The organism is Leptotrichia sp. HMT-225, from assembly GCF_030644325.1.
In the GTDB taxonomy this organism is placed as follows: Bacteria; Fusobacteriota; Fusobacteriia; order Fusobacteriales; family Leptotrichiaceae; genus Leptotrichia; species Leptotrichia massiliensis.
This window is the reverse complement of the sequence record NZ_CP130323.1, coordinates 807,398-865,068: the sequence shown is the minus strand read 5'-3', so window position 1 is coordinate 865,068 and position 57,671 is coordinate 807,398. Positions and strand designations below refer to the sequence as shown.

General features: G+C 30.0%; 50 protein-coding genes (2 of these 50 running past the window's edge). 9 read left to right on the top strand and 41 right to left on the bottom strand.

Annotated elements, in window-relative coordinates; genetic code table 11:
• Positions 1-94 carry the end of an alcohol dehydrogenase AdhP gene (adhP, locus tag QU666_RS04270; RefSeq protein WP_021770062.1) on the top strand. The gene continues 947 nt to the left of window position 1, outside the view, so the window shows 94 of its 1,041 coding nt (coding positions 948-1,041); its start codon lies off the left edge, out of view; the stop codon is at positions 92-94.
• Positions 95-418: 324 nt separating this feature from the next.
• On the opposite strand, the gene QU666_RS04265 is transcribed toward adhP, so the two are convergent.
• On the bottom strand, positions 419-916 hold the full coding sequence (locus QU666_RS04265; RefSeq protein WP_021770061.1) for a GNAT family N-acetyltransferase: 498 nt from the start codon (positions 914-916) through the stop codon (positions 419-421).
• 329 nt (positions 917-1,245) lie between these two features.
• Between QU666_RS04265 and QU666_RS04260 the strand changes: the two genes are divergently transcribed.
• Entirely contained in the window at positions 1,246-2,229 is a 984-nt protein-coding gene (locus QU666_RS04260; RefSeq protein ID WP_021770060.1) for an FAD-dependent oxidoreductase, read from the top strand.
• A 169-nt stretch (positions 2,230-2,398) separates the two neighbouring features.
• Here QU666_RS04260 and QU666_RS04255 read toward each other — a convergent pair whose 3' ends face one another.
• The 14 genes from QU666_RS04255 to QU666_RS04190 all read right to left on the bottom strand — a co-directional run bounded on the left by QU666_RS04255 (position 2,399) and on the right by QU666_RS04190 (position 17,387).
• On the bottom strand, positions 2,399-2,929 hold the full coding sequence (locus QU666_RS04255; RefSeq protein ID WP_021770059.1) for a hypothetical protein: 531 nt from the start codon (positions 2,927-2,929) through the stop codon (positions 2,399-2,401).
• Between the two features lie 75 nt (positions 2,930-3,004).
• On the bottom strand, positions 3,005-4,351 hold the full coding sequence (gene mgtE, locus QU666_RS04250) for a magnesium transporter (RefSeq protein ID WP_021770058.1): 1,347 nt from the start codon (positions 4,349-4,351) through the stop codon (positions 3,005-3,007).
• A gap of 10 nt (positions 4,352-4,361) precedes the next feature.
• Positions 4,362-5,738, bottom strand: a complete 1,377-nt coding sequence (gene mgtE, locus QU666_RS04245; RefSeq protein WP_051285869.1) for a magnesium transporter — start codon at positions 5,736-5,738, stop codon at positions 4,362-4,364.
• Between the two features lie 407 nt (positions 5,739-6,145).
• Complete coding sequence (locus QU666_RS04240; protein WP_051285865.1) at positions 6,146-8,374, bottom strand: cation-translocating P-type ATPase; 2,229 nt, start codon at positions 8,372-8,374, stop codon at positions 6,146-6,148.
• A 33-nt stretch (positions 8,375-8,407) separates the two neighbouring features.
• Positions 8,408-8,875 (bottom strand): CopY/TcrY family copper transport repressor, encoded by a 468-nt coding sequence (locus tag QU666_RS04235; protein WP_021770055.1) that lies wholly within the window; start codon positions 8,873-8,875, stop codon positions 8,408-8,410.
• Between the two features lie 185 nt (positions 8,876-9,060).
• Complete coding sequence (gene lacG / locus QU666_RS04230) at positions 9,061-10,464, bottom strand: 6-phospho-beta-galactosidase (RefSeq protein ID WP_021770054.1); 1,404 nt, start codon at positions 10,462-10,464, stop codon at positions 9,061-9,063.
• 33 nt (positions 10,465-10,497) lie between these two features.
• Positions 10,498-12,186 (bottom strand): lactose-specific PTS transporter subunit EIIC, encoded by a 1,689-nt coding sequence (locus tag QU666_RS04225; protein WP_021770053.1) that lies wholly within the window; start codon positions 12,184-12,186, stop codon positions 10,498-10,500.
• Entirely contained in the window at positions 12,187-12,504 is a 318-nt protein-coding gene (locus tag QU666_RS04220) for a PTS lactose/cellobiose transporter subunit IIA (protein ID WP_021770052.1), read from the bottom strand.
• A gap of 93 nt (positions 12,505-12,597) precedes the next feature.
• A complete protein-coding gene (gene lacD / locus QU666_RS04215) occupies positions 12,598-13,575 on the bottom strand; it encodes a tagatose-bisphosphate aldolase (protein WP_021770051.1) in 978 nt (325 codons plus the stop codon).
• Positions 13,576-13,601: 26 nt separating this feature from the next.
• Entirely contained in the window at positions 13,602-14,576 is a 975-nt protein-coding gene (locus QU666_RS04210; RefSeq protein WP_021770050.1) for a tagatose-6-phosphate kinase, read from the bottom strand.
• A complete protein-coding gene (gene lacB, locus QU666_RS04205; protein ID WP_021770049.1) occupies positions 14,549-15,064 on the bottom strand; it encodes a galactose-6-phosphate isomerase subunit LacB in 516 nt (171 codons plus the stop codon). The genes QU666_RS04210 and lacB overlap by 28 nt, the downstream gene beginning before the upstream one ends.
• A gap of 101 nt (positions 15,065-15,165) precedes the next feature.
• On the bottom strand, positions 15,166-15,588 hold the full coding sequence (gene lacA, locus QU666_RS04200) for a galactose-6-phosphate isomerase subunit LacA (protein WP_021770048.1): 423 nt from the start codon (positions 15,586-15,588) through the stop codon (positions 15,166-15,168).
• A 795-nt stretch (positions 15,589-16,383) separates the two neighbouring features.
• A complete protein-coding gene (locus QU666_RS04195) occupies positions 16,384-16,959 on the bottom strand; it encodes a substrate-binding domain-containing protein (protein ID WP_021769439.1) in 576 nt (191 codons plus the stop codon).
• Positions 16,920-17,387 carry a LacI family DNA-binding transcriptional regulator gene (locus QU666_RS04190; RefSeq protein WP_021769438.1) on the bottom strand — a complete coding sequence of 156 codons (468 nt, stop codon included), beginning with the start codon at positions 17,385-17,387 and terminating at the stop codon, positions 16,920-16,922. The genes QU666_RS04195 and QU666_RS04190 overlap by 40 nt, the downstream gene beginning before the upstream one ends.
• Positions 17,388-17,754: 367 nt before the next feature.
• Here QU666_RS04190 and QU666_RS04185 point away from each other — a divergent pair, with 367 nt between their 5' ends.
• Positions 17,755-18,753 (top strand): ABC transporter substrate-binding protein, encoded by a 999-nt coding sequence (locus tag QU666_RS04185; RefSeq protein ID WP_021769437.1) that lies wholly within the window; start codon positions 17,755-17,757, stop codon positions 18,751-18,753.
• Between the two features lie 59 nt (positions 18,754-18,812).
• On the opposite strand, the gene QU666_RS04180 is transcribed toward QU666_RS04185, so the two are convergent.
• Positions 18,813-19,628, bottom strand: coding sequence for an AraC family transcriptional regulator (locus tag QU666_RS04180; protein ID WP_021769436.1), 816 nt, complete (start codon positions 19,626-19,628; stop codon positions 18,813-18,815).
• A gap of 247 nt (positions 19,629-19,875) precedes the next feature.
• On the opposite strand from QU666_RS04180, the gene QU666_RS04175 reads away from it, so the two are divergent.
• Positions 19,876-20,400 (top strand): hypothetical protein, encoded by a 525-nt coding sequence (locus QU666_RS04175; RefSeq protein WP_021768200.1) that lies wholly within the window; start codon positions 19,876-19,878, stop codon positions 20,398-20,400.
• Positions 20,401-20,515: 115 nt separating this feature from the next.
• On the opposite strand, the gene QU666_RS04170 is transcribed toward QU666_RS04175, so the two are convergent.
• The 9 genes from QU666_RS04170 to QU666_RS04130 form a co-directional block, all read right to left on the bottom strand.
• On the bottom strand, positions 20,516-20,950 hold the full coding sequence (locus QU666_RS04170; RefSeq protein ID WP_021768201.1) for a hypothetical protein: 435 nt from the start codon (positions 20,948-20,950) through the stop codon (positions 20,516-20,518).
• A 33-nt stretch (positions 20,951-20,983) separates the two neighbouring features.
• On the bottom strand, positions 20,984-22,795 hold the full coding sequence (typA, locus tag QU666_RS04165; protein ID WP_021768202.1) for a translational GTPase TypA: 1,812 nt from the start codon (positions 22,793-22,795) through the stop codon (positions 20,984-20,986).
• 345 nt (positions 22,796-23,140) lie between these two features.
• Complete coding sequence (locus QU666_RS04160; protein ID WP_021768203.1) at positions 23,141-24,136, bottom strand: endo alpha-1,4 polygalactosaminidase; 996 nt, start codon at positions 24,134-24,136, stop codon at positions 23,141-23,143.
• Between the two features lie 29 nt (positions 24,137-24,165).
• On the bottom strand, positions 24,166-25,116 hold the full coding sequence (locus QU666_RS04155; protein WP_036069804.1) for a metallophosphoesterase family protein: 951 nt from the start codon (positions 25,114-25,116) through the stop codon (positions 24,166-24,168).
• 124 nt (positions 25,117-25,240) lie between these two features.
• Entirely contained in the window at positions 25,241-26,662 is a 1,422-nt protein-coding gene (locus tag QU666_RS04150; RefSeq protein ID WP_036069802.1) for a phospholipase D-like domain-containing protein, read from the bottom strand.
• 281 nt (positions 26,663-26,943) lie between these two features.
• Positions 26,944-35,601: an autotransporter-associated N-terminal domain-containing protein gene (locus QU666_RS04145; protein ID WP_021769757.1), complete on the bottom strand. Its 8,658-nt coding sequence runs from the start codon at positions 35,599-35,601 to the stop codon at positions 26,944-26,946.
• A gap of 1,130 nt (positions 35,602-36,731) precedes the next feature.
• Positions 36,732-37,313, bottom strand: coding sequence for a hypothetical protein (locus tag QU666_RS04140; protein ID WP_021770239.1), 582 nt, complete (start codon positions 37,311-37,313; stop codon positions 36,732-36,734).
• Between the two features lie 73 nt (positions 37,314-37,386).
• On the bottom strand, positions 37,387-37,989 hold the full coding sequence (locus QU666_RS04135; protein WP_021770238.1) for an ACP phosphodiesterase: 603 nt from the start codon (positions 37,987-37,989) through the stop codon (positions 37,387-37,389).
• Between the two features lie 142 nt (positions 37,990-38,131).
• Entirely contained in the window at positions 38,132-38,890 is a 759-nt protein-coding gene (locus QU666_RS04130; protein WP_021770237.1) for a nitroreductase family protein, read from the bottom strand.
• A gap of 239 nt (positions 38,891-39,129) precedes the next feature.
• Here QU666_RS04130 and QU666_RS04125 point away from each other — a divergent pair, with 239 nt between their 5' ends.
• The 3 genes from QU666_RS04125 (at position 39,130) to QU666_RS04115 (ending at position 41,933) form a co-directional block, all read left to right on the top strand.
• Complete coding sequence (locus QU666_RS04125) at positions 39,130-40,176, top strand: phosphomevalonate kinase (protein ID WP_084410148.1); 1,047 nt, start codon at positions 39,130-39,132, stop codon at positions 40,174-40,176.
• Between the two features lie 14 nt (positions 40,177-40,190).
• Complete coding sequence (gene fni, locus QU666_RS04120) at positions 40,191-41,198, top strand: type 2 isopentenyl-diphosphate Delta-isomerase (protein ID WP_021770235.1); 1,008 nt, start codon at positions 40,191-40,193, stop codon at positions 41,196-41,198.
• Between the two features lie 75 nt (positions 41,199-41,273).
• Positions 41,274-41,933, top strand: coding sequence for an HAD family phosphatase (locus QU666_RS04115; protein ID WP_021770234.1), 660 nt, complete (start codon positions 41,274-41,276; stop codon positions 41,931-41,933).
• Between the two features lie 122 nt (positions 41,934-42,055).
• On the opposite strand, the gene frr is transcribed toward QU666_RS04115, so the two are convergent.
• From frr to QU666_RS04040, 15 genes are all read right to left on the bottom strand, one after another.
• Positions 42,056-42,613, bottom strand: a complete 558-nt coding sequence (frr, locus tag QU666_RS04110; RefSeq protein WP_036071947.1) for a ribosome recycling factor — start codon at positions 42,611-42,613, stop codon at positions 42,056-42,058.
• Between the two features lie 59 nt (positions 42,614-42,672).
• Positions 42,673-43,398 (bottom strand): UMP kinase, encoded by a 726-nt coding sequence (gene pyrH / locus QU666_RS04105; protein WP_021770232.1) that lies wholly within the window; start codon positions 43,396-43,398, stop codon positions 42,673-42,675.
• Positions 43,399-43,490: 92 nt separating this feature from the next.
• Positions 43,491-44,321 carry a translation elongation factor Ts gene (tsf, locus tag QU666_RS04100; protein WP_231284728.1) on the bottom strand — a complete coding sequence of 277 codons (831 nt, stop codon included), beginning with the start codon at positions 44,319-44,321 and terminating at the stop codon, positions 43,491-43,493.
• Between the two features lie 82 nt (positions 44,322-44,403).
• Positions 44,404-45,300, bottom strand: a complete 897-nt coding sequence (locus QU666_RS04095; protein WP_036071969.1) for a lipopolysaccharide assembly protein LapB — start codon at positions 45,298-45,300, stop codon at positions 44,404-44,406.
• A 61-nt stretch (positions 45,301-45,361) separates the two neighbouring features.
• Positions 45,362-46,057: a lipopolysaccharide assembly protein LapB gene (locus tag QU666_RS04090; protein ID WP_036071944.1), complete on the bottom strand. Its 696-nt coding sequence runs from the start codon at positions 46,055-46,057 to the stop codon at positions 45,362-45,364.
• A 9-nt stretch (positions 46,058-46,066) separates the two neighbouring features.
• Positions 46,067-47,005 (bottom strand): lipopolysaccharide assembly protein LapB, encoded by a 939-nt coding sequence (locus QU666_RS04085; RefSeq protein WP_304984863.1) that lies wholly within the window; start codon positions 47,003-47,005, stop codon positions 46,067-46,069.
• Positions 47,006-47,022: 17 nt separating this feature from the next.
• Positions 47,023-47,925 (bottom strand): lipopolysaccharide assembly protein LapB, encoded by a 903-nt coding sequence (locus QU666_RS04080; protein WP_021770228.1) that lies wholly within the window; start codon positions 47,923-47,925, stop codon positions 47,023-47,025.
• A 145-nt stretch (positions 47,926-48,070) separates the two neighbouring features.
• Positions 48,071-48,856: a 30S ribosomal protein S2 gene (gene rpsB, locus QU666_RS04075; protein ID WP_036071937.1), complete on the bottom strand. Its 786-nt coding sequence runs from the start codon at positions 48,854-48,856 to the stop codon at positions 48,071-48,073.
• 209 nt (positions 48,857-49,065) lie between these two features.
• Positions 49,066-49,653 (bottom strand): hypothetical protein, encoded by a 588-nt coding sequence (locus tag QU666_RS04070; protein WP_036071967.1) that lies wholly within the window; start codon positions 49,651-49,653, stop codon positions 49,066-49,068.
• A 28-nt stretch (positions 49,654-49,681) separates the two neighbouring features.
• Complete coding sequence (gene guaB / locus QU666_RS04065; protein ID WP_021770225.1) at positions 49,682-51,157, bottom strand: IMP dehydrogenase; 1,476 nt, start codon at positions 51,155-51,157, stop codon at positions 49,682-49,684.
• Positions 51,158-51,382: 225 nt separating this feature from the next.
• Positions 51,383-52,144: a 3-oxoacyl-ACP reductase FabG gene (gene fabG / locus QU666_RS04060; protein ID WP_021770224.1), complete on the bottom strand. Its 762-nt coding sequence runs from the start codon at positions 52,142-52,144 to the stop codon at positions 51,383-51,385.
• A 43-nt stretch (positions 52,145-52,187) separates the two neighbouring features.
• Positions 52,188-53,204, bottom strand: a complete 1,017-nt coding sequence (locus QU666_RS04055; RefSeq protein ID WP_021770223.1) for a M48 family metallopeptidase — start codon at positions 53,202-53,204, stop codon at positions 52,188-52,190.
• An 18-nt stretch (positions 53,205-53,222) separates the two neighbouring features.
• Positions 53,223-53,945, bottom strand: coding sequence for a tetratricopeptide repeat protein (locus tag QU666_RS04050; protein WP_021770222.1), 723 nt, complete (start codon positions 53,943-53,945; stop codon positions 53,223-53,225).
• 4 nt (positions 53,946-53,949) lie between these two features.
• Positions 53,950-55,191 (bottom strand): peptidase T, encoded by a 1,242-nt coding sequence (gene pepT / locus QU666_RS04045; protein ID WP_021770221.1) that lies wholly within the window; start codon positions 55,189-55,191, stop codon positions 53,950-53,952.
• 265 nt (positions 55,192-55,456) lie between these two features.
• The gene (locus QU666_RS04040; RefSeq protein ID WP_036071933.1) at positions 55,457-55,786 is read right to left on the bottom strand and encodes a hypothetical protein; all 330 of its coding nucleotides are present in this window, start codon (positions 55,784-55,786) and stop codon (positions 55,457-55,459) included.
• A gap of 468 nt (positions 55,787-56,254) precedes the next feature.
• Between QU666_RS04040 and QU666_RS04035 the strand changes: the two genes are divergently transcribed.
• Positions 56,255-56,632 (top strand): TM2 domain-containing protein, encoded by a 378-nt coding sequence (locus tag QU666_RS04035; RefSeq protein ID WP_021770219.1) that lies wholly within the window; start codon positions 56,255-56,257, stop codon positions 56,630-56,632.
• Positions 56,633-56,703: 71 nt separating this feature from the next.
• The gene (locus QU666_RS11775) at positions 56,704-57,012 is read left to right on the top strand and encodes a DUF2752 domain-containing protein (protein WP_021770218.1); all 309 of its coding nucleotides are present in this window, start codon (positions 56,704-56,706) and stop codon (positions 57,010-57,012) included.
• 16 nt (positions 57,013-57,028) lie between these two features.
• Here QU666_RS11775 and alr read toward each other — a convergent pair whose 3' ends face one another.
• Positions 57,029-57,671: the 3' portion of an alanine racemase gene (alr, locus tag QU666_RS04030; protein WP_036071930.1), read on the bottom strand. Its footprint extends 530 nt past the window's final position; only the last 643 of its 1,173 coding nucleotides appear in the window; its start codon lies beyond the right edge, outside the window; its stop codon occupies positions 57,029-57,031.

The window sequence follows — 57,671 nt, the reverse complement described above, 5'->3', positions numbered from 1 at the left end:
TCCAGAAATTTTTAAAGAAATGGAAGAAGGAACAATCCAAGGACGTATGGTTATTGATATGAAACATTCTTGCGGATGTGGACATAAACATTAATTCATTTAAATTTATCTAAATAAACAAAAAAATGTAATTAACTTTAATTGTTAGTTACATTTTTTATTTTAACAGATATGTTACTCATACTATTTCCTATTTAAATAGTGAAAATCAAAAAATTTGTCAAATTAAAGTCATTTTTTACAAGATTATACTATTAACTATTAAATTATCATTTAATTAAATTTAATCATTAAGTATCCATCTTAAAAATTAGATTTGATTTTTTTAGAAATGTTATCAAATTAATCATTATTGAATTTTATTTCAATTTTTTAAATCGAATTTGGTATAAGACCTATTTGTTTCATTTTAAAAAATTTAAAATGTCAATCTCATTTCATACCAGACAACTCCACCGTGAGCAGATTCTGAGACTCCTTCATTTTTGAACCCAAATTTTGAATAATATGAAACAAGTTTATCCTTACAAGTTAAGACTATTCCTTTTCTACAATTGCTTTTTGCCTCAAATATAAGCTCATTGATTAATTTTTCAGCATACCCTCTTTTTCTATATTCAGGTAACGTATTTACTCCAAAAATCATTTGCCAATTTCCTTTTTCATTATGTAAATTAGGATTTTCATACATTTCATCTTCCAAATTAGGACTATCTGTCACCATTCCATTCACAAAACTCACAATTTTTTTATTTCCATCTTTCCCTTTTTCTTCAAGAATCCAGAAATAATCAGGATAAACAGCTAATCTTCCTTCAAAAGATTTCCTAGTTGCAGCCTCACTTGCTGGAAAGCACTCTGCTTCTATTGCAGTTATCTCATCTAAATCTTCCATTTTTGCTTTTCTAATATTCATAATTTATTTCCCCTTAACTTATTTTATAGAATTCAATTATATCATATTTACAACATAAATTTACTTATAAAAATTAATTTTCTAATGTTTTAAATTTTTAGTTCAAAAAATCCTATTCATCTCGTCAAATAATATATTTCTAATTCTTTTTTTATTAGAAGATATTTATAAACTTAACATTTTTTATTGTTATTAATTTTTATTTCTCAAAATATTATAAATTTAAATATTGACAATTTTAGAAAATTATATTAAAATAAATTGTAATGATTACAAAATTAAATAAAGTATTAGAAAATAAATAAAAATTAAATTTGGAGGTATAGAAAATGGATTTTAGCTTGAACCTTGGTGCTTTAGATGAAGGAAAATTAGTAAAAATTGATGAAAATAAACTTTATGATGTAACTGTCATTGGTTCTGGGCCTGCGGCTGTTTCAGCAGCAATTTATGCAGCTAGAAAAGGACTTAATTTAGCGATGATTGGAGTGAAGATTGGGGGACAGGTTCTTGATACAAATGAAATTGAGAATATTATTGGAACTGTTTCTACAACTGGAGCTAAATTTGCTGAAACATTGGAAAAACATTTAAAAGAACATGAAATTGCATTTAAAGAAGGGCATTTAGTAAAAGAGATTAAAGAAGAAGGCAAGGATAAAATTTTAATAACTGATGATGGAAAAACTTATAAAACAAAAACAGTTATTGTAGCAACTGGAGCAAAGCCTAGAAGTTTGAATATTCCTGGAGAAGCTGAGTATGTAGGAAAAGGGGTGCATTACTGCTCAACTTGTGACGGACCTTTTTATAAAGGGCTGAATGTGGCTGTAATTGGTGGGGGAAATTCAGGTGTGGAAGCGGCACTTGATTTATCTGGAATTGCAAAATCGGTTACATTAATCGAATTTATGCCTGAATTAAAGGCAGATAAAGTTTTACAAGAAAAATTGGCTGAACAAGCAAATATAAAAACTATTTTAAATTCTGCAACAGTTAGAGTTAATGGAAATGAATTTGTGGAGAGCATTGTTTATAAAAGCAGAGAAACTGATGAAGAAAAAACATTGAATGTAGAAGGAATGTTTGTAGAAATTGGACTATCACCAAGAAGCGAAGTTGTAAAAGACTTGGTTGAAACAAATAAAATTGGAGAGATTGTAATTAACCCTGAAAATAATTCAACTTCTGTAGCTGGAATCTTCGCAGCAGGAGATGTTACTAGCATCAGACAAAAACAAATAATTATCGCAATGGGAGAAGGTGCAAAAGCCGCACTAGGAGCATTTGAATATCTAATTACAAAATATTAATTTAAAAAATAGGAAAATAAACTGCACCTAAAATCTTGAACACAAGATAAGAGGTGTGGTTTTTTTTGAAAAATTTAAAAAAGAAGATTAATGAAAATCCTTATTTTCATAAAAAAATACTCCAATTAATTAAAATTAGAGCATTTATAATTATAAGAAAAACAATATTCTAGTTACTTAATCCAAAAGTAATAATTTTGAAAAATTCTTCATTTTCATCACTAATTACCCAGTCTTTACCATTTTTTATATATTTTACATCCAATGTTTTTTCTGAATATTTTAAATCTTTACTGTCAAATTTTTCATCAAAAAATTCTTTTCCAATTTGAATAACTTGTTTTTGAAGTTCATCATTAGTTTGTGGCATTGATTTAGACATTCTTTCAGAAAGTCTATTTTGAAGTTCACCTACATATGAAGTTAAATCAGGGGCTTTTAAAGAAACATTTATTATTGCAGTATTTCCTTTTGCTTGAACTTTATTTATTTTATAAGTTATTTTTTTCATTCCTTTACCATATATTTTACCAAATTCTTCTAAAATAACGTTAACATTTCCTTCTGTTTTTCCAAATTTTGACATATCTCCTGATTGGATTATTTTCATTTTTTCCTCAAAATCCTTTTGAGCAGGATGAGTTCCACAACTTACTACAAATAAAAGCATGCTTAATAAAATTAAAATTTTTGCCTTCATAAATTTCTCCTTCAATTTTTTCTACATTATACTATGTTTATATAATTTTATAGACAGTATTTCATTAGATTTATATTATTTAAGGTTCTTTAAAAGCATTGTTGCAAAAGTAAAGTAAATAACAAGGGTTACAGCATCTGAAATTGTTGTTATCAGAGGCGTTGCCATAACGGCTGGATCGGATTTTACGATTTTAGCTCCAAGTGGCAGCAATGCTCCTACCAGTTTTGAAATTATTATTGTAAATACAAGGGTTAATGAAACAATAAGAGCGATTGTCGGATCTGTTTTTTCCAATGTAATCAATCTTATAAAATTTAAGACTGATAAGACAATAGAAACCATTATACCGATAAAAAATTCCTTTTTTATAACTTTAAAGGCAGATTTTGGAGAAATTTCTCCAAGTGCCAACGAACGTATTACAACTGTTGATGATTGAGAACCAACATTTCCTCCGCTTGACATTAACATTGGAATAAAAGCTGTTAAAATTATGGACTTTGCTAATACTTTTTCATAACCTTGAATAATATTTCCAGAAATTGTATCAGAAATCATAAGTACAGCGAGCCACCCAATTCTTTGTCTTGCCATTGTAAAAATATTTGTCTTTAAATAAGAATCATCAGTAGGGGAAGTAATCCCTGCCATTTTATGAAAATCTTCTGTAACTTCCTGATCTACAACATCCATTACATCATCTATAGTAATTATACCTAAAATCCTATTTTCATGATCCACAACTGGCATTACAATAAAGTCATATTTTTTAAATAAATCTGCTACAATTTCCTGATCATCGTTTGTATTGACACTTACAAAATTTTTGTTCATAATATCTTCAATTTGGATAGTATCTTTTTTGGCAATTAATTCCTTGAGAGAAAGTACACCTTCTAGTATTCCTTTTTCTCCAGTAACATAACATGTATAAATATTTTCTTTATCTTTTCCAGTTTTTCTAATTTCTTCAATTGCTTCTGAAACTGTCATATTTTTTTGTAAATCCACATATTCTGTTGTCATAATACTTCCCGCAGAATTATCAGGATATTTTAACAGCTGATTTATCAGATGTCTATCTTTTTTATCAGTGTTTTTCAATATTTTTTTTACAATATTCGATGGCATCTCTTCAATAATGTCAACAATATCGTCAAAATATAATTCATCAAAAATTTCACGGGTTTCAATATCTGTTGAAGTATGAATAATCATTTCCTGATGTTCTGAGTCCAAATAAGGAAATACATCTGCTGCTTTATCTTTTTTTAACAGTCTAAAAATCATTATTACAAGTTCAGGAGATTTGAACTGATTTAATATATCAGAAATTTCTACTGTGTTTAATTTGTTTAATTCACTTTTTATTTCAAAATATTTTTTTTCTTTTAAAAAAGTTTCAATTAATTCTTTCATTATTCCCTCCTTACTTTATAATATTACTCAAAAATATAGTTGCAAATTTAAAATAGATAGAAAGAGTCAAAGCATCTAAAATTGTAGTTATTAAAGGCCCTGCCATAATTGCGGGATCCATTTTAAATATTTTTGCAACAATAGGTAAAAATGCACCTATTATCTTGGAAATCATAACTACAAAAATGAGGGTAATTGAAACTGTCAAAGCAACATTTAAAGGTGTTTTTGTCAAAGTTATAAGTCGTAAATAGTTAATTCCTGCTAGAACGACTGCCACAATAAATGAAATAGAAAATTCTTTTTTTAATATTTTAAAAGTGTCTCTTGGATTTACTTCACCTAATGCTAAAGCACGAATAACAATTGTAGAAGATTGAGCTCCTGCATTTCCTCCTGTGTCCATTAACATTGGTATAAATGAAGATAGAATAACTACTGACTGCAATACATCTTCATAACTTTTTATAATTCTTCCTGTAAAAGTTGCAGAAATCATAAGTACAATGAGCCAGCTAATTCTCTGTCTTGCCATCGTAAAAGCACTTGTCTTAAGATATGATTCCTCAACTGGTGAAATTCCTGCCATCTTGTGAAAATCTTCTGTTGCCTCTTGTTCAACAACGTCCATTATATCGTCAATCGTAATTATTCCAAGAAGTCTATTTTCTATATCTGTAACTGGAAGTACAATCAAATTATATTTTTTAATTATTTCAGCAACATTTTCTTGGTCATCATTTGTATGAACACTTACAAAATTACAGTTCATGATATTTCCCACAACTGTATCATCTTCGTTTGTAATTAATTCCTTTAAGGAAATTACTCCTTCTAATTTCCTGTCTTCACTAATTACATAGCAAGTATAGACATTTTCCATATCTTCCACAGTATCTCTAATTTTGGCAATTGCTTGAGATACTTTCATATCCTTTTTCAAATCCATATATTCTGTTGTCATAATGCTTCCAGCTGAATTATCAGGATATTTTAACAAAAGATTTATTGTATGTCTATCTTTTGCATCAGTATTTTTCAAAATTTTTTTTACTACATTTGATGGCATTTCCTCGATAATATCGACAATATCATCAAAATAAAGCTCATCAAATATATTTTTAGTTTCCACATCAGTCATAGTATTAATAATCATTTCCTGATGCTCTGTATCTAAATATGAAAATACATCTGCTGCCCTATTTTTAGAAAGTAATCTAAAAATCATTATTAATTCAGAAGATTCAAACTGATTTAACAGTTCCGAAACCTCAACAGTATTTAATTCGTTCAAATATTTTCTAATTTCAAAATATTTTTTTTCATCTATAAGTGTTTGAATAGTGTTGTTTTCCACTGTTATCTCCTTCCTTTTATACTTTTTCATTTCATACAATTTCAAAATAAGAAGAATAACAGTAACGAAGATATTCCCCTTATCCATTGCATATTTTTGTAAAATGTAAATTCTTCAGTTTCTTACTCGGGACTTCCTCGTTCAAAACATTCACCTCCATAAAATAGAAAATTAGCATAAATTCAAAATTTAAATTTTGTAAATCAAAAAAAGAGCTTTATGCCTATAAAATTTTATCAGACAAAGCAGTTATTGTCAATAAATTTCTTAGAATAGACTTTTTAAGTTTTTTAATAAAAAATACCTTATTCAATCTAAGAATAAGGATTTTTTATATCATTTCTACAAGTTTGTAAATTGTTATTTATTAAAAGGTATTAAGTCATTTTCTATTTATAAATTATAATATTGTAAACTTCAACCTATTTTTCAAAATTCTATTTAACTTTAAAAAATTTCAATCTCAAAGCATTCCCCAAAACTGATACTGAACTAAACGACATTGCAAAAGCCGCTATCATCGGATCCAATTTTGGTCCATTGAAAAATGCATAAAATATTCCAGCGGCAAAAGGAATCCCCAGTACGTTATAAAAGAATGCCCAAAATAGATTTTCCTTTATATTTGTAATTGTCGCTTTACTTAATGCTATTGCACCCGCAACATCTCTCAAATCATTTCTAATTAAGACGATATCTGCTGATTCTATAGCAACATCCGTTCCATTTCCTATCGCAATCCCAACGTTTGCCTGAGCCAGTGCTGGTGAATCGTTAATTCCGTCTCCAACCATTGCAACAAATTCATCTTTTTCCTGAAGTTCCTTTACTTTCTGAGATTTCTGATAAGGCAGCACTTCTGAGATTACATCATCTATTCCTACTTGTTTTGCTATAAATTTTGCAGTTTTTTCGTTATCGCCAGTTAGCATTATTGTCTTGATTCCCATTTTTTTCAGTTTTTCTATAGCTTCCTTGCTTGTTTCCTTGATAACATCTGCAACTGCAACAAGTCCCGCCAATTCGTTATCAATTGAAATATACATTGGTGTTTTTCCTTCATTTGACAAAATATCATAATCTTTTTGAGAAATTTCCACATTGATTTTTCGATTTTCCATAAGTTTTCTATTTCCAATTTGCACTTCCTTGCCTTCAAATGTTGCACGAATACCGTAACCTGGCATTGCCCTAAATTTTTCATACGGCTTAATTTCAATATTTTTCTCTTTTGCTTTGTTTACGATTGCTTCTGCCAATGGGTGTTCTGAATCATTTTCCACACTTGCAGCAATTTTTAACAATTCATTTTCATTATATTTCCCATAAGCAATCAAATCAGTCAGTACAGGCTTTCCTTTCGTAATTGTACCAGTCTTGTCAAAGACAACAGTTTTAATTTTATGCGCTGTTTCAAGGGCTTCCCCGCTTTTTATAAGAATACCGTTCTCAGCCCCTTTTCCAGTTCCAACCATTATCGATGTAGGTGTTGCAAGTCCCAATGCACACGGACACGCAATTACAAGTACAGCGATGAAAAACGACAACGCAGTAACCAATCCACTTCCACTCAGAAACCAAGCAATCCCTGTAATTATCGCAATCCCAATAACAATCGGTACAAAATATGCTGCCACAATGTCTGCCATTCGAGAAATCGGAGCCTTTGACCCCTGTGCCTCCTCAACCAGTTTTATAATTTGTGACAAAACTGTATTTTTACCAATTTCAGTCGCCTCAAATCTGATACTTCCATTTTTATTTATACTTCCTCCAACAACCTTATCCCCAACTTTTTTGCTTACTGGCAAACTTTCTCCTGTCAACATTGACTCATCAATCGAAGTCGCCCCTTCCACAATCCTTCCATCCACCGCAATTTTTTCTCCCGGCTTCACAATAACAATATCTCCAACTTTTAAGTTTTCAATCAGAACTTCCTTTTCCACTCCATTTTCAATAATTTTAGCCTTTTTAGGCTGAAGTCCGATAAGTTTTTTTATTGCCGATGAAGTTTGACCTTTTGTTTTTGCCTCCAGCAGTTTTCCAAACAAGATTAACGTAATAATTGTACCAGCCGACTCATAATATAAATCCATATGTGCTTCAGGATCTACAGTTACAATTCTAAAAGTGGCATAAATTCCATAGAGTACCGCCGCTGTTGCCCCAATAGCAATTAATGAATCCATTGTTGGAGATTTTCTTACTAAATTTTTAAATCCATGTGAAAAAAAATCTCTCCCAGCATAAATAATAGGCAAAGTCAGCACAAACTGTGCCAATGCAAAATCAAGCGGATATACCTTAGGATTCAAAAATTCAGGAAGGGTCGCCCCAAGCATATGCCCCATCGAAATATACAAAAGTGGAACAACAAAAATAATTGCCAAAATTAATCGCTTTTTCAAACTTTTTATTTTTTCTTGATAAAGTTCCATCTTTTTATCTTCCGTCATATCCTCAACCAGTCCATACCCAGCCGACTCCACTATTTTCCTAATTTTATCAAAATCATACTTCTTCTCATCATATTCAATATTCAATTTTTCAGTTGCAATATTAACTGAAGCGTTAATATCATTATTTTTATTAAGTGCCTTTTCCACAGCATTGGCACAAGCTGCACAGCTCATCCCAGTTACTGTATAATTTTTTTCAGCCATATTCTTTTCCTCCTTCATTTAGTACACTATATCTTAAATATGCTTATGTCCATTATGTTCACAATTACACTGCCCTTCAACACAATCACACAAAACTTCTTTCACAGCCGTTTTCCTCTTTTCCTCTACAGCCTTTAAAATCAAATCCAAGTCGTCAAAACTCAGTTCACTGTTCTCAATAACTTTCCCTATCATTTCTCCAACTTTCGTTTTACAAATTTTATCAAAAGTTCCTAATATATAACTGTTAGCAACTTCCTTTTCTGTAAAATCTGTCGAATAAATATACTTGTTCCCAATTTCCCTCTTTTTCAAAATATTCTTTTCCAGTAGCCGATTTAATAATGTCTTTATTGTAGCCTGTTTCCAGTTCATTTTCTCACAAAGCACCTCTGTCACAAACTTGCTCGTAACTTCGCTATTTGCCCACACAACACGCATTACTTCCCATTCTGCATCCGTTATATGCTGTTTTTTATCAATTTTGCAGTTTTCTTTCACATTCTTACCTCCTTTAAATGTTTACGTTTGTAATCTTTTTTATATTATATAGTTTACAATAATAATCGTTTTTTGTCAAGTATTTTTTTGTTATAATAATTTTACGGGTTTCACCACCCAAAAAATAAATTAAAATGTGAGAGCTTTTACACTCTCACACGAAAAAATTCAAATATATAAATTTTTTAAACTTCTTTTGTTTCTGATACTTTTTTATACCAATAGGCACTTTTCTTTGGATAACGCTTTTGTGTTTCAAAGTCTACGTAAAATAGTCCGTAACGTTTTTCATAACCATTTGACCATGAGAAAACATCCATTAGTGACCAGAGGAAGTAGCCTTTTACGTTTGCTCCATCTTTTATTGCATCTGAAATTACTTCCAAATGTTGTCTTATGTAATCTATTCTTGCATCGTCATATACTGTATTGTCTTCAAAAACATCTTTATAGCCTAAACCATTTTCAGTAATATAGATTTTTTTGTAATTTGGATAATCTCTTTTAACTCTTGAGATTTGATCATAAAGACCTTGTGGATAAATTATCCAGTCCCAGTCAGTTCTTGGAATACTTTCATTGGCTTTTCTTTGCCCTACCCCTTTTATCTGATATTTGGAACTTCCTTTATTTCCTGTTGCATTGTGAATAATTTCAGTTTCGCCATCGTATTCAGCCATCCAGTCACTCATATAATAGTTTATTCCAAGAAAATCGTTCAAATCTTTTGCAGCTTTCAATTCTTCAAAATCTTCTGCCCTTAAATCTAATTTTCCGCCATTAACTTTTAAAATATGATTTACACCTTCCATTGTTTCTTTTGAATATTCACCTTTAAAAGTTGCATCTAAAATAAATTTATTATGAATGATATCGTCTAGTTCTGCCGCTTTTACATCTTTAGGATTACTTGGATTATAAGGATATTTTGTTGGCAATGCACAAACCATTCCTATTTCTCCGTTATATCTGTTTTGCTTAAATAAATTTACTGCTTTTGCATGTGCCAAAACCATATTATGATGTGACTGAAACAATTTTTCAAAATCATATTTTATTCCCGGTGGAAATTTTCCAACTAAATATTGTCCATCTCCAATAGGTCCAATTTCATTAAACGTTGTCCAATAATTTACTTCATTAAATTCTTCAAAACAGAATTTAGCATAATCTACAAAATGTTCTATATTTTCACGATTTAAAAAATCTCCGTTGGAGTGCAGAACTTCAGGTGTATCAAAATGATGAAGTGTTACAAATGGTTCAACGTTTCTTTTTTTACACTCTGCAAACAATTTATGATAAAATTCCACTCCTTTGTGATTCACTTCACCATAACCTTTAGGAAAAATTCTTGACCATGCAATTGAAATTCTTATTCCATTTATACCGAATTCCTCACAAAGTTTCAAATCTACTGGATACTGATTGTAAAAATCACTTGCAGGCTCAGCTGTATACCAGTAATTTTCTTCCAAAAAAGTATCCCAGGCCACACGACCTTTACCATCTGTTTTTGTTGCGCCTTCTGCTTGATATGCTGCTGTTGCTCCACCGAAAATAAAATCTTCTGGTAATTTTTTTGACATAATTAAACCTCTCTTAGTATTAAAATGTATTAATTAATCTTCAAATTGCGCTTGTACAAAATCTAATGCACCTTTACCGTCACGAGTCAAACTAATATATTGAGCCCCTTCGGTTTTTGCTAATTTAATTCCTAACTTATCAGTTTCTGCCTTCATATCTTCAAAATTTGATGCAACTTGCGGTGCAAGAATAACTAAATCAAATTCAGGAAGTATTTCACGGTGTGCACCATATCCACCTGCCGCAGCTTTAACAGGAACATTATGTTCTTTTGCCGCCTTATTTAAAGCATTTGCTAAAAGTCCGCTTGTTCCTCCACCAGCACATAATACAAGTACATTTGTCTCTTTCGTTATATTATTTTGAACAACGCCAGCTTTTTCAAGAATGCTATCTGCTTTTTTAGTGTTGAAATTTGCAGCGACTTTTTCTTTTAATTCATCATTTGTCTTTCCTAGACGTTCTTCCTCAAGAATCTGCTTATCATATACTTTTACAAATGGATAATAGATAATAAAATCTACAACAATTAAAAGCGCTGCTAAAATAAACGATAATATTTGAAGATTTGTCCCTAATATTATACCTAATGGGCCTGGAGTTGTCCATGGAAGATTAGCAGTAAAACTATTCATTCTAAGCACATCTATAAATATTTTAAAAATCCACACATTCACTATTGGTGCAAGGATAAATGGTATAAAGAATACAGGATTTAATACAATTGGAGCACCAAATAGAATTGGCTCATTTACACCAAAGAATGTAGGTACAGCAGAAGCACGTCCAATAGCCTTATTTCTTTTAGATTTACATAACCACATAAACATAAACGGTACAATTAGAGTAGCTCCAGTTCCTCCCATTGTAACTATAAACATCTGTGTTCCTGAAGTCAAAATTTTATCTGCATGCTGTCCTGCTCTCATAAGATTTAAATTTACATCTATATTGGCATAAGTAACAACTGCAATAGCTGGCTCTACAATTGAAGGACCATGAATTCCGACAAACCAGAAGAAAGCATAAGCTCCAAATATAAGAGTAATTCCTACATATCCATCTGCCGCTGAAAATAACGGTCCAAAAAGTTTACCTACTGCTTCTGCAACTCCTGTTCCGATAAAGTGACGTACAAGAATCTCAATAACATAAAGTAATACTATTGATAAAGTAAACGGTATTACATCTTTAAAAACTTGTGAAATATTAGGCGGAACTTCTGATGGCATTTTTATAGTTACTTCGTTTTTTACACAGAATTTATAAATTGTTACAATTATAAATGCTGCTAAAAATGCAGTTAAAAGTCCTTTTGTACCTAAAAATCCAGTTGAAATACCACCTTCAATCGGATCTGCCGCTAATAACAGCAATCCAACCATTGAGGCTAAAAGTGTAGAAAGATAATTAATTTGATTAGTTGCCGGCATAGAACGGTTTACAGAATCTGTCAATGATTTAGCTGTTGTTCCTGCTACTAAAAATGCTAAGATTCCCATAGAATAACCGTATGGTTTCATTAATAAAGCCTCTATATTTTTTGGCCAAAAAAATCCAAAAGCATTTGGAACATAAGCAATTAAGATAAAAATACTAGAAAATAGTATAACTGGCATACCAGCTATAAAACCATCACGAATCGCTCTTAAATATATATTCCGAGATAATTTCTCAAAAAAAGGCTTTCCTTTTTCTATAAATTCAATAAGTTTTTTCATTTACTTTGCTCCTCTTTTATATAATTCTATTAAATGTTTCATTAATTCTTTCAACAATATTGTTGTCATTAAATGATCTTGTCCGTGAATCATGATAAAACTCATTTCTAAATCTTCTCCAGCTGCTTCTTTAGCTAAAATATCTGTTTGTGAATTATGAACACCAACCAGACATTCCTCAGCTTCTTTTACTAACTTTTCTGCTTCCTCAAACTCTCCATTTTGAGCTTTATTTAACGCAATCATCAATTTAGATCTTGCATCTCCCGCATAAGCCACTATTTCAAATCCAATCATTGTAACATCTTCTTTAGTCATAATTCTCTCCCTTTTTACATAATATTTTTATTTTTCTAATTATATTTTTTTGATTCTTACTTTTGTTTTTTCAATTTTCTATTTTTCTAAAATCTATTTTTTCTTCCAAGATGTTGCTGTTTTTTCAACCACTTCATTTAGTTCTTCAATATTCTTTCTTCCCACAGTGTCCAGCCATTCCACAGTCGCCTTTTCGCCTTCCTTAGCAAACACTTCCACTCCATTAGCCCAAGTCGCTCTTCCACACAATACTCCGTTAAATTTAGCACCTGAATCATGAGCAAATTTTAATGTATCCTGAAAAAGTTTTGCACTTACTCCAGCACTTAGATAAATATATGGCAATGATGTTGCTTCTTCCTGAAGTTTGAAATAATTTGCAGCTTCTTCTTTTGTATAAACAGTTTCTCCATCGCTAAATCCTTCTACAAATTTCATATTTACAGGAACTTCTACTTTTAAAACGTCAACATTGTATCTTGGATCTGAAAATACTTTCATTGCTTCAATAACTTTTCTAGGTTTTACTTTTGCATATTCTGCTGTGCTGTTGTCATCAATTTTACAGTCGTAACTTAATATTTCCAAAAAGAAAGGTATATCTTCTGCGACACATTCAGCTCCTACTCTTTCCATATATGCTTTTTTCTGAATATTAATTTCTTCACTTTCATCTACATCATAGTACAATAAAAATTTTACTGCATCTGCCCCTTCTTCTTTTAGCCTTTTAGCTGACCATTCAACAAGACAGTCTGGCAATCTTCCAACTGCATTTGCATCATATCCTGTTTTCTCATAAGCTAATAATAATCCAGCATCTTTATCTCTAGCTTTTGCCGCATCCAGTCCGTATTCAGGATCTAGTAAAATTGAAGAAGAATATTTTGTTAAATGTTTTGAAACTAATACTTTAAACTCCTTTATTTGTTCAGCTGTTGCTTCAGATTCCTGATGTTTATTTAACATTTTTTTCAAGGCACCTCTTTGATCAATTGCTAATGCTGATATAAATCCATTTTTATCACTTAAATTTTCTAAATATTTTCTTTTTTGTTCAGTTAATTTCATTATTTATTCCTCCTTATAAATTTCGTTTAATATTCAACTATCTCAATTTTGCTAAATACTTTTTCATAATTTTCCAAATTTACAAATCCTGTCAATTTTTCCATTGCATTTAGCATTCCTAACGTATTAGCCTTCTTCAATAAATTTTCATCACTTGCATTTTCGTAAATTGCCGATGTGATTCCTGCTACAGTAGAATCGCCAGAACCTACAGGATTTACAACTTCTATTTTCGGAATATTAACTTTATAAAATTTGTCATTATGTTTTGCAAAAGCGCCGTCTGCTCCAAGCGAAACTATAATCCATTCAATTCCGTCAAATAATTCATTTTTCAAAGTCTCCTTTAATTCTCCAACGTCTTTTGATACTTCCTTCCCAATCAACTGCGATAATTCTTCTGTATTAGGCTTTATAACTTTTGGCTTATATTCATGCTTTAAAACTTCCAGCAACGCTTTTCCTGAGCAGTCAAGGACAACTGGTTTTTCATATTTATTACACATTTGAATCATTTTTGAATAATAATCATCTTCCAACCCATTAGGTAAACTTCCAGAAATTGAGATAATTCCAACTTCCTGTACTAATTTTTGAAAATATTCCAAAAATTTTTCACTTTCAGATTGACTAATTATAGGTCCATTTTCCAAAATTTCTGTTTGATTTCCTTCGTGCAGAATTGCAATACAATTTCTTGTTTCCCCAGAAATTTCAAAAAATTTGTTTTCTATTCCCATTTCTGTTAATTTTTTCTGAATATCCATTCCTAAAGCTCCGCCTATAAGCCCTGTTGCGATAACTTTATCATCCAGCTGTTTTAGCACCCTCGTTACATTCAGTCCTTTTCCTCCTGGCGTCTTAATTGCTTTTGGTACTCTGTTTACAGTATCCAAATTAAATTTTTCCAAAGGATATGAAATATCAACAGACGGATTCATTGTTACTGTTAAAATCATATTAACCAGCCCCTTTAATCTTTGTATTCTCCTCTGTCCCATTTTTCCAAAAATTCTGTGAAAAAATCTTTATCAGTTTGTTCTGGATTTACAGTTTCTATATGTTTAATTTTAGCAATTAATTTTTCACTTTCTTCTGCTTTTTTATATTCTGCTTTTATAAATGCTTCTATTATGTCACACATTAACAATTCACCTGTTATTTTTCCTCCAAAACCAATTACATTTGCATTTAAATATTCTTTTGCATAAATCGCAGTTGTCATATCTCTTACTAATGCAGAACGTATTCCCGGCACTTTATTTACAGCATTATTAATTCCAACACCTGTTCCACAGATACATACTCCTAAATCAGCTTCACCACTTGCCACTGCTTCTCCTACTTTTTTCCCATAAATTGGATAATGAGTACGTGTAAAATCATATGTTCCAAAATCTAAAACTTCATAACCTTTTGATTTCAAGAAATCTGATACTGCAATTTTTACATCTGTTACAATATGATCACATCCAATAGCTATTTTCATATTTTTACCGTCCTTTATTTTATTTCTTTATCGTTGTTTCAATTTTAAAAATTTTTATTTTTCATAGTAAAATAACCTTAAAATTAAACACAAAACATTATTTAACACATCTTATTTAGCATATCCACTCTGATTTGATGTCTTCCACCATCATATCCAGCAGTCAAAAATCCTTTTACGATATTTTTAGCAACTTCTGTTCCTACAATTTTTGAGCCTATTGTAATTATTCTTGAATTATTATGTCCTCTTGTCATATAAGCTGAACGTTCATCCGAAACTTCTGCCGCTACCATTCCTTTTATTTTAGTAGCAACCATAAAACTTCCCGCACCATACGCATCAAACACTATCCCCAAACTATCATCGTCAGCTAAGACAGTTTGAGCAACAGCATACGTTGTTTCAACAAAATCTTTATTTTCTGACTTATCAACTACATCATATCCATTTTCTAGTAAATAATTTTTAATATAATCTTTTAACTCATTACCATCCACATCAGAACCTAATATAACTTTCATTATTTTTCCTCCAATTTTTAATGCGTTTCACTACGTAGTTACAAATTTTCAAATAATATATTATTTATCTCACAATTGAACTATACCCCCAAAACACTTAAATTACAACACATCAAACCAGCTAAAAATAAGCATTATTTAGTAAACAAACTTTTTTAGTTTTAATTTTATATTTATTTAAAAAATCATTTTTAGTAAACAGAAAAATTTTTTCTTAATTTTCAAATTAATTTTTATTATAATTTTTTTAACTAAAATGTAGTAATATTAGTTTTAGAGTAAAATATAAAGATTATGATTATTATTTAATACTATTCCCCGTTTAAATAGGGAATATTTAATAAATTTTGAATTACATACTATATTTAGTAAAAAATTAAAAGTTTTTGTCCTTAAATATAGTTTCTATTTTATAATGAGATTTAGTATTAGATTATTTTATTTAATATTAGTTTTTTTCTTTTTTTCGCAGGATTGCTCATTGCCGCAAATCCTTATCTTGCAGTAAAAGTTTATCCAGACAATTAAAATTGTGGCAAGATTGCTACACAATACCTATGGCTAGACTACGACTTTTATTTGCCCAACTCCGAAACTCCTCCTTATAGTCGTCAAACAGTCGTAGTTGAACAAATAAAAGCTCCGTCGGTTTATTAGAACAAAAAAATTATATTTTAATTATTTTGAAATACTAGGTTCTTATCCTTTGTTGGAAAAGTTTGTAATAAATTCGTTATTTAAATGGGGTTTAGTATAAATTAGTTTATTAATTAAAAAATGAGGACGCTTTTGTCCTCATCTAATACTTCCACAACTTTCCCTTTCAATTAATTCTACTGGTAAATAAACTTTTTTTCTGTAACTCCTATTATGCTCTAAGAGTTCTACCAGTACATTTATTGTTTCTTGTGCAATAATTTTAGTATCTATTCTAAGTGTTGTTAAAGGAGGTATCATATATTGAGAAATTTTTAAATCATTAAATCCGATAATTGAAATATCGTCAAATATTTTTAAATTATGCTCTCTTATTGCTTTATAAGCTCCCATTGCAATCGAATCATTTGCACAAAATATTGCAGTTGGCCTATCTTCCTGTTTTAGTATTTCCTTCATCATTTCATATCCTGACTCAGCTGAAAACTCATCTACTTTTACAAACCTTTCATCATATAGTTCAAGTTCCTTCATAATTTCAATAAAATATTGCTCTCTAAAATCCAGAAGATTTCTAACGATCTGATTTCTTCCCACTAACAGTCCAATTTTTTTATGTCCCAATTTCAGCAAATAATCAATTACAATTTTTACTGAATGTTTCATATCAAATTTTATATAATCAATGGAATTATCAAAATTATAAGCATCCACGCAAATAATATTATCTTCAAGGACTTTAAAAAATCCAACTGGTTTCTTTTCATTTCTCCAATGACAACAATAGCACTGCAAACAATAAAATTCATTAAAATTTCCTCATTTTTTTCAAACATCTGCAACTCAAAAACTTTACTTTTTATCCCTTTCTTTTTTAATGCATACTCTAAATCTAGCCTCAACGACACAAAATACGGATCTTCACTTTCAATCTTTTCATCAAATGATTTTATTATTGAAACATTTAACTGTGTATTTTTTCTTTTCGTATTTTTTTTCTTGTAATTTAACTCCTTAACTGCTTCTAATACTTTCTGTTTGGTTTCCTTTGTTACACCAAAATATTCGTCATTATTTAAAATTCTTGAAACAGTAGCAATTGAAACTCCTGCATGCTTTGCAACATCTCTAATTGTAGACATTTTTCCCCTCTCTTTAAACCTTGAAATTTACTTTTTTATACTATATTTTTCTTAGTGTTTTATTTGTTTTATGATATAATCTTTTAGTTTTTTTAGTAAAATTATAAATATTTTTACTAAACATTTTTTTGATAGAAACTTTATACTTTCTTTACTAATTTAATAGAATAAGATTTATAGTAACTATAAGTTAGTTTTTTAATTTTATTTCAAAATATTACTGGAAATTTAAAAAAAATATGGTAAAATAATAACATAGTAAAATTTAATTTAAAAACAAATTCAAAGTTTTAGCGAAAAAACAGAAATTTACTTTTAAACTTTTTACTATAAAAATTCAAAATTATTTATTTTAGGAGGAAAACAGATGAAAAAAATTATGAGAGGTGTACTGTTATTTGGTATGTTAGGAGGAATGCTTTTGTCTTGTGGAAATAAAAAAAGTAATAATTCTCAAGACGTAAAAAAAGAGGCTCAAGTTAGTGAAAAGGTTTATAAAATTGGATTGTCACAGATTGTAGATCATCCAGCATTAAACGCAGCAAAACAAGGTTTTAAAGATGCTTTGGAAAAAGCTGGAATAAAGGCTGATTTTGATGATAAAATTGCAAATAATGACATGGGTAATCAAACATTGATTATGAAACAGTTTGCAGCGGATAAGAAAGATTTGGTATTTGCGGTTACTACACCGACAGCACAGGCGGCTAAAAATCAGATTATAGGAAATACCCCTGTGGTATTTGCATCAGTTACGGATCCAAAAAGTGCAGGACTTGAAGGAATTCCCAATGTTACAGGAACAAGTGGAGCGGCACCAATAAACGAAAACTTGAAATTAATGAGAGAATTATTACCAGAAGCTAAAAAAATAGGAATCATTTATAATTCATCTGAACAAAACTCAGTTTCTGAAGTAAATAATTTGAAAAAACTCGCAGGACAATATGGATTTACCGTAGTTGAAAAAGCTGTTACAAACGGAACAGAAATGGTTGCAGCAGCAAACCTTATTTCAAAGGAAATTGATATCTACTATGCAATTCAAGACAATACAGTAGCATCATATTTTGCAGCAATACTTGATGTTTTTAACAACACAAAAGTTCCAATTCTAGCTACAAATGACGTTTACTCAAATGCAGGAGGATTAATTTCACAAGGAACTACTGACTATAATATTGGCTATCGTTCTGGAGAAATCGCAGCTGAAATTTTACTAAAAGGTAAAAAACCAAATGAAATTCCAATAGAAACAGTTAAAAACTTGCAAATTGAAATTAATAAACAAAATATGGAATTATTAGGAATAAAAGTACCAGATAGTATTTTAAAACAAGCTAAAATAGTAGAAACTAAAAAATAATTTAAAAATTTCTAAATTAAAAAATATAAAAAACTGGAGCTTATGTAAATAGCTTCAGTTTATTTTTTTGAATAAAGTGTTGAAGAAGGTCTATCCATATTAATTTCAATTACTTCTTTAACAAGTTTTGGAATATTTATTAAGAATGGAAAATCGGAGGAGGTTGGTTTTCTAAATTTTAATGTGTATTCTTTATCCAGTGGAAAAGTAATAGCTTTGTTTTCTTTTGCACATATTGAATTTCTTAGAAAAAAAAAGTCTTTCAAAGCACTTCCTTTTTCTATTGAACAGCCTATAATCCAATATCTTCCCTCAGGAATATTTTCAAAAATACATCTACTTTTCTCTTTAGTAGAAATTAAAACTTTTCCAAAATCAGGTAAATCATCAGGAATACAATTTCTAAAAAGTCCTATAAATGTAATTTCACTTTCATAATTTTCTGGATAAATTAAATTTACACATAAAAAATTTTTAACTTTATTTATTTTTAAAGCTTTATTGTAAGAAATTTCTGTCACTTCACTTGTATTTATATAATTTTTGATAATTTTATAAAATTTTTTTATAGTTTTTTTATAGTTTGATGGTGAAATTCCCGTATATTTTTTAAAAATATTTGAAAAAGTGCCTGAACTATTGTAACCTGTTCTTATTTGAGCAGTGATAATATTCTCATTTTCGTTAATTATTATTTCTAAAGCTTTTTCAATTTTCAAAAACGAAAGAAAATGACTTGGCAAAAAACCTGTTTTTTTCTTAAATTTTTTACTAAATTCAAATTTACTGTACCCAAATTCTCTAGCAGTTCCTTCAACAGTACAACTTTTTTCAATATTTTTTCTCATATATTCGGCAATCTCTTTTATTTTCATTTTATCAGCTCATTTCTTTTAAACTTTTATTTTAATAATAAATAACAATTTAAAGTTTTAATTACTATTTTTTATTCTTCTATTATTATACCACATAAAATTAGTATATATTTTATTTTTAAATAAATAATAAAATCTTTTTTATGAAAAGTTATTTTTTCACAATTTATGATAAGTTTTTTGTGTTTTTCAAGGTATTATATAATTAGATATGGTGTATTAATAAATTTTTTAGGAGATGATTTTTATGAAAAAAATATTATCAGTATTAATCTTAATTTTGTTAACAATTGTAAGTTGTGGTGGAAAACATGCTACTCAAAAGGACTTTGAAAATACAATGGCTTCTTTACAAAAAGGAAATGTTTCATCATTAGTAGGAAATGATAAAGAAACAGCAGAAGCACTAATGTTGTTCACTGACGGATACAAAAAAATAACATATAAAATAAACAAAGTTACTACAAATAATAATGAATCTATTTTGAATGTTACAATGAAATCTCCTGCCTTAACAGGAGTAATGGAAGAAATTCAAAAAAAATCTATGCAAAATCTAGATAAGTTGATGGGAAAATCTGGAAAAGAACTAGAAGAAGAAAGTAAAAAGATTTTTTCAGAAGTTATTTCGCGAAAATTAAATAGTCCTGATTTGAAATACAATGAAGAAACATTTGATGTTATCTATACAAAAAAAGGTAATACTTGGGAAATAAGCCCTGAAAAAAATGAAAAACTTCTAAAAGCACTAACATTAGGTATACAAATGTAACATTCACAAAAAAATATAAATAAAAAAGAATTGCTATAAAAACTTAAGACTTCAAAGCTAAAAGATAACTTGAATTCTATTTTTATAGCAAATTTTTTATAAACTAAATAATGTTTTAAATAATTTTCTTTCTTTCAAAACTATCAAGCCATTCGATAAGTTCCAAAAAATCTTCCACTTTTCTTATTTGCTGCAAATATCTTAAATCTATTATTTTTTCTGATTTTCTATGATAAAAAAATTCCACATCCCAGAATTGAGTTTTTATAAAACCTTCTTTGGGAGTATATTTATAAAAATCATACTTTTCAATATTTGCTCTAAAATATTTCAATTTTGCAAAACAAAGCTGATATTTTCTAAAAACTATTTCTAAAATATTATTTTGTGAAATAAACTTATGTGAAAAATACAAACGTTCTGGTGTATTATTTCTTCTAGTTATCCATTGCCTTCTGGAATTTATTTCCAAACTATATTTTTCAATAAATTTTATTTTTTCATCTGACAACTCAGCTTTTAATTTTTCTTGAAGTTTTATATTATCCATAAAAATCACATCGCTACTAATTTATATTAATATTTAATTTTTAGAGTTTTCATATTTTTTTCTATCGTTAGCATTCAAATATTTTTTTCTAAGTCTGATAGAGTTAGGCGTAATTTCCACTAATTCATCATTTTCAATATATTCAAGTGCCAATTCCAGCGTAAATTCCTTTGGAGGAGCCAATTTCACAGCATCATCACTTCCAGCGGCCCTCATATTTGTAAGTTTTTTACCTTTACATACATTTACAACTAAGTCGTTTTCTCTTGAATGCTCTCCAACTATCATTCCCTCGTAAACTTCCACTCCTGGTCCTATAAATAAGATTCCACGTGGCTGTAAATTATTTAATGAATAACCTAGACTTGTTCCAGGCTCCATTGCGATTAAAACTCCTCTTCTTCGTCCTGTAACTTCTCCCTTGAAAGCTCCATATTCAAAGAATGAGTGATTTATAATTCCTGTTCCTCTTGTTTCCGTCAAAAATTCATTTCTAAATCCGATTAATCCACGTGAAGGCACTTTGAACTCAAGTCTTGTATATCCGTCGCTTCCTTGATTCATGTTTACCATTTCACCTTTTCTAAGTCCTAATTTTTCAATTACAACTCCTACAAACTCATCGGCAACATCGATAATTGCAAGTTCAATTGGCTCTAGTTTCTGTCCATTTTCTTCTTTAAAAATAACTTCAGGTTTTGAAACTGCCACTTCATAGCCTTCTCTTCTCATATTTTCAAGCAAAATAGATAATTGAAGCTCTCCTCTTCCTTTTACAATAAATGCATCTGGCGAATCTGTCATTTCAAGCCTCATACTCACGTTATGATTTACTTCCTTTTGCAATCTTTCCAAAATATTTCTCGAAGTTACAAATTTCCCATCTTGCCCTGCAAATGGTGAATCATTTACCATAAAAGTCATCGCAAGTGTCGGCTCATCAATATCAATTAATGGTAATGGCTTAGGATTTTCTTTACTTGCCACAGTTTCTCCTATGTCAATTTGTTCAATTCCTGCAATTGTTACAATATCTCCAGCAAACGCTGCTTCCATTTCAACTTTTTTAAGTCCGTCATATCCATAAATTCTAGTAACTTTACCATTTACCAAGTCACCATTTCTCTTAATTAATGTAATTTCCTGATTTTTTTCAATTTTTCCGTTATAGATTCTTCCAGTTCCTAATTTTCCTACATATTCGTCATATTCAGTATTTGTAACAAGCATTTGAAGCGGCTCATTCACATCTCCTTCAGGATCTTCCACATGCTCCATAATTTTATCATAAAGCGGTTTCATATCCTTATCTTCATCTTCCAGTTCCAGTTTAGCAAATCCATTTTTTGCAGACGCATAAACTACTGGAAAATCAAGCTGAATATCATTTGCTCCTAAATCCACAAATAAGTCAAAAACAGAATCCACAACTGCATCAGGATCTGAATTTGGCCTGTCAATCTTATTAACTACCACAATTGGACGAAGTCCATGCTCTAACGCCTGTTTCAATACATATTTAGTCTGTGGCATAACACCTTCAAATGCATCTACCAGAAGTAAAACAGAATCTACCATTTTCAATATTCTCTGTACTTCCCCACCAAAATCCGCATGGCCAGGAGTATCCACAATATTTATCTTATAACCATCATAATGAAATGAAGCGTTTTTAGAAAAAATCGTAATCCCTCTTTCTCTCTCCAAATCATTACTATCCATAATTCTTTCATCTACTTTTTCATGTTCCCCAAATGTTCCTGCCTGTTTCAATAAAGCATCGACAAGAGTCGTTTTTCCGTGATCTACGTGTGCAATAATTGCAATGTTTTTAATTTTGTTCATTTTTTGTTTTAACAAATTTATTGTTAATATTTCCTCCTTAAATTTTAAAGTATTCCCCTAAGGGCGAGGAGTAGAGGTGAAATTCATGCTCTTATCTATTCAAGATGTAATAAATAATTACAAAAAGAATAAATATTGCAATGAAATCTACCATCTCACTACCTCCTTTATATAATATTTTGTGAGTTGTGCTAAAACTCACCTAAAATATTATAACAAAAAAGACTGGATTTTTCCAGTCTAATTTGTAGCACATTTTTTTAAATATTATACAAAGTCTCCCTTAGGGAATTTTACACATTTATTATATCATATTTTCTAAAAATGTCAATCCAAAAAAATTTTCTAATCAATAAGTTTTCCAGTTTTTTCAGATTTATCTTCAAAGTTGTAATAGGTATCTACTGTATCTAATAAATAACCGTCTACACCAATTTCATCCAATTTTTTCTGATAATCCTTAACTATTTGTTTCCATTCGCTACTCCAATATTTAACAATGAAATTCCCCTTCCAATAAGGGTTTTCTTCTACTATCCAGGTAGGTCTCCTATTTTTATTGTTCCATTCTTCCTTCCAGTAATTTCTATAGTTCTCAGCTTCTCCAATACTGAAATAGGCAATTACTTTACGTATCGCTCCATTTTTCTTTCTTTTTAAAACTGAAATTTGATCCTTTGTCATAAATTTACCATTATGTGACAACTCTATTAATAATAAATCGTAGTCCGTTTCTTTTAAATATTCAAAAAACACATCTATATTTTTAAATTTCTCAGGATTTAACAATACAAGAAAGTTTTTGACATCTGCTAATGAAGTTATATTGTCTGCATTAAAACTCTGTACTGGAACATACGTCATGTTTGCCTCAAATGATGGCAACAACTCATTTATAAATTTTGTTTCTTCAGACTTTTTTAACAAATCCTGCCTAACTTTTTTACCACTTCCATAATTTATTACAAATACTGGCTTCCCATATTTTCTAACAGGTATTAACCAATTTAACAACTGTTCCTTTTGTTTTTTTGACGTTGGATTTGTCGATTTAAATTCTGCCCCATAATAAAGAGATTCCTGTGTTGTTCCATCTGTCACATTGATAAAATCTTTATTTAATTTACCGTTATAAAAATACAATTCATTTCCATTTTGAGTAATTAGCAATCTATCTCTAGATGTATTTTTTTTAATTTCTAGAATTAATTCACGCATTCTATTCCGATATATTTCACTTCCTGTTTCATAATTTCTTAAATTATTAATCTTTTTATATTTTTGCTGTGAAAAACAGTAAATTGAAAAAACTAAAAATAATATTAGTAATTTTGTTTTCATATCTACCTCTATTTTTTGTTAATTTAATTTTAAATATTTTTACTAAACATCTTTTTATATTTTTCAAAAAATTTTTTTAACACTTTCTTTTCTTCTCTATCTAGTTTTTTCAAAATCCTAATTTTTTCGATTCCACTTTTTCCACTTTTAATCTTATATTTTTCAGCATCTATAAGCTCTGCTGCTTCCTCATTCCAGATTTCTCTAAAGACTTTATCCAGAACTTCTGGAAACTGAATATATTCATCTTCATAAACATAAATTTCTTCTTGACTCTTTACTTCTATACATCCTAAAAAATGCGTAAAAAATGCACCGCAATCTATTCCCTTTATTCTATCAGTTTTTTTAGAAATTCTTCCATTTATATTAGGCGTATGACCAAAATATATGTTTTTACCTTTGTATTCTTCAAGTTCTACATTTTCCATAAGCCAAAACTCTTCTCTGGTCCAAAGCACTGTTTCCTTTTCTTGCTTTTCCAAAACCTTCTTCAAATCAAGCCCTGCATGTACAAATATATTTTCATTCCCAGAAATTATCAAAGGGCAGTTTTTAAGCCATTTCACAAGCCATTCTATTTCTTCCAAAAAATTCTCTTCATGCCAATCTTTCATATCCTTATTTTCAAAATATTTAGAATTTCTAAAAACAGAATATTCTGTTTCATATCTAATTGGATAATCATTTTCCAAGTCCTCCAGAAGCATATCCTCATGATTTCCCAAAATAAACTTTAAGTTATACCCAAGTTTTATCATTTTCATACATTTCATATAAATTTCATAAGACTTTTTACCTCTGTCACAAATATCTCCTATAATCACAAGTAAATCTTCTCTTTTTAATTTAATTTTATCCAGCATTTTCAAAAACAAATCATATTGTCCATGAATATCTGACATTACAAAAATTCGATTATAATCATTCTCATTTATTTTTTCTATCTTAATCTTGTTCGTCTTAATTTCACTTTCCATAAAAATCACTCTTTTTCTTTTAATAAAATCCATATATTTATTCTTTAAATTTTTCAAATAAATTATTTTAATTATTAGGACAAACCTTTACTGAAAGATAAGTATTTAAGGCTATATTTATATTTTAAAAGGCTCCAAATCCATTCATTTCCATAAATCTAAACAATAAATCATTCATTAATTTTTCATTTTTATGTTCATCATAAGGCAGTGTAAACTCTCCATCTCTATTTGTCCATAATCTGTCATAATAATCCAAAATATCTTTGGAAATTTTCTGGTCATAAGCTGACATAATTTTTAGTTCATTTTCCAAATTGAAATTACGCATATTTCTTCTTGTAAAGTTTGTTGAACCGCCGTAAGTTATCAAATAATCATTTTTCAAAATAGAAAGCATTTTTACGTGGTACATTTCCTCTCCTTTGTTGTAAAACTTGATATTTATGTCATAATTATGTTTTCTTGCATATTTCATTAATTCTCCAGCAGCTGCTTTATTTGGGAGTCCTGCATTTGAATTATTCAAAATTATCTCAAATTTTACTCCACGCCGTGCAGCTTTCCTTATATCGTTAATTATTCCTCTGTCTGCAAGGAAAAACTGGGCAATAATGACTTTTTCCCCAAACTGTGTATTTTTTAATTCTTGGGAAATATCTTTAGCTGTTGCACCATTCGTAAAATATTGTAATTTCAGTTTTTCATTTTTAGAAAATGGAATTTTACTAAAATCCTTATCTGGTAATTTTTGTTTTAAGCTTCCATCTTTTTTAGTAATTTTTGCAGCTGGCTTTTCTCCTTCGTAAATTTCCTTAATAATTGGCGATGAAAACTTAAATGCCACATTTGAGTGCTTTGAACCTTCTGCATGTGGATTTGCCGATGTCAGCATTGCTGTAGTTTCATTCATAATCAGTTTTCTGTGATTAGCTTTAGCATTTAATGCTCGTAAAATGCTACGTATTGTAACTTTGTCAGTCCCTTCGTAAATTGGATTTTTAGTTTTTCCACGATTTTTTGGATTTCCAAAAGGTTGTATAAAAAGACGCCATGGAGCCGAATAAACAAGCATTGGATCTCTTAATTTTGTTAAATCCACATATCCGATTTTTACACCTGCCTGCTCCAGCTTTTTATGAGTTTTGTTGTCAAATGCCCCATAAAAAGTGTTACTTTCATCGAGTATCAAGTATATTTCCACATTCGGATCTTTTTCCCTTTTTTCGAGTATTTTCTGTGCAAACTCCTCTGCAATCGGCAAAGGCTGCAACTTTTCCTTAACACCTTTTCCTAAAAAATCATTAAATACAAAAATATCCATTAGAAAAAAATCCTCTGCCTTATCCAAAATATCATAAGCCTGCTCCCAAATCTGCCTTTCATAATGGGTTTCTCCATCTTTTTTATACGTCAAATCATAATAAAAATCGACATTATCTGCATTATAAACTTCACTTTTCATTGTAAGTCCTTCTGAAAGTGACGTACACGAAATCGTTCCCAATATTAAAAATATAAATATCAAAATATTTTTCTTATTCACACTAATTCTCCTTTTTTACAAAAAATACTTAAAAATTAAATTTATAGTAAAATTACTTTAAAACTGAACTCAAAAGTTATGATTATTTTACTTAAACTATAAATTTATATAGTTTTTAATAGTTTAATTTTAAATCTTATATTTAATTATACCAATATTTATAAAATTTTTCTACCTTAAATTAAAATAAAAAGAAAGGCCACCTATAAGGCAGCCTCTCTCTAAGTTTAAGCTATTTCCTTTCCTTCAAACATTATTAAATCTAAAGTTTATACTCTGTATTAGTACAATACTTTCAATCCTAATCCTGCTTTGAAGTTATGTCCTTTTGTTTCGTATCCTGTGTTTACTAAGAATCCTAATCTTCCATTATCCAATCCTAAGTTTAGATGTGACTTGAAGTTTCCTTTCTTGTCTTCTTTATCTCCTTTGATTGTATAATAGTCTGTCCATGCTCCTACAATTCTTGCTTCATTTTCTACACTGTTTACTTTTCCAATTTCATTTTCATAAGCAAATCCTAATGTAGCTGTGAAGTTTGTATTCTTGAACACTGGTTGAGTGTATTTGAAGTCAATTCCTACATTTGGTTTTACTGAAATGTAGTCATCGCTCTTAACATTCAATGCCATATCTCCAACTTCGTGGATTCCTGAGAATCTTCCGTATTCAGCTTTAATTCCTACACTTGGAACAATGCTAAATCCATCATTTATTACAAATGCTTTTTCAAGTCCAATGTTTGCTCCTGCACCATAAGAATAGTAATTAGCTTTTGCTCTAAATTCTTGATCAATTACCCAGAATCTACGTTTAGTATCGTTTCTACCGATGAATCCGTCTCCACCTATGTTAAGTCTAAGAGTTCCATTTTCATCAAGTGGTATTTGTTTGAATGCTCCAACTTTAGCCATTGCTTGATTTTCGTATGATTTAGATAAATCTTTGAATGTGAAGTAGTTGTTTACAACCCCTGCATACCATCCAGAAGATTCACCAAGTCTTACAGTTTCATCTTCGTGAACATAAACAAATCCTCCTGCATTACTGAACCAATCAGGCATTCCAGCTGTATCAGTTTTAAATTCATTTCTTTGTCCAAAGGCTTTGAACTTGTTAGAATCTTTAGAACCATTAGATTCTCCTCTAAGTCCATTTATTTCTCCACCAAGAATATCAGATGTTGCTTTAATTCTTTGTTGAACTCCACCATAAATGTGTCCTCTCATTTGATCAAATGCTTGAGCTAGGATATGTCCTTCTCCATTACCTAAAGTATTAAGTTTATTAAAGATAACTTTTTCAGGGCTTCCTGGTCTTGCAATTTCATAAATGTTATCCAAGTTATTAGTGAAGTTTATAAGTGATTTATCATCATCAAATGCAAATGAGTGGTAAGGTACTTTACTCATGTACACTTCTGATAATTGATTATCATCAGATATTTTTGCTAATACTTGCCAAGTCAAGCTTGCTGATAATGGATTAATTCTTGCTCCACCTGGTAATTTATTCAACGCATCGTTAAATGGTTTCAAGATATTACTCTTAGCAACAAGATTTCCATTTTCGTCATATTTATCTCCAATTCTAATTGCTTTAGAGTTTGTATAAAGTGTTGCTTCTGTTCCGAAGTACAAGTCAACTTTTCCTAATTTACGTAAGTTTTCAAGACCGTTGATTGGGTTAGTATATCTAACTCCTGATGTATCAACATACATTCCGATACTTGTAACTTCTGACATTTGCTCTCTGTTATGGTGAGGCCAAGCTGGGTTACCCCATTCATCTTTCGTATTAAGATCAATTATTCTTGTTCCACCAGTTTGAATACTACTTGTTACAGTTATATTCTTAGCAAAATCTCCAGGGTTTGCAGCATCACTTTCAACATTGAAGATTGGAGTATCAATACCATCAACACTTATCTTAGTTAACGGTACGATGTCTGGAGCAGTTATAGTTGTTCCAACTCCTGTTGTCTTAGGATTTCCTGCTGTACCTTCTTCAATTGAAGATTCAGTTCCTCCATATAAGTCAGTTCCACCTTTTCCGTTAGTTTGTCCTGCAGTTTTAGCTGCTGCAGTTAAGTATCTTGGATCTGTTGATGAAAGAACTTCTGTAGGATTTCCGTTTGCATCAACAAGGAATCTTGAACCATCAGTTACAATTCCATAAGAACCTGTTCCAGTTACATTAATTGTTCCGTAGTTCTTAATGTATCCTCCGTTAATTGCAACTACCCCTTTCAAGTTTTGAGCATTACCAGTAATTGTTCCGTGGTTTTCTCCGATTGCTCCTCTGTCAAGGTACATACCGATTGAACTTTCACCTTCAAGGTTAATTGTTCCATAGTTAAGTGCTTTAGATCCAGTACCAGTTGCGAACATTCCGATACCTTCTTTTTCCTTAACATTGATTATTCCTCTATTTACAACGTATCCTTCTTCTTGTGTTCTGTCAAATGTTCCGTCAGTTTTATAAACATTACGTCCTGCGGCCATCGCTGCTGAATATCTCATGTTGATTGTATCTGACATACCAGTTGTAATTGTTCCGTAGTTAGTTGAAGCTACTCCAGTGTTACTTGAGAATACCCCAACGTTTCCGAATCCTAAACTATCGTTATTTTGATTATCAACATCATATTTAGATCTTAGGTCAATTGTTCCGTAGTTATCAATTGCCCCTTTTGTATAGTAAGCTGTATTGTAATCTCCATCCATTGTTACATTAGCATAAGATTTTCCTGTTGATGCAGTATCTAATGAGTAGTAATATACAGCATTTCCTTGTTCATAAACTTCTTCTGGAACTTTAGGGTTTGTAGGTTTTGTTGATTTAACATGTCCACCTGCATTGTTATTTGTAGAGTATGCCAATCTAATTGTTGGTTGATCTGTAGCCGAACCAATTGTTACATTTGTTGGAGCTCCTCCATTTTTCTCAGCCATTACAATACCGTATGAGAATCTGTCGATATCCATATCAGCACTTACATTAATGTTTCTTGCAGTATTTGTTCTAGTTTGATTACTATCAATGTAAACCCCGATTACTGAATCTCTTTCTCTTGGAGTATCTAATGCTGATAATAAGTTATTAGGGTTAGCATATTGAGTTTGTCTATTAATTGGGTATGCTCCTGGTGTAGTTGATACTCCTGATGTTGTTTGAACATGTCCCATTACAGTGTCATTTCCTACTAAAATCTTAGTTTGTTGGATATTTACATTTCCGTCTCCTGAATAAATTCCGTAGTTATTTTTGTTAACTGTAATTTGAGATTTACTTCCATCAGCTTTAGCACCTGTATTTACGTTATATCCATAAATAGCCCAGCTTCCTATATTCTTATCATTTGTAGAATCTCCAATTGTAATATCTCCGTGGTTTGTAATAGTTGTATAAGTTCCACCAGCATTACCATTAGCAGCGTTTGCAAAGATACCAACATTGGCTTTCTTCATATCTTCAGAAGTAATCTTGTTAGCTTGTTCATTCAATGAATCATTAAGTTTAATATTACCATAGTTTACAAATGTACCTTTATTAACTACAGCTCCATAAGCTCTTACATTAGTAACAGATGATTTATGTTCTTCAATGTTACCTCTGTTAGTTACAGTGTCTCCAGCATCATTAGTATTTACTAAAATACCAGCAATACCTTTATGTGTACCTCTAGTAGTTGATGGAGTTGCTGCTTTTGATTCAGCTATTTCGTATGCCAAGTCTACACCTGCAGAATCAGCTTTATTAGTAAATTTAATATCTAAATCATTTGAAGCAGTTGTCACTTGTGTATTTCTACCACCAAATACCATAGCAAATCCATTTTTATTACTTGCTCCGTTGTAATTGTATTGGAATGTCTTCAAGTGATTTGCACCAGTTGCAACATGAGTATCATCCATTGCCCATAATCCTACTCCATTATCAGCTGTTTCTACTGTAAACTTATCAGAAAGTAAGTTTATTTCAGCACTTTCAGCATAAATACCTACACCATTTTTACCTGTGAAAATATCATTTTTACCTAAGTTAATATCAAGTGAACCAGGAGCAAAATTAGTTGCTTTTGTTCCCCATCCAGCAAAGTCTCCATCACTTGCACCTGTAAGATTGATTACTCCTCCAGCATTAGCAAATCCATTAGCATAATTTGTATTGCTGTTTACTAATGCGATACCTACTCCTCTCGCATCAGGAGCTGTTACATCTGAGTTTGAAACATCAATACCAGTTGTTCCTGCTTTAGTATTTATATAATCAATTGTTACACCACTTGCCAATCCATCATTTTTATTTTCAGCATAGATACCTGTTGATTTTTCTCCTGCAACATAAATTTTTCCATCTTCATGTCTAATTGCAACAGAGTTGTCAACACCAGTAAAGTTATTTTCATTAGCATAGTTATATCCAACATATCCATCAGAAATACCAACAATACCATAATTTTCTCCACTTATAGCAGGATCAGTTGATCTATTCCCATTATCTCCAAGTGTTGGAGCATTAGAAGAAGGTTTTACATATTTACCAGTTACAATAATTTCAGAATCTTTAAGATTCTTAAGAACACTTCCATCAGTTCCAACTATAGCATTACCATGATCTACTTTTACAGTAGCAACATTTTTCCCATCACCATTTATGATAGTACCAAAGTTCACAAGAAGCCCTGTTATCGGTGCTGATGTTGGAGTAGTATCTTTAGAACCTCCCCAGAAGTCTACTGTTCCTAAGTTAGTAAATCCTGATTCACCTTTTCTTGTTTTTCTCCATGTCGTATCAGTAAGGCTTTTAACATTATTCCATCTGTTTAGAGAGTTACCCATTGCAAGCCCAACATTTTTAACTTGATAATTTCTTCCACCTTTAGAATCTTGTAAATCTCTCTCACGAGCATCTCCTGTTACTTTTATACCATTATTTATTGTCAAGTATGTACTTTCCATCTTAATATCATTGAAAGTATCATTCTTAGTTCCAGCAGGAGCAGCTTTTGTTTTTTCAACATCTTCAATATTAATATCCTGATCAATTTTCATTTGACTATTAATCAAAGTAACATCTACTAAATGATGATTAGCTGCTGTACCGTTTATAATTTTCATTCCTCCAGCATAAGCCCCTATTCCACTTAAGAAGTTTTCACTTCCTGATACTACACCTGTTCCACTACCTCCAGCTTTATCACTAGTCCAATTAAGTATATCAGGACTTTGATTAATTACACCAATAGTGACATCATCATCAAGAATTCTAGTTGTTACAAAGTCCATGTTTTTATATTTTGCGTTTGTATAAATATTTTGTTCTTCAGCTGAACCTGTTTTCCAAGTAGATTTAGCATAATCCCATTCTCTTGCAGTTGAATCATAACCAGCTCTAATACTATTTCCATAAGTATTTCCTGTTAATAGTATTCCATCATACATATCTATATTTGTTTTATCAGCAGCTGTTGTGAATGTAATATTTGACTGATCAGTTGTGTTAATTCTTTTTACATAGAATGGTGAAACATTCGAATGAGTATTTGTTGTGCTTGTTGTTTTTGGTTTTCTACTTCCTGTATTAACTTTACCATTTGTATCTGCATTAATTGTACCACTACTATTGTTATTTTGGTTTACAATATTACCTTCAAATTCTATTGCACCATTATTCTCAGCATATAATGCTCCTTGTTCATTATCAATAATAGTTATATCTTTCATTTTTACAGTAGAAACATTATTATTAGCGTCTTTTCCTTTGGCAACAGCTCCTATACCATAAATTAATGACCCTTCGTTCGCTCCAATTGCAGTGGCTCCATCTTCATTGAATTGAGTGCTTGCTTTACTTCCAGCAATTTCAATATATCCACCATTTGTAGCATAAGCTCCTATATTTTGATAAGCATTTGCATATGTTGGATTACTTCCTTTTACACCTAAATTATCAGCTGCAATAACTTTTCCTTCTATCTTGATTTTAGTGATATCCGAAGCTCCTAACTCACTATTACCTGCTCCATCAGCATAAGCAACAACTGCGTTTGAACCTGCCGCTCTAATAGCTTTAGCAGTAATTTGCCCTCTATCTTTTGCAACAAGTGTAAATCCATTTTTAGACATCATATCAATTTGACTCTTAAAGTCTATTTTACTTGCAACATTAGGATGTTGTCCACTACCTATAAAACTTGAACTTATATCAGAAGTTTCTCCAGCTGCATATCCCATTACAAGACCTGTACTTACATCACTTTCTTGAATTTCATCATATTTTCGAAGTCCTGTAGCAAGTCCGCTTACAGAATGAAATGCATCAGTAATAATTTTATTATTTGAAGAAGCATTTTCAGCTTCTACATGTGAACCATTTATAGAGTAAATCATAACACCATTATTAGCATTATTTCTAAACGCAACATTTAAATCTGTAATATTAATATTATTAAAGTTTCCAGACTTACCATCAATAATGTCTCCCATTCCGACTTCTGAAGCCTGTCCATTTGCAGCATAAATAGCTACTGCTCTTGTAGTATCTCCAACTCCGTTATTTCCTCCAAATGATCCTTGCAGTTTAATAGTCCCATTAAATATACCAGTCTTACCTATTCCAGAACCTTGTGGACTTATTGAATTTGGCCCTTGCAAGCCAACCATAATAGCATTATCTCCTTGCATTGTAACATCAGACAGTACAAGTTTAGAACCATCACCAACTACAGCTCCATATCCATTATATACAATATTATTACTTCCTCTAGTAAAAATACGTCCAAGATCCTGAACTCCCCATTGTGCAACATTATCTTTACCTATAGCAGTTGCACTGGCTCCGTCTCCATTTGAAAGTACTAAATTATTAGTAGCTGCATTCATATTATATACAACATTGTTATCTCCTTTAAATCTTACATCTACAGGACCCGAAATTGTTACTGTACCTTGAATCGCCCCAATTGATGAAGGTTGATCACTTTCTCCTTCTTGGAAATTGAAGGCTATATTATTATTAGTAGCTGCTATATATCCTGGTGCATTTGCAACAGCATTTACATCTGAATTAGTCCCATCATTTGTATCAAAGTTACCTATTGAACTTGATTCACTGAATGTAAGAGCTATTTTGTCAGAAGCACCTCTCATATTAGTATTTATAACATAAGCCGAATCTCCACCATTATATAATGAAACATCGACACCCTTTACTGTAACAGCTGGAGTAGTTCCATTAGGTAAAACTTTTAAGAATGAACCACCTGGATGAGTACGTCCTATAGCAACATTAAGATACTGAACAGTAGTTGCTTCATTTGTTAAAATTAATTGTTGTCTATAGTTACCTGCACCTTGTTCTACATTCCATCCAGTTTGCCAAGCATCAAATGCCTCATTATAAGCATTTACAAACGCAGTCCAAGCACCTGTACCACTTCCTGAAAATCCAACTGCATTATATACCATAGTACTCATAGCAGTAACACTAGCATCATAAGACATAGTGGTACCACCAATATTTGTTATATTACCGCCACTTCGAATCAGTAAAGCCTCAAAATATGCCTGTCTTGCTGCTACTTCTGAAGAATACGTAGTAGTACCACTCAGTGGGTGAGTCCAATTATTTGCAGGATGCCCATGATATGTTACTGCATTAGTAGCACTTGCAGTGGTTCTAGCAGTAGTTAAATCATTATAAGATAATCCAGAACGTCCTATTTTTTGGTTTGGATTAGCAGTTGCATAATAATTCCACATATAAGTCTGTAATTCAGGATCTGAATATTTATAATGTGGAGTACCATCTGTATGAACAAACAATCCTCCCCAATGAGTACTATGTGAAGTACTCAGAATTTCATCATATCCAGAATGAGTATTATAAACTCCTGGTGTATAATACTGATTAGCTGCAGGAAGTGCATTAGTTGCAGGAAGAGGTAATGTAGCATTACTAGGGGTAACTCCTCCTTGAAGATTCCAATATTGTACTTGTGAAGTCCAAGAACTTGATGGATTCCACCAATAATCTTTATTATACTCATGATTGTAAGTTGTACTACTATTAGAAGTATTACCATTTTCCATTGTAGCACGACTACCAGAAGTCCCTCCTATTGTTGTTGCACCCATTGTACCTAAAGGATTGTTTCTTGTCCCTCTAGTCCAACCATTATATGAACGCATTGTATCATTTGTGAAATTAAATGTTGGGTCATTTGACCAAGATGCTGTTCTTGCAATTGGTGCTCCAACATTTGGAGAAGAACCTGTATTGACTCCATTATGTGTATAAGCATTTGGTAATACTACATTGTTACTTGTATAAATAACTGGATTATAACTTACCGCATTTGGCATATTAATATTATCCATTCTTTCAGGAACATAAGGTTTATAAGGCTCATGCACATTAGCTGGATTAATAGTTAATGAATTTGGCTCTTGGTTACGAGGTATATTTAAGTTAGTAGCCCCGTACAGATGTTTGCTTGCATCAAATACATATTTAGTCAAATCATTATCTCTTCTGTAATATTCTAGGAATTTACCTCCACGTCCTCTGTAAGTAGTTCCCCAGTCGTTATTTGTATATCCTGTACCAAATTGGAATGATGCCCATGGACTTTTAATTACTTGTTCTCCTTGTTGCAACAACATTGCAAGTTCTCTTTCGGCACCTTTTAAAGATTGCTCATTTTCTTTTCTAGCACGTATGAAAGACTGTCTAAGATCAGTAATGGCATCGTATGTTTGTGCTGTTACTTCCTGTTGTTCTGTAACCACATCGGCAATAAGTGTTCTAGGCACAAATGTAAGAAGCCCAGTAACAAGGAAAGTGATTAACAGGCTGTCAGAATAGTGTACATCTTTACATCTTTTTACAAATGATCGCAAATCTTTAGCAATCTGTCGTAAGTTATTACTCATATCTTCCTCCTTAAAATTATGAAAATAGTCAAAAAGTGACTATTAAGCAGTATAATGTTTCATTCTGTACCAAAAAAGTAAGTACTAGAATAGTCAATAATAAAAAACAAAAGATTAAAAACATGATTTTGAAACTATAATAAATTTTAGAAAAATAAATAAAAACAATATTATAGTGAAAGTTACTAAGGGCACTAATAAGTGATTTTTTGTAGAAATAATTAATTTTTTGTTAAAATTGGTAAGTGAGTGATAGTGATTTCAACAAATAAAAAATTAACTACTTTTTTATTTTTAAAATTATAATCCTTATAATACTAGATATAAACTAAATTTTTAATTTGTCAAGAAGATGGTTAGTTACCATATTAATTTATATACAATATTTTAAGTTCAAATAATTTTTTAGATTAACGAATTAATTACCAAAAAGCAATATCCAATTCGCTTATAGCCCTTTTTTACTTCCTATTTGGGATAAGAAATTTTTCATAAAATCAAATTTTCTATTTTCTAATTAATAACATATACAATCATTCATAAAATTTTATAAAGCAAAAGCAACATAATACATATTCATAAGAAAAACTTATTTTATATCATGTTGACTTGTCTCCTTTTCTTTATTTGTACAGTTCTAATTAAAAAACGCAAAATTTCTTGATCTCCAAAAAATATTTCTTTTTTTAATCTTTTTCTAATTTTATTAAATTGTTCATTAAATCAATGTTTTTGACACAACGGATACAATAGCTCAACTTTACAAAACTTACTATTCCTCAAGATTTTCCTTTTTTTTATTTATAAAATTATTAAATCCGTATCATTTTACAAAGACTATTGAAACAATCTTAGTATACCCTATAAAAAAAAATATGTCAAGTTTTTTTGATAAAAAACACATTTTGAAAAGCAAAATTAATTAAATACTAATTTCTTTGTGTTTTCATATTAATTATAAAATATTAATTTTCTAAAAAGATTAAAAAATAAAAAAAATAAGTAAAATGAAAAAATTAAATAAATTTTAACAAAATTATTTTTAAATAAATTCTATATATAAAAAAAACTTATAAAATATCAAAATTCTATAAGTTTCAAAAATTATTTTTTAATTGTTACACAGTTATTTATTTAACAACTTGCCATTTATTGTCGCTACCTTTTTTAAATTTAACTGTTGAAGTAGCTAAATTAATTTTTTTTGTTTTTGTTAGATAATCATACTGTAATTTTATATATTTATCAATATTAACTTCTATTTCATCTTTTGAATTATCAACTTTTTCTACATATTTACTAGCATTATCTCCCAAATACTTATTTAAAGCATTTTCATCGTATCCTTTTATCAAAAATACAACTTCACCTTCATTTCCATTTTCATTCACTTTGTAAACAGATACATCGAACTGCTCAATAAGCATTGTATTTGAATCTTCCCATTGTTTTTTTAATGTCGCATTATTTTTTTTAGCAACATATTTATCAACATCAGGGTTTATAGATTTTAACATCTGTCTTGAACCGTAATTTGAAATCTCTTGCAAAACTTTTGCATAGTCTTCTGCTGCTGCTTTTAATGAATCATATTTTTTTACTTCTACAGACTCTTTTGATGGTGCTGAATTTGCCACAGCTGGTACAGCTATTAATTGTCCCACAACCATTAATCCCATTAACATTTTTCTTACTTTTGTAAATTTTATCATTTTTCTTCTTCCTCCAATTTCTTTCTATTAAACTATATTTAAAAATCAAAATTATAGCAAAAACGCTCTAAAATCAAACTTTATTTTCAAAAAATTTTTTTATACTTTCTTTTTTTACATAAAAAAATTCGTTTATGGCTCTTTCTTCATAAGACTTGTAATCTTTTTTCAGTTCATATACAGCTGATTTTAAAATGTCTCCTTTTCTAACTCTTTGAGAAATTCCATAAAATGCACGTTCCAAAAAATCAATATTTCTGTAATTTGACATTACTTTCTCACTGTTAATCCATTTGAAAGTTCCAACAAAATTTTTTGGAAAAACTTTTTGATTTTCAGATACATTATACAATATTTTCTTTTCAATATTATTAATATTTTCATTGAATAATCTATTAAAATTTTGGGATAAAAAATGATCAATAAACATATCTGCCACAATTCCTTTAAAAATCCCAAATTTTTCTGTGAGCAAATCATTCAGAAAATTCTCATTCCTATCAGAAATGCCGTCTATTATCCTATGTAAGACAATTCCTTCTTTCAATTCATCAGAAAGATCTATTTTATCAACTAACCCTTTGTAAAAATCTCCGGTAAAATTTCCATACAGCGTTTTTTTATTTGCCTTTTCATCAATTTCCAACGAAATCAGCGAATGTGCTAAAAAATTCATAATATTTTCTCTTTCCCACTTTACTTTTAAAACTAAGCCATATTAAATCATAAAAATTAAAGAAATTTAGAATTTTCCCTATTTTTTTATAATTTCAAAAATAATTTAATCTAGTAATTTCCGTTCTAAAAAATTCCATTAATTATTTCTTATCCAGTTCATCAGCAAATCTGAATCCCTGATCTTCCAAGTCCTGTTTTGATGTATTATAGAAATTTTCGTAAATTCTTGCAATCATTTCCTTGTATGAAGGTAATTGTGGTGTACCATTTTCTTCACGCCATTCTATCGTGTCTTTTTCGTGAAATTCCACTCCTTCCTCCACTTTTTTCGCATTATAAGTATCTTCAAATACAAATGTATCTAATGGAACTCTTGGTTTTACTCTTGTCAATTTTCTTTCAACAGGCACTCCGATAGTAGTCCCAACAATTGGAAATACATATTCTGGAAGTTCCAACATTTTTATAAATTCTTTTGTTGCTTTTCTTATTGCCCCAATTACAGTAGTCCCGTATCCAAGTGCATGAGCCGCAGTTTGCAATGCATTTACCATTATTCCAGCGTCCACTGCACCAACTAGCAATCCATCCGCAGATTTTGGTCCAATATTTCTCTTTCCAACAGAATTTGCAGCATAAACTCCATGATGAAAGTCAACTAAGACAAATACAAAAGCACCAGCCTCTATAATATGTTTCTGTCCTCCGCAAAGTTCTGCAATTTTTTCCAATTTTTCCTTATCTTTTATGATAATTAACGAAGTCTGCTGTCCATTAACTGAATTTGCAGCTCTTTGAGCAGTCGCAAGTATTATCTTTAAATCTTCTTCTTTTATCGTTTCCCCTGTAAATTCCCTTACAGAACGTCTATTTTGCAATTGTTTTATTATTTCGTTCATTCAAATCACTTCCCTTTTTAAAATTTGTTTAATTAATGTTATCACATTATATTTGTATTGTCAATTATGCGAACTTTTTTCATTCACAGAAGCTAGGGTCTCTTTGTAAGATATTATTAAAATGTCTCTTTAATTAACTGATAAAAATCAAAAAAATCATTATAAACCTGTTTTACTATAACCATTTTTTGTGGTATAATTTGTTAATTAAAAATTATAAAAAAGAAAGAAATATTAAAATGCAAAAAAATAAAATAATAACTAATCAAACTTGTGGAAAACTTTATATTGCTGGAGAATATTCAATTCTAACAGCTGGACAAAGTGCAATCATAAAAAACATAAATATTTTTATGACTTCAAAAATAAATTTTGCTGATAAATACACAATTTTTTCAGATATGTTTGATTATGCCATAACTCTTGAAAAAACTGCTTTCGATAAAAAAACTTCACAAACTTTTGATAAAAATTATTCACTAATCTGTGAAGCAATATCAGTTATGAATGAATATTTAAAATTACAAAATTTGGAAATTAAGCCTTTTAATCTAGAAATTAATGGAAAAATGGAAATAGATGACATAAAACTAGGAATTGGCTCAAGCGGAAGTGTTGTTGTTTTAACAATAAAATCCATTTTAAGCCTCTACAATCTTGAAATTTCAAAGGAAATACTTTTCAAGCTGTCTTCCTATGTGCTGCTAAAACGTGGAGATAACGGATCTATGGGCGATATAGCCTGCATTTCCTACGAAAACTTAATTTTTTATAAATCTTTCGACAGAAAAAAAATTTGTGAATTAATAAAAAATGAAACTCTAGAAAGTGTTCTAAAAATTAACTGGAATTACGAAATTTCCGAACTTCACTTTAACAAAAACAATTTAAATTGTAATTTTTTAGTTGGCTGGACAAAAGAACCTGCTATTTCTAGTAATTTAATAAATATTGTAAAAAGTTCAATTGATGAAAACTTTTTAAAAAATGTAGAGAATATCGTACAAGATTTGAGAATTGCCATGAAAAATGGAGATAAGCCAATGATAAAAAAATGCATTAATGAAAATGGGAAATTACTTCAAAACTTAAATGAAAGTATTTACAGCCAAAAATTGAGAAAATTAGTAAATTCTGCGAAAAAACTGGATATTTGTGCCAAAAGTAGCGGTGCTGGCGGTGGAGATTGCGGAATTGCACTTTCCTTTGATGGAAATGATACAAAAATTATTATCGACAGATGGGAACAATATGGGATTGAATTGCTGTATGTTGAAAAATTATAAAAAATAGGAGAAATATGAAAAATAGAAAAGATGATCATATCAAGTATGCATTGGAACACAAAAGTGATTATAACAGCTTTGATGATGTTGAACTTATTCACAGTTCCATTCCAAAATATAATCTGGATGAAATTGATTTATCAACTCATTTTGCAAGCCATGATTTTGAATTTCCATTTTTTATTAACGCAATTACAGGCGGAAGTGAAAATGCAAAAAAAATTAATCAAAAACTGGCAAAAGTTGCGAATGAATGCAATTTGTTATTTGTAACAGGCTCATATAGTGCTGCTCTAAAAAATTCTGATGATGATTCATTTAATATTGTAAAAAAGGAAAATCCTGATTTACAACTTGCCACAAATATTGGAATTGATAAAAATTACACAGCTGGAATTGCGGCTATAAAAGCTCTAAATCCACTATTTTTACAAGTTCACGTAAATCTGATGCAGGAATTGATTATGCCAGAAGGTAGCCGAAACTTTAACGAATGGAAAAATAATTTGAAAGAATTTGTCCAAAATATAGAAATTCCAATTATTTTAAAAGAAGTTGGATTTGGAATGACTGAAGATACCATAAAACATGGAATTAGGCTGGGAATAAAAACTTTTGACATAAGTGGGCGTGGTGGCACAAGTTTTGCCTTTATTGAAAATATGCGACGTGAAAATAGCCTTGATTACCTGAATAACTGGGGACAAACTACTGTTTCCTGCCTTTTAAACTTAAAAGATTATACTGACAAAGTGGAAATTATCGCAAGTGGCGGTGTAAGAAATCCCCTGGATATGATAAAATGCTTAGTTTTAGGAGCAAAAGCTGTCGGTCTTTCCAGAACGATTTTAGAATTAGCTGTAAAATATGATGTTGAAAACATAATTAAAATTGTGGAAAACTGGAAAACTGAATGCAAAATGATAATGTGTGCCTTAAATGCAAAAAATATTAAAGAATTGCAAAATACAAAATATGTTTTGTACAGAAAAACATTGGAATTTTCCATGCAAAAATTTTAATAAATCTGCTAATAACTTATCTGTATATCAAAAATTGGTTTTAAACGAAAATAATCAAAGAAAGAGAGTTAATTAATGAAAAAAATTATAGTTTATGATTTTGACAAAACAATCTATGATGGAGAAACTGGTGTTAATTTTTCCACATTTTATTTAAAAAAATATCCGTTAAAATCCATTTTATTTTTAATAAAATATTCGAAGGATTTACTTTTTTATCTAATAAAAATAATAAATTTGACTACATTAAAAGAAAGATATTTTGAATTTTTGGAAACTCATTCAAGAGAAGAAATTGAACAATTAGTCGCAGATTTTTGGGAAACAAAAAAACATAAAATTTATCCGTGGATAAAAAGCGAACTGGAAAAAAACAAAAAAGAATGCGAAATGGTTATCGTTTCTTCTGCAAGCCCATTATTTCTAATAGAAAAATTTTTATTGTCACTTGGCTACGACAAGGTCTTTGGTACAAATTTTGTAAACGATAACAAGGAAACTTTCATTGCTAAAATTGATGGGGAAAATAATAAAGGCGATGAAAAAGTAAAGAAATTGAACGAATGGGCAAAACAAAATGATTTTGAGTACGAAATCACAGAATTTTATTCTGATAGCTTGGCAGACAAGCCACTTTATGATATTTCCAAAAAAACATACTGGATTAAAAATGGAGTTAAACTGGAGGGAATGCCACCTCGAAAAACATTATTTGATAAATTATTTTGGAAATAATATTTCTAAATGAAGATAAATCTCAAGTATTATTTAAAATATAAAAAGGGAACTGTTCTAATTCTAACAAAATTAGACATAATTCCCTATTTTTATTGCCTTCATAAATTCTTTTCTAAAAATTAAACTGTCAACAATTCTTTTTCTTTTTTACTCAAGGCATCATCAACTTGTGCGATAAATTTATCAGTTGATTTTTGTACTTTTTCTTCGCTTGATTTCAATTCATCTTCTGTGATTTCACTATCTTTTTCAAGTTTTCTTAGTTTATTGTTTACTTCTTTTCTCACGTTTCTAATTGCTACTTTTCCTTCTTCAGCTTCTTTTTTTACCATTTTTACATATTCTTTTCTACGGTCTTCTGTAAGTTCTGGTACTACAAGTCTGATGATTTTCCCATCATTTGAGGGATTAAATCCTAAGTTTGCCTGTAAAATCGTTTTTTCAATTGCTGGAATTAATGATTTGTCCCAAGGATCAATTACCAATAATCTAGCTTCTGGAGCTGAAACTGTTCCAACTTGATTAAGTGGGGTAGCAGAACCATAAGCTTCCACAGTTACTCCATCAAGCATAGAAACGCTCGCACGCCCAGCTCTTACATGAGAAAATTTTGTTTTTGTATTTTCTACAGATTTTTGCATTTTTTCTTCAGCTTCTTTTAAAATTGCTTCTAACATTTTTACCACCTTTTTATTTTTTATTAAAATATTTTATATCAAATTATATTTTCTGTCAATTATTTTTTTACAGTTGTTCCTATATTATCGCCTTGAGCCATTTTTAATATATTTCCTTCTTCCAAAGCGTTAAACACCACAATCGGCATATGATTTTCTCTACATAATGAAAGTGCCGCTGTATCCATTACTCCAAGATTTTTTGAAATAGTTTCATCAAAAGTTACTGTCTCGTATCTTACAGCGTCATCAAATTTCATCGGATCTTTATCATAAATTCCATCAACTTTTGTTCCTTTCGCAAGTACATCTGCCTGGATTTCCACAGCTCTTAATGCTCCCGAAGAATCTGTTGTAAAATAAGGATTGCTTGTTCCACCTGCAAAAATAACAACTCTTCCTTTTTCCAGATGTCTTATTGCTTTACGTCTAATATAAAGTTCGGCTACTTGCGGCATTTGAAGTGCTGTCATGACTCTCGTTGGTACTCCTATGCTTTCAATTGCATTTTGCAGTGCAAGTCCATTCATAATTGTCGCAAGCATTCCCATCGTATCTCCAGTCACTCTGTCAAAGCCTTTTTCCATCCCGCTTATTCCACGGAAAATATTTCCACCACCGATAACAATAGCAATTTGTACACCTTTTTCATGTACATCCTTTATCTGTTTTGCAAAACTTTCAAGCACTTCATTTGAAAAACCAAATTCCTTATTCCCTGCAAGTGCTTCTCCACTTAGTTTTAATAATATTCTTTTATATTTAAGCATTATAGGAACCTCCATAAATTTTATAAATTAAATAAATATGCTTTGTCTAAAACAATTATTTAAAAATTTGCGAAAAAATAAGGGGATTCATTCCCCTTATAGTAAAACTAATTTCCAGAAATTTGTGCAGCTACTTCAGCAGCAAAATCTACTTCTTCTCTTTCGATTCCTTCTCCAACTTTAAATCTGTCAAATGAATTTATTGTACTTGGGGCAATAAATTGTTCGATAGTAACGCTGTCATCTCTAACATATTTTTGTTGCACTAAACAGTTTTCTTCGTAGAATTTTCTCATTTTTCCTTCTAATATTTTTTCAATAATATTAGCTGGTTTTCCTTCTGATTCCAATTGATGTCTTGCGATTTCTTTCTCTCTTTCCAAATCATCAGCTGTAACTTGTGATTTATCCAAATATTTTGGATCCATTGCTGCGATATGCATTGCAACACCTTTTGCTTTTTCAATGTTTTCAGAAGTAGCTTCTCCATTAACATTTAATAATACACCGATTTTTCCACCTAAGTGAATATAAGTTTCGATGAATCCGTCAGTTGAAACAACTTTTAATCTTCTAATATTCATATTTTCACCAATTTTAGCGATTAATTCTGTCAAATGAGTTTCAACAGTTTTTCCTTCAAGTTCAAATGCTTTTAATTCGTCTTCGCTTGTTAAATCATGGCTTAAAGTCAATGCTACCAATTTTTCTCCAAAAGATTTGAATTCATCGTTTTTAGCAACGAAGTCAGTTTCAGAGTTGAATTCCAAGATAGCACCTTTTTTTCTATCTTCAGAAATTGCTGCAAATACCAATCCTTCTGCTGCAACTCTTCCAGATTTTTTAGCTGCCTTAGCAATCCCTTTTTCTCTTAACCAGTCAATTGCTTTTTCAATATCTCCGTCATTTTCTTGTAAAGCTTTTTTACAGTCAAGCATTCCTGCTCCTGTTCTTTCTCTTAATTCTTTAATAAGTGCTGTTGTAATTGCCACTTTATTTTCCTCCTATATTTTTAATTTTTTATTTATTTAATTCTCCATCTAACATCATTAATAATTGTTCTATATGTTTACTAAAAGAACCTTCTTTTTTAGCTCCATCCAATGCCTTTTTTGCCCAGCTTTCTGCTTCTTTAAACTTCTTAGTTTCAAAATATACCATTGCTAAAAACCATTGTGCTTGTGTATTCCCTTTTTTCGCAAGTGGTAAAAGAAATTTCTCTGCTTCCGCATATTTTTTTTGTTCAAAATATGTTCCAGACAGCATTTCTATAATAAAGTAATCTTCTTTATCAAATTCTAAAAACTCTTTTGCATATTTTTCAGCTTGTTTAGGATGTCCAGAATCATAATAAAAAGCTGCTAATCTTAATATCGCATAAGCATTACCAGTCAATGCTTCGGTTTTACTTATTCTAAGTTCCCTAAGCCCTCTTTCTGAATAACTTCCTTGTGATAATTCTTCAAAATATTTATCAGCCTGTTTCCTTTTGGCTCCCTTTTTTTCATTTGCATATAAAAGAACAAAAGAATATTTACCAGTATCATCATCACCTAATTCAATAGCTTTTGAAAAATATTTATCAGCTTCCTTTGTATTATTCTCTGAAACATATAATGATCCCATAACTTCGTATGCATAAGCATCATCTGGATATTTTTCAATGTATTTTTTCATTAGGGCAATTAAACCTTTATTATCGTTTTTTTCCTGCATAGCTCGGAAATTTTTTCTAAAATCATCTTTTTCTTTTGCATAAGTATTCATAAATTTTTCATAATGTGGTACATAACTAACTTCATCCAGCATTAAAAACTTATCTTCCATATCAGTGCTTAATTTACGTTCGGTATTTATATTTGCACCTAGAACACTTAAACTTGCTACTAAAAATAGTCCAACTAAAAATTTTTTCATAGTTTTCATCATTCCCTTTATCTCTTATTTTGCTTAACGATTAACTTATTATTCACAAAAATTATTTTGAAACATTTTTTAGCATATTTAAAATTTCTGGATTTTCGTTATCAAATTCTAAAAAGTCCTTCGCATATTTTTCTGCCATCTTATAATTTTTAGTACCATAATAATGGAGTGCTAATCGGTATATTGAGTATGCATTACCAATTAATGTCATTTGTTTGTGTTCTCTAAGTTGTTTAAGTTTGTCATGTGTAAAACCAGCATCTGATAGTTGCTTTTCATATTTATCTGCTATGTTCATTTTTTCTTTTTTCTCTTTAGCAGTTAAATTTAATAATTTTAGAGAATCTTCATCACTGTATAATAAAACCAGTGAGTAAGCTCCTGTGTCATTATCTCCTAACTCAATTGCTTTTAAATAATAATTCTCTGCCTCTTTTTGATTACCTAATATAGCATAATCAGTTCCTATCTCTTCATAAGCGTAAGCATCATTTGGATATTTTTTAACATATTCTTTTAATAATGCAATTAAATTTTTCTTATCTCTCTTTTCAGTTAAAGCAATATATTTATTCTTAAATTCATTTTTTTCTTTTGAATACATATTCATAAGGTTTCCATCTACTACAGAATATTGATTATTTACATTTTTAGTATAATTTTGGGTACTTGCTGCTTTTTTTGTATTTTTCGCACCTAAAACACTTAAACTTGCTACCAAAAACAATCCAATTAAAACTTTTTTCATAATTTCCACCTACTTTTTATTTTGCATTTTTGACTTTGAATTTATAAAACTCAATAATTCTTTTACTGCTCTAGTATTATCTGAATGTTTTCTTTTTTCAGCTTGCACCAACGCCCTTTTAGCCCAGCTTTCCGCTTCTCTAAGATTTTCAGCATAATAATACCCAAGTGCTAAAAGGTATTGTGCTTGTGAATTTCCTTTTTGAGCAAGTGGTAAAAAGAATTTTTCTGATTCTGAATATTTTTTCTGAGCAATATATGCTTCACTCAATATGTTCAAGTTTTGGACATCTTCCTTATCAAATTCTAAAAACTCAGTTGCGTATTTTTCTGCCATCTTATGATTTCCATAATTACTATAAAAAGCCGCTAATCTTAATGTTGCATAAGCATTTCCCATTAATGCACCATTTTTATCATCCCTAAGATCTCTAAGGCTGTAATGAGATTTAAATCCTTCATTTTCTAATTCCTCGATGTATTTTTTACCAAGTTCAATTTTTTGCTTGTCTTTATTTAAATCTTCATCAATATACAAAAGAGCCAATGAATATTTACCAGTATCAGTATCACCAAGTTCTATAGCCTTTAAATAATATTTTTCTGATTCCTTAAAATTATCCATTGCCATGTATGTTGTACCTAAAGTTTCATAACCAAAAGCATCATCCGGATATTTTTCAATATATTTTTTGAATAGTTCGGCTAAACTTTTATAGTCTTTTTTATTCACATAAGCTATCGATTTATCTTTAAACTCTTTCTTTTCTTTTGAGTATATATTTTCATATTTAGGATTTATTTCATAATGAGCTTCTACATAAGTTATCTCATGATCTAAAAAATATTTTCCTTTTTTTACATCATTTGCTGTATCTAGAGTTTGATTTTTCGCACCTAAAACACTTAAACTTGCTAACAAAAACAATCCAATTAAAACTTTTTTCATAATTTTCACCATTCCCTTTATTTTTTATTTAATTCTTTTAATTTTGAATTTATTCGATTCAGCAATTCTTTCGCTGTTTCAATATCATCCGACTGTTTTCTTTCAGGTTTTTCCAGCGTCTTTTTAGCCCATTTTTCTGCTTCCTTAAGATTTCCAGCGTGATAATATCCAAGTGCTAAAAGATATTGTGCCTGCATCATTCCTTTTTGAGCGAGTGGTAAAAATAGTTTTTCTGATTCAGCATATTTTTTTTGAGCAATGTATGCGTTGCTTAAAAACGTTAAATTATCTAAATTTTCCTTATCAAATTCCAAAAATTTTGTAGCATATTTTTCTGATATTTTATAGTTTTCATAATTATCATAATAAGCTGCTAATCCAAATATCGCCTTAGCACCTCCTAGTAATGCCCCAGTTTTAGAAGCTCTAAGAATTTCAAGGCTGTCATATGATTTGAATCCTTCTTTTTTTAGTTCTTCATAATATTTCTCAGCAAGTTTTGATTTTTCTTTATCATTATTTAACTCTTTCTTGCTATACAGAACAACTAAAGAAAATTTCGCTGTATCATTATCTCCCAGCTCCATAGCTTTTAAATAATTTTTTTCTGCTTCCTTAAAATTATTCGTTGCCATATACATTGTACCTAGAGCTTCATAGGCATAAGCATCGTTTGGATATTTCTCAATATATTTTTTTAGTAGCACAATAAAATTTTTATGATCATTCTTATCTTGGTAAATGTCCCACTTATCCTTAAATTCCTTTTTTTGTTTTGAAAATAGGTTTTCATACTTAGAATCCAATTCATAATGATACCATACATAATTTATATCATGCTCCATTGGAGATTTTCCTTTATTTATACCCAAAATACTTAAACTTGCTATTAAAAATAATCCCATTAAAACTTTTTTCATGATTTCTCATCCTTTCCTTTTTATTTCTTGACCAATAGAAATATGAGGTTGTTCTTTTTATTTTTTAATTGCTATTTTTACGAGAAGAGGGGAATGGCTTTATTCCCCTGTTATTTTTATTCAATTTTTGGATTATATTTTTAAATTACGCTTCTGTAGTTTCTTCAACGACTTCTTCTACTACTTCTTCAGCGATTTCTTCGTTTGCAGGAACTTCTACTTCTGCTCCTTCAACAACATTTTCGATTCCACCGTTTCCTTCAATTGCAGCATTTGCAATAACTTGTGCAAATAATTTTACTGATCTTATAGCATCATCATTTGCTGGGATTTTGTAAGTTACTAAATCAGGATCTACGTTTGTATCGATTAATGCGATTACAGGAATTCCTAATTTTTTAGCTTCTTCTAATGCTAAGAATTCTTTTTTGATGTCAACTACAAACAATGCAGCTGGTAAAGTGTTCATTTCTTTAATTCCACCAATATTTTTAGAAAGTTTTGCCATTTCTTTTCTTAATAATCCTGCTTCTTTTTTAGTGTATGCTTCATCTAAAGTTCCGTCAGCATCCATTTCTTCAAGTTCTTTTAATCTTTTTACTCTTGTTTTTATTGTGTCTAAATTAGTTAAAAGCCCACCTAACCATCTGTGGTTTACGTAGAATCCTCCAGCTCTTTCTGCTTCTTCTTTAATAGCTTCTTGAGCTTGTTTTTTAGTTCCTACGAATAATACTTTTCCACCTTCTTCAGAAATTTGTCTTACAAATTCGTAAGCTGCTTCAGTTGCTCCTAAAGTTTGGTGTAAATCCAAAATATGGATTCCGTTTCTTTCTGTAAAGATATAAGGTTTCATTTTAGGATTCCATCTTTTTGCTTGATGTCCAAAATGTGCTCCTACTTCTAATAATTGTTTCATTGTAATTACTGCCATTACGTTTTTCCTCCTAATTTTTTTTTTGGTTTTTCTCCCACTTTTCTTTAAAAGACAGATTGTAATTTTCATGTTTTATTTTATTCTATTTTTTTAAACAAAAAATTTTTCAAAAATAAATTATAAAATTGCAACACCCTATCTCTAAACAATACAAAGTGTGATTAATCGTTGTATTTTAACATTTTTTTATAACTTTTGTCAATACTTTAAAAATTTTCTATCAATTTTACCTGATCATCTAACAAAACTGTACGCATTTTTTCATTTCTTTCCTGCTTTAATTCTTGATATTTTTCAACAAAATTCTCTTCTGTCAATCTTTGATCCTTTAATTTACCGACTTCTCGTTTAAAATCCCGCTCATATTTCAAAATACGTGCTTTTTGTTCATTTGATAAATCCATACTGTCAATAAAGTTTTTTACTTTATCATTTTTTTCGTTAAACAAGCTCTTTTGGGAATTTATATAGGAATTATAGGCTTCCAGCTGTTCATTTGACAAAACTTTTGCAATCGCTCTGTATCTGTCCTCTTCTATTTTACCAATTTTAGCTTTTTTGCCATCAAACTGGACTAAATCCTTTTCTACTCCCTCAGCTTTTTTCTGATATTCATCAAATATTTTTGACAATTTTTTTTGCTGATTTTTAGTCGCATTTACGATTTTAAACAAATCATTTTTAGAAATTTTCACTGTATAAATTTTTTGATAGTAATCTTCATAGGAATAAGACAAAACACTTATTCCAAACACCAATACTGATAAAAGTGCTATTTTTTTTACTTTATTCATTCTCATCCTTTCACAAATTCCTTTAATTTTAATTATTTGAATTATTATAATTAGGTGCTTCCTTCGTAATTATAACATCATGTGGGTGACTTTCCTTCAATCCTGCTCCTGTTATTTTTACAAATTTTCCATTTTCTTTTAAATCTTCAATTGTAGCTGTTCCACAGTATCCCATTCCAGAACGAAGTCCACCGCAAATTTGATAAACTGTATCTTTTAATGCACCTTTATAAGGAACCATTGATTCGATTCCTTCTGGAACTAATTTTTCTGTTGCCGCTTCAAGCTGAAAATATCTGTCGCTGCTTCCTCTCTTCATAGCCGCAAGTGAACCCATCCCTGCATAAGTCTTAAATTTTCTTCCATTATATAAAATTTCTTCTCCTGGCGCTTCATCAGTTCCCGCAAGCATTCCTCCAAGCATAACACAGTCTGCTCCAGCCGCGATAGCTTTTACAACATCTCCAGACAGTTTTATTCCACCATCGGCAATAAGTCCGATTCCTTTATCTTTGCAAACTTCCGCAATATTCATTACAGCCGAAATTTGTGGAACTCCAACTCCTGACACAACTCTAGTTGTACAGATTGACCCTGGTCCAACTCCTACTTTCACTGCATTTACTCCTGCTTCTATCAAATCAAGCGCTGCTTCTGGAGTTACAATATTTCCTCCAACAATGTCTAAATCAGGAAAAGCTGATCTAATTTCTTTTATTTTATTAATAACTCCTATTGAATGTCCATGTGCTGAATCAACAGCAATAATGTCAACCCCAGCTTCTACTAAAGCTGCAACTCTTCTCACTGTATCAGTTCCAACTCCAACTCCTGCCCCAACTCTAAGTCTACCTTGCTCATCTTTTGCTGCATTAGGATAATTTATAACATTGTCAATATCTTTAATTGTAATTAATCCTTTTAATTTTGTACCTTCAACGATTGGCAATTTTTCAATTCTATTTTCTAAAAGAATTGATTTGGCACCTTCAAGAGTCGTCCCAACAGGTGCAGTTACCAAGTTATCTTTAGTCATAATATCTACAACTTTTAATGATAAATCTTCTCTATATTTTAAGTCACGGTTGGTAATAATTCCTTTTAAATTACCGTCATTATCAACTACAGGAAGTCCCGAAACTTTATAATTTTTCATCAAGTCATTTGCATCTTTTAAAATAGCATCTTCCTTCAATGTAATTGGATTTGTAATCATACCGCTTTCATATCTTTTTACCTTCGACACTTCTTCAGCCTGTCTTTCAATCGTCATATTTTTATGAATGAAGCCTATTCCACCTTCTCTTGCAAGTGCAATTGCAAGTTTTGATTCTGTAACAGTATCCATTGCTGCACTTAATATTGGAATATTTAACACCAATTTTTTAGTTAAATTAGTTTTTAAAGAGACTTCATGTGGTACTACACTTGATGCTTGTGGGATTAATAACACATCATCAAAAGTTAATCCTTCAGAAATTACAATTTTATCTTTTTGACTCATTTTAAATATCCTCCTCGTTTTATTTTTAATTTCCAAATTTGCAAATTTAGTAAATCAAGAGAAAATTTTATGAAACTAGACTCTTCTGTATTACTTTTCTTGCCTTATTTTAAATTATATTATTTTATCACAAAACAAGATATAATTTCAATACTTTTTTTAAAAGATTTTTTTACAATTTTTCCAAACTTAAACTAAGTTTAATCATATGTAATCTTTTATTTACTATATATTTGGAGTTTCTGGTAACACCTGCCCACCATCTACAATTATTGTTTGACCTGTAATAAAACCAGCTTCTCGACTGGCCAAGAAAACTGCTGTGTATCCAATATCTTCAGGTTTTCCCAAAGTATATACTGGTATTATCTCCTTCATTTTTTTCATATATTCCTCTCCAGCCTCTATCAATCCATCTGTTAATATATTTCCTGGCTGAATAGCATTAACTGTAATTCCATATTTTGCATACTCCAATGCTGCACTTCGCATAAATCCCAACTGTGCGGCTTTACTAGCACCATAATGTGCCCATCCGTGAAAGCCTGTAATAGGCCCTGTAATCGAAGAAGTCAGTATTACTCGCCCATAGCTTTGTTTTTTCATATATTTTAGTACTGCCTGTGACACAAAAAAAGTTCCCTTTACATTTATATCTTGAACTTTATCCCAATCTTTTTCTGTCATATTTTCAATGCTTACTTGTGGAAAAATTCCCGCATTTGAACATAGGATGCTTAATTTGCCATATTTTTCGTAAATACTTTGAACAACATACTGAACTTGTTCTTTATCTGTAACATCAAGATAATAAAATTCGCCATCCAGTTCACTTGCTGTTTCCTTACCTTTTTCTTTATCGATATCTCCTATAATAATTTTTGCTCTAGCTTGTTTCAATGCTTTTGCAATACCTTTTCCTATACCTTTTGCTCCGCCCGTTACAAGAGCAACTTCTCCAGCCAAATCAAACATTTCAATCAACATCCTTCCTTGTTATATTTTTATTTTATATGTTTCATTTTTAAATTTAATCTGCTTTTAAAGGGCTAAATTTTATAGTTTTATCGCCTGCTTTTCCACTTTTTATTTTATTATTTGCCTTCACAAGCTCTTCTGCCAATCTTAGTGCATTTAATTTTGAAATATATTCCTTATATTTTTCCTTATTCTTATTTTTTATCTCTTCTGTAAAATCAGCAAGCATACTGTAAATTTGAAATCTCAAATCATTATCATGTTGAGCCATAAAAATATATGCTTCTTTAGAATATTCAAATGCTTCATCATACTTTTTCATTTGAATATAATTTAAAAATACAAGATACTGAGCATCCGCCTTATATCTGTATTTTGCTGATTCTGTAACATAAGAATAATCCAGTTTCTTCATTTTATCATATTTATCTATCGCCAATTTTGCATATTTTATTGAATTTGAATAATTTTCATTTTGAAAATCTATTGCAGCTATCGAATAATATCCTTCTGGAAACTCTGGAAACAATGTTATCATTTTCTTAGCAAGCTCCACTTGCTCTTTTTCCATCCCTGCCTGTCCATATTTTGCTACAAGATTAGTATAAGCCATCGGATTTTTAGGATTGGCCTTAATAGCATCCTTATAATATTCCATCGCAACTTTTATATTATCCGCCTCTTGCGCTAAATAATAATATGGCAAATAATTCTTTTTGTCTTCTTCTATCGCCTGCAAAAATAGTTTCTTTCTTTTGTCATAATCACTTTCTTCTTCGATTGCCTTAAATGTTGTTTCAATAGATTTTTTATTGATTCCGAGCTCAGTCAATTCCTTCATAGTTAAATCTATAACCTCTTTTTTCTCTTTTTTTTCCAAATCTATCTCTTCAAATCTTTTTCTATCATTTTCACTAATTTCCTTGATCGTATCTTTTATAGTCATTTCACCAATGTTTTTGCCATCTTTATTTTCACTTTTTAAAGTGCTACTCCTCTGAACGCTCACTTTTGCGGAAAATCCATAGATGTTACATAAAATAAAACTCACCAATAAAATTTTTTTCATTCTCAATCACTCCTTCTATTAACTTAGTTCCAAAATTTTCTCCTGTGCAATTTTACCCATATAAAGTTTATTCCCTTTTTCAGCCACTTCTTTATATAACTCTTTTGCTTTTTCAAAATTTCCAATTTCTTCATATGTTTTAGCTAAATTGAACTTTATCTCTATTTGATACAATTTTCTTTTCCCTTTCAATAGCTTTTCAAATTCAATAATTTTCTGTTGCGGATTATTTTCATAATCCAACATAATCCCTATTTCAAGTTTTTCTCCACTTTTTCTAAAATTTTCATCAAATATTTTTCTTGCTTCCTCTTTTTCTCCCATAAAATATTTATATTCCATTAAATTTCTATAGTAGCAATATTTTATTATTGGCAACGTTAATCTAGTTATTTTTATTTCATTTAAATACTTTAACGCTTTTTCTTTCTCGTTTAGCAGCCAATAACAAACTGATAAATTAATTCTGTTAAAATCTTTCATAATATTAATTTTAAAAATTTTGTACATTTTTTCTACTATTAAAATATATTTTTTAGGATCTAATTTAACAAATAAATAATGATTTCCTATCAAAAGTAGTATTAAATACGGAAATAAATATATCATTATTATTACTGACAATATCCATAATAAAAAATATACAAAATAAGACACTCTCAAAAATATATCCATGCTTAATTTATAAACTAATATAAAAATTATTTCATACAGATAAGTTTTTAATGCCGCCTTTCGCATTTTTTTACTCTCCTTCAGCGTTCAATCTTACAATCTCCACAATTACATCAGTTGCTAGAATCATACTCTCAAGTGCTACAAATTCGTATTTCCCATGAAAATTTTCCCCACCTGCGAAAATATTTGGCGTAGGAAGTCCCATGAATGAGATTTTTGAGCCGTCTGTTCCTCCACGGATTGGCTTGATTATTGGTTTTATTTCAAGGTTTTCCATTGCTTTTTTTGCTATTTCTACGATTTCCATGTGATTCTTTATGATTTCGCCCATGTTGTAATATTGATCCTTTATTTCAACTGTTGCTAATTCTTTTTTGTATTTTTCATTAATTTTTTTTGCAACATTTTCAGCAAATTTCTTTTTTTCTTCAAACTTCTGTCTGTCGTGATCCCTCAAAATATATGATAATTCAGCGTCTTCACAATTTGCACGGATTTTTTCAAGAAAATAAAATCCTTCATATCCTTCTGTCTTTTCAGGCACTTCATCTGCTGGGAAACTATTTATAATTTCTCCTGCTATTAAACTTGCATTTATCATTTTTCCTTTGGCTGTTCCTGGATGAACGCTTTTTCCTTTTATTTTAAATACAGCTCCAGCTGCGTTAAAACTTTCGTATTCAAGTTCTCCAACTGGTCCACCATCCATTGTATAAGCAAAATCCGCTCCAAATTCATCTACATTAAAGTTATCCGCTCCACGCCCAATTTCCTCATCAGGCCCAAACGCTATTTTTACCGTTCCGTGCTTGATTTCTGGATGGTTAATCAAATATTTCATAGCCTCAATAATTTCCACAACTCCAGCCTTGTCGTCAGCCCCTAAAAGAGTTGTTCCATCAGTAGTAATTACAGTTTTTCCAACATATTCCTTTAAATTTGGAAATTCATCGGCAGATAGGACAATATTTTGTTCCTTATTCAAAATAATATCTTTCCCATCATAGTTTTCCACAATCTGTGGATTTACATTAACTGCATTAAAATCAGCAGTATCCATATGTGCAATAAATCCAATAGTTTTGACATCTTTATCAACATTACTTTTCAAAGTTGCATTAACAAAGCAATTTTCGTTCACATACACATCTTCCATCCCAATTTCTTCCAGCTCTTTTACAAGCATTTTGGCAAACTCAAGCTGTGTTGGTGTGGATGGGATGCTCTCACTTTTCTCATCGGACCTAGTCTCAATTTTAACATATTTCAAAAATCTCTCTTTAAGCGTTTCATATTTGTTTAAATCCATTTACTTTCCCTACTTTCTTTATATTTTTTTACTTATAATTTATTTTACAATTTTTTACATCTTTTTTCAATGTTCTAGTTAAAGAATTTATGAATATATATAATTTTTTTAATATTTATACGTATAATATTAAACAACCAGCTAAATTATCACTAACTTTTGATATTATTTTACTAATTTCATTAACTTTATAATAAATAAAAAACTCAAGTAATTATAAGTTAATACAATTTCTTGAGTCATATTTTTATTATTTGTAATAATATTATTCGTTGCTGCTAGTCATAATTACACCATTTGAAATCAATAGCTGTTTGTCATTTTCGCTTGCTGGTTCCCATCCTTTTTCAATTAGAGTTTTTGCATACATTCGATTATATTTTAATGCAATAAAAACACGGTATCCGATTGTTGCAAGTCCAAAAGTAAAACTGCCGATAATTCCCGCTAAAAATCCAGTTATCAAAAACATAATCGCCTCCTCCTTATCACCTCTAAATAAAGGCACAAGCCATCCAAAAAAAAATGTCGTCCATGAGAATCCTAATTTTACTTCTTTTCTCAAACCATTATTTTCTACAATTGCTATTGCCATAAAAACAGCCTCCATTTTTTAGATTATTTTATTAATTATATCTTATTTTTATTAAAATTGCAATTTTCATTAACTTCATTTATAGTTTTATTATAGTAGACCACTTACCGTTTGAAAAATAGAAATATAATTATACAATAATCTTGTAAAAAACAACTTTAGTTTCATAATTTTTTTTGTTTTGATTTTCACTATTTAAAAAGAAATATATTATAAAATGCGATAAAATAGTAAAAAGCTATAAATTAAATTAATCTATTGTTTTTTATTTTCGAAAACTTAGTCAATACATTATCCTGCATTTTCCCAGCCCACTTCGCCAATTGCCTCAATAGTAATTTCGTTTCCAATTTGCTTTTTAAATTCGTGCGTATAATTCCTTTACTTCTCTAAAATTAAAATTTTTATTGCATTCACTAAAATTATATTGTATAATTAATTCATAATTTATTAAAGGAGGAATTTGTTATGAATGATATTACTAATCCGCAATCAGATAGAATTAACCCTGATTTTGTACAACAATACATTATGGCGAATGCTAAATTTTTTCCAGAAGATTCAATAAATGAACTTAAAGCAAGATTATCTAAACTTTCACAAAATCAGTTCAACGCAATTCAAGGAATTCAATTAAAAGATCCTATGATAATGCTACTTTTATCACTTTTTCTTGGTTCTTGGGGTATTGATAGATTTCTTCTAAAAGAAATTGGATTAGGTATAATAAAATTATTAACTGCTGGTGGATGCGGTATTTGGACTATCGTTGACTGGTTTTTAGTTATGAATAGAACTAGAGAATTTAACTACAAATTAGTTTCTAACTCTTTACCTATCGTTTAATTTAATGTGTAAATTTTTTAAGATTTAAAATGTTTACATAATAAACTAATTCAATACAATTGGAAATCAATATGAAAAAATACTTTAAATTATTATTTAATTATCATAAAAACAATCTTATTTTGTACATATCACTTGTATTTATAATTTCTATAAGATATTATTTTAAAATACCGTCACCAATTGGATTTGTTTTAAAACCATTACATATTCATTATTGGAGTGAAGGTTTAACAACAGCATTTATACAATTGATAAAGGGTAATTTTTACCGTGCTTATAAAATAAACCCTTTGATATTTATTATTGTGATAATTATTTTTTTTCATATTTTTTTAGAGCCTATAATTTTTAAAAATTCAAAAACTAAAAAACAGTAAAAAGATTTAAATAAAATCAATCTACTGTTTTTTTTATTCCCGAAAACTTAGTCAGCACATCATCCTGTATTGTCCCAGCCCACTTTGCCACTTGCCTCAACGTTATTCTCTTGGTAATTCCATTTTCAATATTCTTCTGACTTCCAACAATTACAACTTCATCATTTACTTCCACATTTTCTATGTCCGTTAAATCAACAAAAATCATATCCATACAAATTTCTCCAATAATTTTTGCCTTCTGTCCATTTACCAAGACATACGCTTCTTCTGAATTTTCAATTTGCTTTTGAAATCCATGTGCATAGCCTATTGATACAATGCCTATTTTAGAGTCTCTGTTTACAATGCCTTTACTTCCATAGGAAATTTTATCATTTTTTTTCACATTTCTTATGTTTATAATTTGCGACTTTACTGTTATAACATCTAATAATCGCACATCATAAGATAAAGGCTCCATTCCATAAAGTGCCATTCCTACCCGTGCAAAATCATAATTGTATTTTTGTCCATATTTAAAGAGTAATGGGCTTGCCTGTAAATGTCTATAACGATATTTTATATTATTTTCGTCAAATATTTTTAAAATATTTTGATATTTCTCAACTTGCTTTTCAGTTTCAATTTGATTTTCCGCATCTGAAATATGAGAAAAA

What these genes read in the sequence shown, in the direction of transcription:
- QU666_RS04265 (WP_021770061.1), bottom strand. Translation starts at nt 916, where the DNA reads ATGAATATTAGAAAAGCAAAAATGGAAGATTTAGATGAGATAACTGCA.
- QU666_RS04260 (WP_021770060.1), top strand. Translation starts at nt 1,246, where the DNA reads ATGGATTTTAGCTTGAACCTTGGTGCTTTAGATGAAGGAAAATTAGTA.
- QU666_RS04255 (WP_021770059.1), bottom strand. Translation starts at nt 2,929, where the DNA reads ATGAAGGCAAAAATTTTAATTTTATTAAGCATGCTTTTATTTGTAGTA.
- mgtE (WP_021770058.1), bottom strand. Translation starts at nt 4,351, where the DNA reads ATGAAAGAATTAATTGAAACTTTTTTAAAAGAAAAAAAATATTTTGAA.
- mgtE (WP_051285869.1), bottom strand. Translation starts at nt 5,738, where the DNA reads ATGAAAAAGTATAAAAGGAAGGAGATAACAGTGGAAAACAACACTATT.
- QU666_RS04240 (WP_051285865.1), bottom strand. Translation starts at nt 8,374, where the DNA reads ATGGCTGAAAAAAATTATACAGTAACTGGGATGAGCTGTGCAGCTTGT.
- lacG (WP_021770054.1), bottom strand. Translation starts at nt 10,464, where the DNA reads ATGTCAAAAAAATTACCAGAAGATTTTATTTTCGGTGGAGCAACAGCA.
- QU666_RS04225 (WP_021770053.1), bottom strand. Translation starts at nt 12,186, where the DNA reads ATGAAAAAACTTATTGAATTTATAGAAAAAGGAAAGCCTTTTTTTGAG.
- QU666_RS04220 (WP_021770052.1), bottom strand. Translation starts at nt 12,504, where the DNA reads ATGACTAAAGAAGATGTTACAATGATTGGATTTGAAATAGTGGCTTAT.
- lacD (WP_021770051.1), bottom strand. Translation starts at nt 13,575, where the DNA reads ATGAAATTAACTGAACAAAAAAGAAAATATTTAGAAAATTTAAGTGAT.
- QU666_RS04210 (WP_021770050.1), bottom strand. Translation starts at nt 14,576, where the DNA reads ATGGGACAGAGGAGAATACAAAGATTAAAGGGGCTGGTTAATATGATT.
- lacB (WP_021770049.1), bottom strand. Translation starts at nt 15,064, where the DNA reads ATGAAAATAGCTATTGGATGTGATCATATTGTAACAGATGTAAAAATT.
- lacA (WP_021770048.1), bottom strand. Translation starts at nt 15,588, where the DNA reads ATGAAAGTTATATTAGGTTCTGATGTGGATGGTAATGAGTTAAAAGAT.
- QU666_RS04190 (WP_021769438.1), bottom strand. Translation starts at nt 17,387, where the DNA reads ATGTCTACAATTAGAGATGTTGCAAAGCATGCAGGAGTTTCAATTGCT.
- QU666_RS04185 (WP_021769437.1), top strand. Translation starts at nt 17,755, where the DNA reads ATGAAAAAAATTATGAGAGGTGTACTGTTATTTGGTATGTTAGGAGGA.
- QU666_RS04180 (WP_021769436.1), bottom strand. Translation starts at nt 19,628, where the DNA reads ATGAAAATAAAAGAGATTGCCGAATATATGAGAAAAAATATTGAAAAA.
- QU666_RS04175 (WP_021768200.1), top strand. Translation starts at nt 19,876, where the DNA reads ATGAAAAAAATATTATCAGTATTAATCTTAATTTTGTTAACAATTGTA.
- QU666_RS04170 (WP_021768201.1), bottom strand. Translation starts at nt 20,950, where the DNA reads ATGGATAATATAAAACTTCAAGAAAAATTAAAAGCTGAGTTGTCAGAT.
- typA (WP_021768202.1), bottom strand. Translation starts at nt 22,795, where the DNA reads ATGAACAAAATTAAAAACATTGCAATTATTGCACACGTAGATCACGGA.
- QU666_RS04160 (WP_021768203.1), bottom strand. Translation starts at nt 24,136, where the DNA reads ATGAAAACAAAATTACTAATATTATTTTTAGTTTTTTCAATTTACTGT.
- QU666_RS04155 (WP_036069804.1), bottom strand. Translation starts at nt 25,116, where the DNA reads ATGGAAAGTGAAATTAAGACGAACAAGATTAAGATAGAAAAAATAAAT.
- QU666_RS04145 (WP_021769757.1), bottom strand. Translation starts at nt 35,601, where the DNA reads ATGAGTAATAACTTACGACAGATTGCTAAAGATTTGCGATCATTTGTA.
- QU666_RS04140 (WP_021770239.1), bottom strand. Translation starts at nt 37,313, where the DNA reads ATGATAAAATTTACAAAAGTAAGAAAAATGTTAATGGGATTAATGGTT.
- QU666_RS04135 (WP_021770238.1), bottom strand. Translation starts at nt 37,989, where the DNA reads ATGAATTTTTTAGCACATTCGCTGATTTCGTTGGAAATTGATGAAAAG.
- QU666_RS04130 (WP_021770237.1), bottom strand. Translation starts at nt 38,890, where the DNA reads ATGAACGAAATAATAAAACAATTGCAAAATAGACGTTCTGTAAGGGAA.
- QU666_RS04125 (WP_084410148.1), top strand. Translation starts at nt 39,130, where the DNA reads ATGCAAAAAAATAAAATAATAACTAATCAAACTTGTGGAAAACTTTAT.
- fni (WP_021770235.1), top strand. Translation starts at nt 40,191, where the DNA reads ATGAAAAATAGAAAAGATGATCATATCAAGTATGCATTGGAACACAAA.
- QU666_RS04115 (WP_021770234.1), top strand. Translation starts at nt 41,274, where the DNA reads ATGAAAAAAATTATAGTTTATGATTTTGACAAAACAATCTATGATGGA.
- frr (WP_036071947.1), bottom strand. Translation starts at nt 42,613, where the DNA reads ATGTTAGAAGCAATTTTAAAAGAAGCTGAAGAAAAAATGCAAAAATCT.
- pyrH (WP_021770232.1), bottom strand. Translation starts at nt 43,398, where the DNA reads ATGGAGGTTCCTATAATGCTTAAATATAAAAGAATATTATTAAAACTA.
- tsf (WP_231284728.1), bottom strand. Translation starts at nt 44,321, where the DNA reads ATGCTTGACTGTAAAAAAGCTTTACAAGAAAATGACGGAGATATTGAA.
- QU666_RS04095 (WP_036071969.1), bottom strand. Translation starts at nt 45,300, where the DNA reads ATGAAAAAATTTTTAGTTGGACTATTTTTAGTAGCAAGTTTAAGTGTT.
- QU666_RS04090 (WP_036071944.1), bottom strand. Translation starts at nt 46,057, where the DNA reads ATGAAAAAAGTTTTAATTGGATTGTTTTTGGTAGCAAGTTTAAGTGTT.
- QU666_RS04085 (WP_304984863.1), bottom strand. Translation starts at nt 47,005, where the DNA reads ATGAAAAAAGTTTTAATTGGATTGTTTTTGTTAGCAAGTTTAAGTGTT.
- QU666_RS04080 (WP_021770228.1), bottom strand. Translation starts at nt 47,925, where the DNA reads ATGAAAAAAGTTTTAATGGGATTATTTTTAATAGCAAGTTTAAGTATT.
- rpsB (WP_036071937.1), bottom strand. Translation starts at nt 48,856, where the DNA reads ATGGCAGTAATTACAATGAAACAATTATTAGAAGTAGGAGCACATTTT.
- QU666_RS04070 (WP_036071967.1), bottom strand. Translation starts at nt 49,653, where the DNA reads ATGAATAAAGTAAAAAAAATAGCACTTTTATCAGTATTGGTGTTTGGA.
- guaB (WP_021770225.1), bottom strand. Translation starts at nt 51,157, where the DNA reads ATGAGTCAAAAAGATAAAATTGTAATTTCTGAAGGATTAACTTTTGAT.
- fabG (WP_021770224.1), bottom strand. Translation starts at nt 52,144, where the DNA reads ATGTTGATTGAAATGTTTGATTTGGCTGGAGAAGTTGCTCTTGTAACG.
- QU666_RS04055 (WP_021770223.1), bottom strand. Translation starts at nt 53,204, where the DNA reads ATGAAAAAAATTTTATTGGTGAGTTTTATTTTATGTAACATCTATGGA.
- QU666_RS04050 (WP_021770222.1), bottom strand. Translation starts at nt 53,945, where the DNA reads ATGCGAAAGGCGGCATTAAAAACTTATCTGTATGAAATAATTTTTATA.
- pepT (WP_021770221.1), bottom strand. Translation starts at nt 55,191, where the DNA reads ATGGATTTAAACAAATATGAAACGCTTAAAGAGAGATTTTTGAAATAT.
- QU666_RS04040 (WP_036071933.1), bottom strand. Translation starts at nt 55,786, where the DNA reads ATGGCAATAGCAATTGTAGAAAATAATGGTTTGAGAAAAGAAGTAAAA.
- QU666_RS04035 (WP_021770219.1), top strand. Translation starts at nt 56,255, where the DNA reads ATGAATGATATTACTAATCCGCAATCAGATAGAATTAACCCTGATTTT.
- QU666_RS11775 (WP_021770218.1), top strand. Translation starts at nt 56,704, where the DNA reads ATGAAAAAATACTTTAAATTATTATTTAATTATCATAAAAACAATCTT.